49 protein-coding genes, 1 tRNA gene, 1 other RNA gene, 2 pseudogenes and 1 riboswitch (1 of these 54 running past the window's edge) are annotated in these 57671 nt (G+C 66.8%); of the genes and pseudogenes, 26 read left to right on the top strand and 27 right to left on the bottom strand.

The window, feature by feature from the left end:
• A protein-coding gene (gene mltB, locus F3J15_RS12700) for a lytic murein transglycosylase B (protein ID WP_166891435.1) crosses the window boundary here: on the top strand, positions 1-361 show its final stretch. It extends 983 nt beyond the left edge of the window; only the last 361 of its 1344 coding nucleotides appear in the window; its start codon lies off the left edge, out of view; its stop codon occupies positions 359-361.
• Positions 362-440: 79 nt separating this feature from the next.
• Here the strand turns inward: mltB and cysM are convergent, their stop codons facing one another.
• The 16 genes from cysM to gyrA all read right to left on the bottom strand — a co-directional run bounded on the left by cysM (position 441) and on the right by gyrA (position 18178).
• Entirely contained in the window at positions 441-1343 is a 903-nt protein-coding gene (gene cysM, locus F3J15_RS12695; RefSeq protein ID WP_069247438.1) for a cysteine synthase CysM, read from the bottom strand.
• 211 nt (positions 1344-1554) lie between these two features.
• Positions 1555-1896: a helix-hairpin-helix domain-containing protein gene (locus F3J15_RS12690; protein ID WP_166891412.1), complete on the bottom strand. Its 342-nt coding sequence runs from the start codon at positions 1894-1896 to the stop codon at positions 1555-1557.
• Between the two features lie 74 nt (positions 1897-1970).
• Positions 1971-2963, bottom strand: coding sequence for an ADP-glyceromanno-heptose 6-epimerase (gene rfaD, locus F3J15_RS12685; protein ID WP_166891409.1), 993 nt, complete (start codon positions 2961-2963; stop codon positions 1971-1973).
• Between the two features lie 63 nt (positions 2964-3026).
• Positions 3027-3977, bottom strand: coding sequence for a D-glycero-beta-D-manno-heptose-7-phosphate kinase (gene rfaE1 / locus F3J15_RS12680; protein ID WP_069247435.1), 951 nt, complete (start codon positions 3975-3977; stop codon positions 3027-3029).
• Between the two features lie 7 nt (positions 3978-3984).
• A complete protein-coding gene (locus F3J15_RS12675) occupies positions 3985-5385 on the bottom strand; it encodes a UDP-glucose/GDP-mannose dehydrogenase family protein (RefSeq protein ID WP_166891407.1) in 1401 nt (466 codons plus the stop codon).
• A 90-nt stretch (positions 5386-5475) separates the two neighbouring features.
• Positions 5476-6648: a lipopolysaccharide assembly protein LapB gene (lapB, locus tag F3J15_RS12670; protein ID WP_089445168.1), complete on the bottom strand. Its 1173-nt coding sequence runs from the start codon at positions 6646-6648 to the stop codon at positions 5476-5478.
• 53 nt (positions 6649-6701) lie between these two features.
• Entirely contained in the window at positions 6702-6995 is a 294-nt protein-coding gene (locus F3J15_RS12665) for a LapA family protein (protein ID WP_166891507.1), read from the bottom strand.
• 210 nt (positions 6996-7205) lie between these two features.
• Positions 7206-7529 carry an integration host factor subunit beta gene (locus F3J15_RS12660; RefSeq protein ID WP_006486894.1) on the bottom strand — a complete coding sequence of 108 codons (324 nt, stop codon included), beginning with the start codon at positions 7527-7529 and terminating at the stop codon, positions 7206-7208.
• A 22-nt stretch (positions 7530-7551) separates the two neighbouring features.
• Positions 7552-9282 (bottom strand): 30S ribosomal protein S1, encoded by a 1731-nt coding sequence (gene rpsA / locus F3J15_RS12655; protein WP_011694214.1) that lies wholly within the window; start codon positions 9280-9282, stop codon positions 7552-7554.
• A 123-nt stretch (positions 9283-9405) separates the two neighbouring features.
• Complete coding sequence (gene cmk, locus F3J15_RS12650) at positions 9406-10092, bottom strand: (d)CMP kinase (RefSeq protein WP_039343267.1); 687 nt, start codon at positions 10090-10092, stop codon at positions 9406-9408.
• A gap of 14 nt (positions 10093-10106) precedes the next feature.
• On the bottom strand, positions 10107-11411 hold the full coding sequence (gene aroA, locus F3J15_RS12645; RefSeq protein ID WP_166891404.1) for a 3-phosphoshikimate 1-carboxyvinyltransferase: 1305 nt from the start codon (positions 11409-11411) through the stop codon (positions 10107-10109).
• A gap of 13 nt (positions 11412-11424) precedes the next feature.
• Complete coding sequence (locus F3J15_RS12640) at positions 11425-12351, bottom strand: prephenate dehydrogenase/arogenate dehydrogenase family protein (protein WP_166891402.1); 927 nt, start codon at positions 12349-12351, stop codon at positions 11425-11427.
• A gap of 186 nt (positions 12352-12537) precedes the next feature.
• Positions 12538-13620, bottom strand: coding sequence for a prephenate dehydratase (pheA, locus tag F3J15_RS12635; RefSeq protein ID WP_166891400.1), 1083 nt, complete (start codon positions 13618-13620; stop codon positions 12538-12540).
• Between the two features lie 33 nt (positions 13621-13653).
• Entirely contained in the window at positions 13654-14736 is a 1083-nt protein-coding gene (gene serC, locus F3J15_RS12630) for a 3-phosphoserine/phosphohydroxythreonine transaminase (RefSeq protein ID WP_166891398.1), read from the bottom strand.
• Positions 14737-14891: 155 nt separating this feature from the next.
• Positions 14892-15491 (bottom strand): DUF2059 domain-containing protein, encoded by a 600-nt coding sequence (locus tag F3J15_RS12625; protein WP_006486966.1) that lies wholly within the window; start codon positions 15489-15491, stop codon positions 14892-14894.
• Between the two features lie 83 nt (positions 15492-15574).
• Entirely contained in the window at positions 15575-18178 is a 2604-nt protein-coding gene (gene gyrA, locus F3J15_RS12620; RefSeq protein WP_089445164.1) for a DNA gyrase subunit A, read from the bottom strand.
• 539 nt (positions 18179-18717) lie between these two features.
• Between gyrA and ompA the strand changes: the two genes are divergently transcribed.
• The 4 genes from ompA to ssrA all read left to right on the top strand — a co-directional run bounded on the left by ompA (position 18718) and on the right by ssrA (position 21360).
• On the top strand, positions 18718-19389 hold the full coding sequence (gene ompA, locus F3J15_RS12615) for an outer membrane protein OmpA (protein WP_039343284.1): 672 nt from the start codon (positions 18718-18720) through the stop codon (positions 19387-19389).
• A 155-nt stretch (positions 19390-19544) separates the two neighbouring features.
• Positions 19545-20243, top strand: coding sequence for a bifunctional 2-polyprenyl-6-hydroxyphenol methylase/3-demethylubiquinol 3-O-methyltransferase UbiG (gene ubiG, locus F3J15_RS12610; RefSeq protein WP_069247425.1), 699 nt, complete (start codon positions 19545-19547; stop codon positions 20241-20243).
• Between the two features lie 13 nt (positions 20244-20256).
• Positions 20257-20973, top strand: coding sequence for a phosphoglycolate phosphatase (gph, locus tag F3J15_RS12605; RefSeq protein WP_166891396.1), 717 nt, complete (start codon positions 20257-20259; stop codon positions 20971-20973).
• A gap of 17 nt (positions 20974-20990) precedes the next feature.
• Positions 20991-21360: a transfer-messenger RNA gene (gene ssrA, locus F3J15_RS12600) on the top strand.
• A gap of 274 nt (positions 21361-21634) precedes the next feature.
• Here ssrA and F3J15_RS12595 read toward each other — a convergent pair.
• The 3 genes from F3J15_RS12595 to F3J15_RS12585 form a co-directional block, all read right to left on the bottom strand.
• Positions 21635-21988: a DUF4148 domain-containing protein gene (locus F3J15_RS12595; RefSeq protein ID WP_046545186.1), complete on the bottom strand. Its 354-nt coding sequence runs from the start codon at positions 21986-21988 to the stop codon at positions 21635-21637.
• A 376-nt stretch (positions 21989-22364) separates the two neighbouring features.
• Positions 22365-22634 carry a hypothetical protein gene (locus F3J15_RS12590; protein WP_069247422.1) on the bottom strand — a complete coding sequence of 90 codons (270 nt, stop codon included), beginning with the start codon at positions 22632-22634 and terminating at the stop codon, positions 22365-22367.
• Between the two features lie 101 nt (positions 22635-22735).
• Entirely contained in the window at positions 22736-23842 is a 1107-nt protein-coding gene (locus F3J15_RS12585; RefSeq protein WP_166891394.1) for a substrate-binding domain-containing protein, read from the bottom strand.
• A gap of 131 nt (positions 23843-23973) precedes the next feature.
• Between F3J15_RS12585 and F3J15_RS12580 the strand changes: the two genes are divergently transcribed.
• From F3J15_RS12580 to F3J15_RS12565, 4 genes are read left to right on the top strand one after another with little or no spacing between them, the layout of a single operon-like run.
• Complete coding sequence (locus F3J15_RS12580; protein WP_166891392.1) at positions 23974-24474, top strand: NAD(P)H-dependent oxidoreductase subunit E; 501 nt, start codon at positions 23974-23976, stop codon at positions 24472-24474.
• Positions 24471-26048: a formate dehydrogenase beta subunit gene (locus F3J15_RS12575; protein WP_166891390.1), complete on the top strand. Its 1578-nt coding sequence runs from the start codon at positions 24471-24473 to the stop codon at positions 26046-26048. The genes F3J15_RS12580 and F3J15_RS12575 overlap by 4 nt, the downstream gene beginning before the upstream one ends.
• A gap of 17 nt (positions 26049-26065) precedes the next feature.
• Positions 26066-29017, top strand: a complete 2952-nt coding sequence (gene fdhF, locus F3J15_RS12570) for a formate dehydrogenase subunit alpha (protein WP_166891388.1) — start codon at positions 26066-26068, stop codon at positions 29015-29017.
• 7 nt (positions 29018-29024) lie between these two features.
• On the top strand, positions 29025-29276 hold the full coding sequence (locus tag F3J15_RS12565) for a formate dehydrogenase subunit delta (RefSeq protein ID WP_166891386.1): 252 nt from the start codon (positions 29025-29027) through the stop codon (positions 29274-29276).
• 8 nt (positions 29277-29284) lie between these two features.
• Here the strand turns inward: F3J15_RS12565 and F3J15_RS12560 are convergent, their stop codons facing one another.
• Positions 29285-30928, bottom strand: coding sequence for an FAD-dependent monooxygenase (locus F3J15_RS12560; RefSeq protein ID WP_166891384.1), 1644 nt, complete (start codon positions 30926-30928; stop codon positions 29285-29287).
• Positions 30929-30986: 58 nt separating this feature from the next.
• Here F3J15_RS12560 and F3J15_RS12555 point away from each other — a divergent pair, with 58 nt between their 5' ends.
• Entirely contained in the window at positions 30987-32900 is a 1914-nt protein-coding gene (locus F3J15_RS12555) for a tetratricopeptide repeat protein (RefSeq protein WP_166891381.1), read from the top strand.
• An 84-nt stretch (positions 32901-32984) separates the two neighbouring features.
• Here F3J15_RS12555 and F3J15_RS12550 read toward each other — a convergent pair whose 3' ends face one another.
• Complete coding sequence (locus F3J15_RS12550) at positions 32985-34280, bottom strand: MFS transporter (protein ID WP_166891378.1); 1296 nt, start codon at positions 34278-34280, stop codon at positions 32985-32987.
• A 350-nt stretch (positions 34281-34630) separates the two neighbouring features.
• On the opposite strand from F3J15_RS12550, the gene F3J15_RS12545 reads away from it, so the two are divergent.
• A complete protein-coding gene (locus F3J15_RS12545) occupies positions 34631-35581 on the top strand; it encodes a hypothetical protein (RefSeq protein WP_205190791.1) in 951 nt (316 codons plus the stop codon).
• 76 nt (positions 35582-35657) lie between these two features.
• Here F3J15_RS12545 and F3J15_RS12540 read toward each other — a convergent pair whose 3' ends face one another.
• Together F3J15_RS12540 and F3J15_RS12535 are read right to left on the bottom strand one after the other, a co-directional pair.
• Positions 35658-36350 (bottom strand): DUF2968 domain-containing protein, encoded by a 693-nt coding sequence (locus F3J15_RS12540; protein WP_166891372.1) that lies wholly within the window; start codon positions 36348-36350, stop codon positions 35658-35660.
• A gap of 115 nt (positions 36351-36465) precedes the next feature.
• Positions 36466-37656, bottom strand: coding sequence for a type 1 glutamine amidotransferase (locus F3J15_RS12535; RefSeq protein WP_166891369.1), 1191 nt, complete (start codon positions 37654-37656; stop codon positions 36466-36468).
• Between the two features lie 280 nt (positions 37657-37936).
• On the opposite strand from F3J15_RS12535, the gene F3J15_RS12530 reads away from it, so the two are divergent.
• The 8 genes from F3J15_RS12530 to F3J15_RS12495 all read left to right on the top strand — a co-directional run bounded on the left by F3J15_RS12530 (position 37937) and on the right by F3J15_RS12495 (position 45959).
• Positions 37937-38617, top strand: coding sequence for a GntR family transcriptional regulator (locus F3J15_RS12530; protein WP_089445150.1), 681 nt, complete (start codon positions 37937-37939; stop codon positions 38615-38617).
• A gap of 7 nt (positions 38618-38624) precedes the next feature.
• Positions 38625-40001 (top strand): amidase, encoded by a 1377-nt coding sequence (locus tag F3J15_RS12525; RefSeq protein WP_166891366.1) that lies wholly within the window; start codon positions 38625-38627, stop codon positions 39999-40001.
• A 139-nt stretch (positions 40002-40140) separates the two neighbouring features.
• Complete coding sequence (locus F3J15_RS12520) at positions 40141-40653, top strand: disulfide bond formation protein B (protein ID WP_166891363.1); 513 nt, start codon at positions 40141-40143, stop codon at positions 40651-40653.
• Between the two features lie 628 nt (positions 40654-41281).
• Positions 41282-42292: a xanthine dehydrogenase accessory protein XdhC gene (xdhC, locus tag F3J15_RS12515; protein ID WP_166891361.1), complete on the top strand. Its 1011-nt coding sequence runs from the start codon at positions 41282-41284 to the stop codon at positions 42290-42292.
• A gap of 18 nt (positions 42293-42310) precedes the next feature.
• Positions 42311-43336, top strand: coding sequence for an adenosine deaminase (locus tag F3J15_RS12510; protein ID WP_166891358.1), 1026 nt, complete (start codon positions 42311-42313; stop codon positions 43334-43336).
• 27 nt (positions 43337-43363) lie between these two features.
• A complete protein-coding gene (locus F3J15_RS12505) occupies positions 43364-43711 on the top strand; it encodes a hypothetical protein (RefSeq protein WP_166891356.1) in 348 nt (115 codons plus the stop codon).
• Entirely contained in the window at positions 43708-45024 is a 1317-nt protein-coding gene (guaD, locus tag F3J15_RS12500; protein WP_166891353.1) for a guanine deaminase, read from the top strand. Before F3J15_RS12505 ends, guaD begins: the two co-directional genes overlap by 4 nt.
• A gap of 146 nt (positions 45025-45170) precedes the next feature.
• Positions 45171-45308: riboswitch (yybP-ykoY riboswitch) on the top strand.
• A gap of 78 nt (positions 45309-45386) precedes the next feature.
• Positions 45387-45959: a TMEM165/GDT1 family protein gene (locus F3J15_RS12495; protein ID WP_166891350.1), complete on the top strand. Its 573-nt coding sequence runs from the start codon at positions 45387-45389 to the stop codon at positions 45957-45959.
• Between the two features lie 52 nt (positions 45960-46011).
• On the opposite strand, the gene F3J15_RS12490 is transcribed toward F3J15_RS12495, so the two are convergent.
• Positions 46012-46710 carry a DUF4136 domain-containing protein gene (locus F3J15_RS12490; protein WP_166891347.1) on the bottom strand — a complete coding sequence of 233 codons (699 nt, stop codon included), beginning with the start codon at positions 46708-46710 and terminating at the stop codon, positions 46012-46014.
• A 187-nt stretch (positions 46711-46897) separates the two neighbouring features.
• Between F3J15_RS12490 and pepN the strand changes: the two genes are divergently transcribed.
• From pepN to F3J15_RS12455, 7 genes are all read left to right on the top strand, one after another.
• Positions 46898-49591 carry an aminopeptidase N gene (gene pepN / locus F3J15_RS12485; protein ID WP_166891345.1) on the top strand — a complete coding sequence of 898 codons (2694 nt, stop codon included), beginning with the start codon at positions 46898-46900 and terminating at the stop codon, positions 49589-49591.
• Positions 49592-49872: 281 nt separating this feature from the next.
• Entirely contained in the window at positions 49873-50886 is a 1014-nt protein-coding gene (locus tag F3J15_RS12480; protein ID WP_069247404.1) for a class 1 fructose-bisphosphatase, read from the top strand.
• 208 nt (positions 50887-51094) lie between these two features.
• Positions 51095-51170: transfer RNA gene (locus F3J15_RS12475), tRNA-Thr, on the top strand.
• A gap of 170 nt (positions 51171-51340) precedes the next feature.
• Complete coding sequence (locus F3J15_RS12470; RefSeq protein ID WP_166891342.1) at positions 51341-52150, top strand: LuxR C-terminal-related transcriptional regulator; 810 nt, start codon at positions 51341-51343, stop codon at positions 52148-52150.
• A 164-nt stretch (positions 52151-52314) separates the two neighbouring features.
• Positions 52315-54048: an FAD-dependent oxidoreductase gene (locus F3J15_RS12465; RefSeq protein WP_166891339.1), complete on the top strand. Its 1734-nt coding sequence runs from the start codon at positions 52315-52317 to the stop codon at positions 54046-54048.
• The gene (locus F3J15_RS12460; protein ID WP_166891336.1) at positions 54045-54257 is read left to right on the top strand and encodes a hypothetical protein; all 213 of its coding nucleotides are present in this window, start codon (positions 54045-54047) and stop codon (positions 54255-54257) included. The genes F3J15_RS12465 and F3J15_RS12460 overlap by 4 nt, the downstream gene beginning before the upstream one ends.
• A 262-nt stretch (positions 54258-54519) precedes the next feature.
• The gene (locus tag F3J15_RS12455; protein WP_039343362.1) at positions 54520-54774 is read left to right on the top strand and encodes a GlsB/YeaQ/YmgE family stress response membrane protein; all 255 of its coding nucleotides are present in this window, start codon (positions 54520-54522) and stop codon (positions 54772-54774) included.
• A 79-nt stretch (positions 54775-54853) separates the two neighbouring features.
• Here F3J15_RS12455 and F3J15_RS12450 read toward each other — a convergent pair.
• From F3J15_RS12450 to F3J15_RS12440, 3 genes and pseudogenes are all read right to left on the bottom strand, one after another.
• Positions 54854-55162: pseudogene (locus tag F3J15_RS12450) on the bottom strand (TlpA family protein disulfide reductase); the annotation flags it as partial.
• 18 nt (positions 55163-55180) lie between these two features.
• Positions 55181-55321 (bottom strand): annotated as a pseudogene (locus F3J15_RS12445) (exo-alpha-sialidase); the annotation flags it as partial.
• Positions 55309-57671 (bottom strand): TonB-dependent receptor (locus F3J15_RS12440; RefSeq protein ID WP_166891333.1); only part of this gene is annotated, 2363 nt, incomplete at its 5' end. The pseudogene F3J15_RS12445 and the gene F3J15_RS12440, both read right to left, overlap by 13 nt.

Below are 57671 nucleotides of genomic sequence, written 5' to 3'. Positions count from 1 at the left end.
CCCGGTGGTCTGGCAGATCACGCCCGATACCGGCAGCTTGGGGATCGCCCAGGCCGCCGCCGACGGCCAGCCCGAACCGCACTGGGCGTTGTCGCAACTGCTGCGCGCGGGCATGACGCTGAACGAGCCGACTGTCAACATCACGACCGAAGGCGGTACCCCCGTGACGGTGGTCGACCTGCCGTCGCCGGGGCGTGCGACCGAATACATGCTCGGCCTCAAGAATTTCTATGTGCTGACGCGCTACAACCGCAGCTTCTTCTACGCGCTCACCGTGTACCAGCTTGGCGAGGCGGTGAAGGCACAGATGGAAGCGAGCGGTGCACTTCCGCCAGCCACCGTCGACACCGAGTCGCAATAAGCACCCGCCGCTCAAAGAAAAAGCGCCGCACTAGCGGCGCTTTTTTTATCGCACGCGCACTGCGCGCACCTGCCTGCGTTCAGGCAGGAAACACGCCCGTGGACAGGTAGCGGTCGCCGCGATCGCAGATGATGAACACGATCGTCGCATTCTCGACCTGACGTGCGATACGCATCGCGACTTCACATGCGCCGCCCGACGAAATGCCGGCGAAGATGCCTTCGACCGACGCGAGCCGGCGCGCCATCGTTTCCGCCGCGGCCTGGCTCACGCTCTCGACGCGGTCGACGCGGCTGCGATCGAAGATGGTCGGCATGTACGCTTCCGGCCACTTGCGGATGCCCGGAATGCGCGAACCGTCTTCCGGCTGCGCACCGACGATCTCGATCGCCGGATTCTGTTCCTTCAGATACTGCGACGTGCCCATGATCGTGCCCGTCGTGCCCATGGCCGACACGAAGTGCGTGATGCGCCCTTCGGTATCGCGCCAGATTTCCGGGCCCGTCGCTTCGTAGTGCGCAATCGGATTGTCGGGGTTCGCGAACTGATCGAGGATCACGCCCTTGCCTTCGCGCTGCATCTGGTCCGCGAGATCACGTGCCAGCTCCATCCCGCCCTTCACCGGCGTCAGGATGATTTCAGCGCCATAGGCGGCCATGCTCTGGCGGCGCTCGACCGACAGGTCCTCCGGCATGATCAGCACCATCTTGTAGCCGCGGATCGCCGCTGCCATCGCAAGTGCGATACCCGTGTTGCCGCTCGTCGCCTCGATCAGCGTATCGCCCGGCTTGATGCGCCCGCGCGCCTCGGCCTTGCTGATCATCGACAGTGCCGGACGATCCTTCACGGAACCAGCCGGATTGTTGCCTTCGAGCTTCGCGAGCACCACGTTGTTGCGCGCGCGAATTTCATCGTCCGGCAAGCGGACCAGTTGGACGAGCGGCGTATTGCCGATCGTGTCTTCGATAGTTTTGTAAGCCATGGATATACCGTGAGTGCGAGGCCGATCAATCGATCGATTGTAAACCAGCACCGCTGCTCACGCCGGCAACCCCATTGCGACGATGGAATACGCGTGCCGTGCAACGCGCCGCCGCATACGCCGCACCCACGCAAAAAACCCGCGGCATGCCGCGGGAAGCCGTCGCAACGACGGCGACTGAAGGAGCTCGTTGTCGGTCGCGCGCGACGCGTTACTTCTGTGCCGTGCGGGCAGGCGGTGCCGCGGGCTTGCCGAGGGGCTTGCCCGGTGCCGGCAGCGTGGCACCCGTGCCGGCCGCGCCTACCGTCAGGCCCTCCTGCTGAAGCCGCTCGACGGTATGGCCGCCCATGCCTTTCACGCGCGATGCGAGATCTTCCGCGTTCTTGAACGGACCGCGTGCGCCGCGTTCGTCGAGGATCGCCTTCGCCCGTGCCGGGCCGATGCCCTTGATGCCGACGAGTGCATCCTCGTTCGCGGTGTTGACGTCAACAGCCGCCCAGGCCGACGCGATCATGCCGAGCATTGCCGCTGCGGCCAACCATTTCCTGATCATGTGCTGGATCTCCGATGAAAAACGGCCGGCGGCTGCCGACCGTGAGACCCAGTCTATCGATTCAACGCTTCCGCTTAAACCTGGCCAGATAGCCAACGCACATAGCGGTCGACGCCTTCCTGCACGGTCAGGAACGGTGCGTCGTAACCGGCCGCACGCAGCTTCGTCTGGTCGGCCTGCGTGAAGCACTGGTACTTGCCGCGCAGTGCATCGGGGAACGGCACGTATTCGATCAGCCCTTGCTCGACCTGCTGCGCGAGCGTCAGCGGCGGCTGGTTGTCGAGTGCACGCAGCGTGTTCACGACCGTCGACGCGATATCGTTGAACGGCTGCGCACGACCCGTGCCGAGGTTGAAGATGCCCGACTTCTCAGGATGATCGAAGAAGAACAGGTTCACCTTCGTCACGTCCTCGACCGACACGAAATCGCGCGTCTGCTCGCCCGGTGCATAGCCGTTGTACTCGCCGAACAGCTTCACCTTGCCTTCCGCACGGAACTGGTTGAAGTTGTGGAACGCAACCGACGCCATGCGCCCCTTGTGCGTCTCGCGCGGGCCGTACACGTTGAAATAACGGAAGCCGGCGATCTGGCTCTTCGCGGTCGGCAGCACGCGACGGATCACCTGGTCGAACAGGAACTTCGAATAGCCGTAGATGTTCAGCGGCGCCTCGACCTCGCGCTCCTCGACGAAGCGCGTCGATCCGCCGTAAGTCGCGGCCGACGATGCGTACAGGAACTGCGTGCCCTGCGCGAGGCAGGCGTTGAGCACCGCACGGCTGTAGCGGAAGTTGTTGTCCATCATGTAGCGACCGTCGGTTTCCATCGTGTCCGAACAGGCGCCTTCGTGGAATATCGCGCGTACCTTGCCGAAATCGCCGCGTGCGAAACGTTCGACGAATTCCGTCTTGTCCAGATAGTCGTCGATCTCGCAATCGACGAGATTCCGGAACTTGTCCGCGCGCGTCAGGTTGTCGACCGCGATGATGCGCGTCTCGCCGCGCTCGTTGAGCGCCCTGACGATGTTCGCGCCGATAAAACCGGCTGCGCCGGTGACGATGAGGGTCATGATCGTCCTGCCTGAAAAGTGCGAGCCATGCGTGCGGCGCGCTCGTCGCGCCACCGCATGCGCTCAGTGAAACAGTTCGTCGTAATCCACCGTGGCCGTGCCGAGCTTGCCGACCACGATGCCTGCCGCGCGATTCGCGAGCACGACGGCGTCGACGAGCGGCACGCCCGCGCCGAGCATCGTCGCGACCGTTGCAATCACGGTATCGCCCGCGCCCGACACGTCGAACACCTCGCGCGCGAGCGCCGGTGCGTGCAGTTCGCCGCTGGCGGAAAACAGCGTCATCCCTTCTTCCGAACGCGTGAGCAGCAGCGCGTCAATGCCGAGTTCCGCGCGCAGCTTCGCGACGCGCGCGCGCAGATCGTCTTCCGACTTCCACTGCCCGACCACTTCGCGCAATTCAGCGCGATTCGGCGTGATCAGCGACGCGCCGCGATAGCGTGCCCAGTCGTCGCCCTTCGGGTCGACGAGGACGGACTTGCCGGCCGCACGCGCCTTCTCGATCATCGTCGTGACGTGCGTCAGGCCGCCTTTCGCGTAATCCGACATCAGCACGACGTCGTGCTGCGGCAGCAGCGCATCGAAGCGCGCGAGCCCCGCGAGCAACACCTCGTGCGTCGGCATGGCCTCGAAGTCCACGCGCAGCAGTTGCTGCTGGCGCGCGAGCACGCGCAGCTTGATCGTGGTCGGCAGCGCCGGGTCGCGCTCGAGATGCGGCGTCACGCCGCTGCTGCCGAGCAGCTCGACGATCCGCTCGCCGGGTTCGTCGCAACCGACGACGCACAGCAACCCGGCCTGGCCGCCGAGCGTCACGGCGTTGCGTGCGACGTTGGCCGCACCGCCGAGGCGCTCTTCCTGACGCTGCACGTGCACGACCGGCACCGGCGCTTCAGGCGAAATGCGATCGACGTTGCCGAACCAGTAACGGTCGAGCATCACGTCGCCGACGACAAGCACGCGCGAGCGCGCAAGCTGCTCGCGCGGCACCGGAACGACTTCGCGGAGAGTATTCATCGTGTGGTCAGCCACGGGTGGACGACTGGGGATCGACATACGGCCGGCCGATCGCGTAGTAGTCGATGCCGAGTTCGGCCATCGCATCCGGCTCATAGAGGTTGCGACCGTCGAAGATCACCGGCGCCTTCAGTTCGGCCTTCAGGCGCGTGAAGTCGGGGCTCCGGAACTCCTTCCACTCGGTCACGATCACGAGCGCGTCCGCGCCCGTCACGGCGATGTCCTGCGTCTCGACGAGATGCAGCCGGGCCAGCGCGTCCGGATCGGTGCCGAAATCGAGCGCAAACACGCGCCGCGCCTCGTCGACCGCGACCGGATCGTACGCACGCACGGTCGCGCCGCGTTCGAGCAGCGCGGCGATCAGGCGGCGGCTCGGCGCCTCGCGCATGTCGTCGGTGTTCGGCTTGAACGCCAGGCCCCAGACCGCGAACTCGCGGCCGGTCAGGTCGGCGCCGAAGCGCTGCTCGATCTTGCTGATCAGCACGTCCTTCTGCGCAAAGTTGGCCGCCTCGACGGCCTCCAGGATGCGCAGCGGCTGGCCGTTCTCGCCGGCCGTGCGAATCAGCGCCTGGACGTCCTTCGGGAAGCACGAGCCGCCATAGCCGACGCCGGCGTACAGGAAGTGATAGCCGATGCGCGGATCGGAGCCGATCCCGCGGCGCACGGCCTCGATGTCGGCGCCGACCTTGTCGGCCAGATTCGACATCTCGTTCATGAACGAGATGCGCGTCGCGAGCATCGCGTTCGCCGCATATTTCGCGAATTCGGCCGAACGCACGTCCATGTAGATCGTGCGCTCGTGGTTGCGATTGAACGGCGCGTAAAGCTTCTTCATCTTCTCGCGCGCGATCGTGCCCGTCTCGTCGTCGTCGACGCCGATGATGATCCGGTCCGGACGCATGAAGTCTTCGACCGCGGCGCCTTCCTTCAGGAACTCCGGGTTCGACACGACCGAGAAGCGATGCGCGACGCTGCCTGCCAGACCGCGGGCGGCAAGCGCCTCGTCGACCACGCCGCGCACGCGCTGCGCGGTGCCGACCGGCACCGTCGACTTGTCGACGATCACCTTGAAGCCCGTCATGTGGCGGCCGATGTTGCGTGCTGCTTCGAGCACGTACTGCAGGTCGGCCGAGCCGTCCTCGTCGGGGGGCGTGCCGACGGCGATGAACTGGATCTCGCCGTGCGCGACGCTCGCCGCGATATCGGTCGAGAAGCGCAGGCGCCCCGCCGCGCGATTGCGCGCGATGATGTCCAGCAGCCCCGGTTCGTGAATCGGCATCCCGCCGTTGTTCAGGATGTCGATCTTGCGCTGATCGACGTCGAGACAGAAGACGTCGTGACCGATCTCCGCGAGGCAGGCGCCCGTGACGAGACCGACATAGCCGGTGCCGATGATGGTGATTTTCATAGATGTTCCGGTACTTCCCGGTAATTGACTAACTTGGCCGCCGGGACGAGCCCGGCGGCAACCGCAGCGCGTTGGCTCCGCGTGCCGGGATCAGCCCGGCATCGCAGGTTCGACGCGGCGCGGCGCATAGGTTTCCCAGCCGCTGCATCCAGGGCACTGCCAATAGAAGAGCCGTGCCCGGAAACCGCAATTCTGGCACGTATACCGTGGCAGATTCTTCGTGCGCTGCTTGATCAGCGCACGCATCATTTCAAGTTCCTTACGACGCGGTTCGTCGGCCGCGGCGATTTGCGCATCGAGCAGATGCAGCATCCCCGACAGGTTCGGTGACTTCTCCATCTGCGTGCGCGCGAGCGTGTGCGCCGCATCCTGGCCGCGCAACCCCGCGATGTGCTGGTACGCGATGTCGAGCAGGTCGTTCGACGGATAGCGGTCGATATACCCCATCAGCAGCTCGGCGCCCTCGGCATGCTTGCCGAGCGCGACATACGCCTTCATCAGCTTGTCGGCGACGAGCGGCAGATACGCCGGATTCTGCGCCTCGACGCGCTTCCAGTGCTCGATCGCGGCCGCGTGGTTGCCCTCGGCTTCCGCCGCGTCGCCGGACAGGACCGTCGCGCGAACGTTCTGCGGGTTCACGGTCAGCGCCAGGCGCAGCTGTTCGGCGGCCGCTGCCGCGTTCTTGCGCTGCAGCGCGTCCTGCGCGAGTTCGCAGTGGAACTGCGCGATTTCGACGCCGAGCGGCTTGTCGCTCATCGACTCGATGCGCTTCGCCGTATCGATCGACTTGTTCCAGTCCTTCTCGATCTCGTAGATCGTCAGCAGCGCCCGCTGCGCGCCGAGCGCGTAATCGCCGTCGGCGAGCTTGTGAAACGCTTCCTCGGCACGATCGAGCAGCCCGGCCTTCAGGAAATCCTGGCCGAGCTCGTACAGCGCGTGGTCGCGTTCGTTGACCGGCAGGTCCGTGCGGCTCAGCAGGTTCTGGTGCACGCGGATCGCGCGATCGGTCTCGCCCCGGCGGCGAAACAGGTTGCCGAGCGCGAAGTGCAGCTCGACCGTCTCGGGATCGAGCTTGGCGACCTCGATGAACGCGTCGATCGCCTTGTCAGGTTGTTCGTTCAACAGAAAATTCAGGCCGCGAAAATACGATCGCGGCAGGTTGGCACTCTCCGACAGGAGATTCTTCAGGTCATAGCGTGACGCCGCCCAACCGAGCGCGAACGCGACCGGAATCGCGAGCAACCACCAGAAATCCAGATCCATGCGAAATATCGAAGCAGAGACGAAAACCGCGCGATGATCGCGCGGCGTCCGTGTTAAATGACGGGCGGCATCGGCGGCTGGTCGATGACGGCCGGCGTTTCGCGCGCCGCACGCAGATCGCGCTTCAGACGCCCGTTCTCGAGACGCAGGCGGAAGATCGAAGGCAGCGCGGACAGCAGGCCGGCCAGCAGCCCCACGGCGAAGAACGCCAGGCCGATCAGGATCAGCGGCGCTTGCCATGAATAGCCGGCAAGGAAATTCAGCGTCGCGGTTTGCGTATTGGCCAGCGCGAGCACCAGCAGCAGGACGAACACCAATACCCGGATCAGCCAGACGATAAACTTCATGAAGCCCTCTCTTTGTTGAGGTTTGCCGCGGCGCGCGACTCCCCTTCGTCGCGCCGAATCGACCCGTATTGTAAAGGATGCGTTTCCGCGGCTGCGCAGATCCTGCGTGCCGCCGTTGCGCGACGATCGCCGGAAATGAAAAAAGCGCCCGCAAGGGGCGCTTTTCTTTTCAGCCTTCGCCGGATGGGTTCCGGGCAAACCGGATGACGCTTAACGCTCGTCGTCCGGATCATCAGCCTTCAGCGGTTCACCGGCGCGGCCGTCGACGCGTTCACGCAATTCCTTGCCAGGCTTGAAGTGCGGCACGAACTTCTCGGGCACCTGCACTTTCTCCCCTGACTTCGGGTTGCGTCCGACGCGCGCCGGGCGACGGTTGAGGCCAAAGCTGCCGAAACCCCGAATTTCAATGCGATGCCCTTTCGCCAGGGCGTCAGACATCGCATCGAGCATCGTTTTCACCGCGAAATCCGCATCCTTGAGGACAAGTTGCGGAAATCGCGATGCCAGCTGCGCGACCAACTCGGATTTGGTCATACTTCAGCAGACCTCGTGAGGCTTACTGGTTCTGGCCGTCGAGCTTCGCCTTCAGCAGCGCGCCGAGGTTGGTCGTACCGGTCGCAGCAGCGCTGGAGTCCGACTGCAGGCCGCGGATCGCTTCCTGTTGTTCAGCCGAATCCTTCGCCTTGATCGACAGGTTGATGCCGCGCGACTTGCGATCGATGTTGATCACCATCGCGTTGACCTTGTCGCCTTCCTTCAGCACGTTGCGTGCGTCTTCGACGCGATCCTGCGAGATTTCCGACGCGCGCAGGTAGCCTTCGATGTCACCCGTCAGCGTAACGACCGCACCCTTCGCATCGACCGTCTTCACGACGCCGTCGACGATCGAGCCCTTGTCGTTCATTGCAACGTAGTTGCTGAACGGGTCGCCTTCGAGCTGCTTGATGCCCAGCGAAATACGTTCCTTCTCGACGTCGATACCGAGCACGATTGCTTCGACTTCGTCGCCCTTCTTGTACTTGCGAACAGCTTCTTCGCCAGCTTCGCTCCACGACAGGTCCGACAGGTGGACCAGGCCGTCGATGCCGCCCGGCAGACCGATGAACACGCCGAAGTCGGTGATCGACTTGATTGCGCCCGTGATCTTGTCGCCCTTCTTGAAGTTGCGGCTGAAGTCATCCCACGGATTCGGCTTGCACTGCTTCATGCCGAGGCTGATACGACGACGGTCTTCGTCGATCTCGAGGACCATGACTTCGACTTCGTCGCCCAGCTGGACAACCTTCGACGGAGCAACGTTCTTGTTGGTCCAGTCCATTTCCGACACGTGGACGAGGCCTTCGATGCCCGATTCCACTTCGACGAATGCGCCGTAGTCGGTGATGTTCGTGACCTTGCCGAACAGGCGCGTGCCCGACGGGTAACGGCGCGAGATGCCTTCCCACGGATCGTCGCCCAGTTGCTTGATGCCCAGCGAGACGCGGTTCTTCTCTTGGTCGAACTTGAGGATCTTCGCGGTGACTTCCTGGCCAACCGACAGGACTTCGCTCGGGTGACGCACACGACGCCATGCGATGTCGGTGATGTGCAGCAGGCCGTCGATGCCGCCGAGGTCGACGAACGCGCCGTAGTCGGTGATGTTCTTGACCACGCCGTTGACGATCGCGCCTTCCTTCAGCGTCTCGAGCAGCTTCGCGCGCTCTTCGCCCTGAGTTGCTTCGATCACTGCACGACGCGACAGCACGACGTTGTTACGCTTGCGATCGAGCTTGATCACGCGGAACTCGAGCGTCTTGCCTTCGTACGGGGTCGTGTCCTTGACCGGACGCGTGTCGACCAGCGAACCCGGCAGGAACGCGCGGATGCCGTTGACCATCACGGTCATGCCGCCCTTCACCTTGCCGGTGATCGTGCCGGTGACGAGTTCGTTGTTGTCGAGCGCCTTTTCCAGCGACAGCCACGATGCAAGGCGCTTCGCCTTGTCGCGCGACAGGATCGTGTCGCCGTAGCCGTTTTCGAGTGCGTCGATCGCGACGGACACGAAATCGCCCGACTGCACCTCAACCTCGCCCTGATCGTTCAGGAATTCCTCGATCGGAATGTAAGCCTCGGACTTCAGGCCTGCATTGACGACCACGAAGTTGTGGTCGACGCGCACGACTTCGGCGGAAATCACTTCGCCGGCGCGCATGTCTTGGCGGGTCAGCGACTCTTCGAACAGAGCCGCGAAAGATTCAGTATTCGGGGTAGAGGTTTGCAGGTCGGACATAAAAATCTGATTGTGCATGGATCGCTGTGCCACGCCGGCCGGAATGGCAGGCTGAAAGGGCCAGATCGATGTCCACACGGGGTTAAGGGTTCGAAACACGCTCCGCCGTTACGCGCGGAGCACCTACCGCTGCCCGCCTTCTCAGGCGGGCTGGCCGAGCGCCCGGTACCACTGCAGCACCTGGTCGACCGCTTCATCGACCGAAAGCGCCGACGTATCGAGCAGCTTGGCATCTGCTGCAGGCTTCAGCGGCGCGGCCGCGCGATTGCTGTCGCGCGCGTCACGTTCACGTAGATCCCGGAGCAAGTCATCTATATTAGCAGAAAAACCTTTTTGCATCAATTGCTTATGCCGTCTGGTCGCGCGTGCCTCGGCGCTGGCCGTCAGGAACACCTTCAGCACGGCGTCCGGGAAGATCACGGTACCCATGTCGCGCCCGTCCGCCACGAGGCCCGGCGTCTTGCGGAACGCGCGCTGGCGCGCGACGAGCGCGGTGCGCACCGGACCGTGCACGGCAATCGCCGATGCGCGGTTGCCGACCGCTTCGGCTCGGATGTCGTTCGACACATCGACGCCGTCGAGCTGTGCGCAGCCTTCGCGGAACGTGATGTGGAGATCGTCGATCAGCTTCACCAGCGCGTCGATGTCCTCGGCCTCGATGCCGTAGCGTACGCTCGCGAGCGCGGCGAGCCGGTACAACGCGCCGCTGTCGAGCAGGTGGAAGCCAAGATGCGCGGCGACGAGCGCGGCGACGGTGCCCTTGCCGGAAGCAGTCGGGCCGTCGATCGTGATGACGGGAGTCGGGTGAAAGGGTCGGGTCGATTTCATCAGAACAGTGGGGGTCAGGCTTTGGCGAGCGCGGCGAAGCGGTCGAAATAGTCGGGGAACGTCTTGCCGACGCACTTCGGATCATTGATCCGCACAGGCACGCCGCCCAGGCTGACGAGCGAGAAGCACATCGCCATCCGGTGATCGTCGTAGGTGTCGATCGCCGCGTTCGGGGTGAGCTTTTCCGGTGGCGTGACGACGAGGTAGTCCGGGCCTTCCTCGACGATCGCGCCGACCTTGCGCAACTCGGTCGCCATCGCGGCGATGCGGTCGGTTTCCTTCACGCGCCAGCTCGCGATGTTGCGCAGCGTGCTCGTGCCGTTCGCGAACAGCGCCGCAACCGCGATGGTCATCGCCGCATCGGGGATCAGGTTGAAGTCCATGTCGATCGGCTCGAGCTTGCCGTGGTCGTGGCCGATGCCGCGCACGTCGATCCAGTCGTCGCCCATCGTCACGTTCGCGCCCATCTGCATCAGCGCGTTCGCGAAGCCGACATCGCCCTGGATGCTCGCGCGCCCCACGCCTTCGACGCGCAGCGGGCCGCCGCCGAGCGCGCCGGCCGCGAGGAAGTACGACGCGGACGACGCATCGCCCTCGACCATGATCCGCCCCGGCGAGCGGTAGCGAACGCCGGCCGGCACGACGAAGCGCTGCCAGCCGTCGCGCTCGACGGTCACGCCGAAGCGCTCCATCAGCCGGATCGTGATGTCGATGTACGGCTTCGAGATCAGCTCGCCGTCGACCTCGACGACGATCTTGCCGTCCTTCGCCTTCACGAGCGGCAGCGTCATCAGCAACGCCGTGAGGAACTGGCTCGACACGTCGCCGCGCACGCGGATCGGCGCGTCGACGGAGATGTTCGCCGGCTTGATCCGCAGCGGCGGGTAGCCTTCGTTCAGTTCGTAGTCGATCTGCGCGCCGATTTGCCTCAGACCGTCGACGAGGTCGCCGATCGGCCGCTCGTGCATGCGCGGCACGCCGTGCACGCGATAGTCGCCGCCGTTCACCGCGAGCGCGGCGGTCAACGGCCGCACGGCCGTGCCCGCATTGCCGAGGAACAGGTCGGCCGTCTTCGCGGTGAATGCGCCGCGCGTGCCCATCACGACGCAGGTGTCGCCATCGCGCCTGAGCTTCACACCGAGCTTGCCGAGTGCATCGAGCATCACGCGCGTATCGTCGGAGTCGAGCAGGTTGGTGATCGTCGTTTCGCCTTCGGCAAGCGCCGCGAGCAGCAGTACGCGGTTCGAAATGCTCTTCGAGCCGGGCAGGCGCACGGTGCCCGATGCGCTGGAGTACGGGCCGAGATCGAGATAGTCCATGGGAATCGTCCTGTTATTTCTTGACCGGTTCGGCAGCGGGCGTACCACCGCGCTCCTGCCATGCCTTGCGCGCCGCGCGCGAACGCGTGAACACCGCTTCGAGCGCCGCGCCGTCGCCGGCGTCGATCGCCGCGCGCAGCCGCGTGAGCACACGCGTGTAGCCATCGAGTTCGTCGAGCAGCGCCGCGCGGTTCGCGACACATACGTCGCGCCACATCTCCGGGCTCGACGCCGCGATGCGCGTGAAATCGCGGAAGCCGCCCGCCGCGTACGAGAATTTCAGTTCCGCGTCGGCCTCGCCGAGGATCTGCTCGACGAGCGCGAACGACAGCACGTGCGGCAGATGGCTGATCGACGCAAACACGCGATCGTGCTGCTCCGTGCTCATCGTGCGCACGTCGGCGCCTGTCGCGCGCCACATCGCGTCGATTCGGGCAACCGATTCGGGTGCGTTCTCCGGCAGCGGGCACAGCACGACGTTACGGCCGACGTACAGATCCGGCAACGCGGCCTCGACGCCGCTCGACTCGCGACCGGCGATCGGGTGCCCCGGCACGAACTGCGCGATCCGCGTGCCGAGCGCTTCGCGCGCGGCCGCGACGACATCGGACTTGGTGCTGCCCGCATCGGTGACGATCGTCGCCGCTTCAAGCCACGGCGCGATGCGCGCGAGCAACGGGCCCGTTTGTGCGACGGGCGCGGCCAGCAGCACCAGATCGGCGCCCGCCAGTGCGTCGCGCAATTGCGCGTCGTCGTCGAGCGCCGCCGCGCGGTCGATCACGCCGAGTGCGAGCGCACGCTCGACCGAAGTACGTGAACGGCCCACGCCGACAACCTCGCCCGCGCCGCCCGGCGCGCGCTCGCGCAGCGCGCGGGCCAGCGATCCGCCGATCAAGCCGACGCCGAAGATGACCAGTTTGTTGAATGCAAAGCCTGACACGACAAGAGCCAAGTTACGCGCGCAGGACGACGCCCCGCACGCGGAATTCCAGATTCCGGGCAACGGGCCCGCATCCGGCGCAACCTGCGCCGGGTGCCGCCCGAACCCGCCTTCGGCAGCGCCGATGAGCCTGCCCTGCCCGCCGGGCCCCAACGCCTGCGCGAACAGGCGACGGGCCGCCACGCCTCAGCGTGCGCGCGGATACGAACCGAGTATCTTCAGGAACGCGGCCTTCTGGCCGAGTTCCGCGAGCGCGGCCGCAACCGACGCATCGTCCCGGTGCCCTTCGATGTCGATGTAGAAGTAGTACTCCCACGTGCCGACGCGCGCCGGACGCGACTCGAAGCGCGTCATCGACACGCCGTGCCGCGCGAGCGGCTCGAGCAGCTTGAACACGGCGCCCGGTTCGTTCTTCACCGACACGATCAGCGACGTCTGGTCGTGACCGCTCTGCCCGGCCGGCTGCTTGCCGACGATGACGAAGCGCGTACGGTTGTGCGGATCGTCCTGGATCAGCGAGAACGCGATCTGCAAGCCGTAGTGTGCGGCCGCGCGATCGCCCGCGATCGCCGCGACGGTCGGATCGGCCGCCGCGAGACGCGCAGCCTCCGCGTTGCTCGCCACCGCCTGCCGCTCGAGCTGCGGCGCATTCGCCGCGAGCCACTGCTGGCATTGCGCAAGCGCCTGTGCGTGTGCGCAGACGCGCTTCACGCCGTCGAGCGTGCCGCTCTGCGTCAGCAGGTTGTGATGGATCGGCAGCGCGAGTTCGCCGCTGATCAGCAGTTGCGTCTGCAGCAACAGGTCGAGCGTGCGCGAGACGGCGCCTTCGGTCGAATTTTCGACCGGCGCGATACCGAACGCGGACGCGCCGGCCTCGACCGAGCGGAACACCTGGTCGATCGACGGGCACGGCAGCCCTTCGATCGACTGGCCGAAATACTCGAGCATCGCCTGCTCGCTATACGTGCCGACCGGCCCGAGGAACGCGACGTGGATCGTCTGCTCGAGCGCGCGGCTCGCGGCCATGATCTCGCGCCAGATGGCGCTGATGTGCTCGCTCGCGAGCGGCCCCGCGCTCATGTCCTGCAGCCGGGCGATCACTTGCAGCTCGCGCTCCGGCCGGAACACCGGCGCGTTGAAATGCTTCTTGACCTCGCCCACCTCCAGCGCCACCGCGGCGCGCTGGTTCAGGAGCGCGATCAGCTGCGCGTCGATCGCGTCGATGCGGTCGCGCAGCGGTTTCAGGCGGGAATTCAGTTCGTCGTCCATGCGTTTTGCCGTGCTGTTTGAGCAGCGCCGCCGTCAGGCGCCGCGCTGCTCGAAGTCCTTCATGTACTCGACGAGCGCCTTCACGCCCTCGAGCGGCACCGCGTTGTAGATCGACGCCCGCATGCCGCCGACGGACTTGTGGCCCTTCAGCTGCAGCAGCCCGCGCGCCTTTGCGCCGGCAAGGAAGTCTTCGTTGCGCGTTTCGTCAGCCAGGAAAAACGGCACGTTCATCCGCGAACGTGCTGCCGGCTCGACCTTGTTCAGATAGAAACTGCTCGCATCGATCGTGTCGTAGAGCAGCTTCGCTTTTTCGATATTGCGGGCCTCGATCGCTTCGAGGCCACCCTGCCGCTTCAGCCACTGGAACACCAGGCCCGCGATATAGATCGCGTAGGTGGGCGGCGTGTTGTACAGCGAGTTGTTCGCGGCGATGGTCTTCCATTCGAACGCGGACGGGCAGATCGACAGCGCGCGGTCGAGCAGATCCTCGCGCACGATCACGAGCGTCACGCCGGCCATCCCGATGTTCTTCTGCGCGCCGCCGAACAGCACGCCGTACTTCGCGACGTCCATCGGACGCGACAGGATGTGCGACGAGACATCCGCGACCAGCGGGATGTCGCCGAGATCGGGAATCTCGAACGTTTCGACGCCGTCGATCGTCTCGTTGGTACACAGATGCACGTAGGCCGGATCGTCCGACAGCTGCCATTCGGCGAGCGCGGGCGCACGCGTGAAGCCGTCTTCCGTCTTGCCGGTTGCGGCGAGATGCGGCGTGCCGTATTTCTTCGCTTCGCTGAACGACTTCTGCGACCACGAGCCCGTGACGACGAAGTCGGCCGTCTTGCGCGACCCGAGCAGGTTCATCGGCACGATCGCGTTTTCCGCGATACCGCCGCCCTGCAGGAACAGGATCCGGTGACTGGCCGGCACGCCGAGCAAGTCGCGCAGGTCGGTCAGCGCGGCCTCGTGGATCGACATGAATTCCTTGCCGCGATGGCTCATCTCCATCACGCTCATGCCGCTGCCATGCCAGTCGAGCATTTCGTCGGCCGCTTGCCGCAGCACTTCCTCGGGCATCGCCGCAGGGCCGGCGGAGAAATTAAAGACGCGCATCGTGAAAACCTCGGAGGGACGCGACCGGCTCGCCGCCGGCAGAACGCGCCAGAAAAGAAATGGCCGCTTGCGCTCGCGCGCAAACGGCCATTATCGCACTGTCGTCAGGCTCCCGCCAAACCCGGCCAAACGGCCGGGGGCGTGCCCGGACGGCTTTACTTGCCCGGCTTGACTGCTGCGACTTCCTTGTCAGCCTGCGTGCGCGTTGCCTGGATAGCTTGCGGCATGTACTTCTGCATCAGGCCGTTGACCACGTCGCGACCGACCTGATCCTGAACCTGAATGAACTTGCGGCCCGTCGGGCTCTTGTAGAACGTCGTCAGATCCTTGATCTCCGACGTGCTGTAGTACTTCGCGTAGGCGTCGTACTGAGCCGACATCGCATCGCTCTGGAACTGCTGCGTGCCGAACACCTTGCCTGCGCCGTCAACCAGCTTCGGCACCGCGTTCTTCTGCAGCGTCGGAACGGCAGCCTGCTTCTGCTTGTCGTTCAGCGTCTTGTTTTCCGACAGCGCGTCCGACAGGATCGCCGGGACGAGTTGCTTGGCCTGCATTTCGGCGCTGTTGCCGATTGCCGACACGAGCTTCGGCGCGTCGATCGCGTCGAGCAGATCCTTGATCGCTGCCTTCTTGTCGGCGTCGATCGGCGCAGCTGCCGCCGGAGCTGCCGGTGCGGAATTCGACAGCGCTTGCGCCATCGCGAACGTCGGCACCAGTGCAGCCAGCAGAACCAGTTGCTTGAATTGCTTTTGCATCATCACTCCCTTTTGGAAATATGAATGGTTGCTCGCCGGCCGCGGCGCTTCGCGCCCGCGGCGGCCAGAGTCTCATCCGTTCTTCAGGCTTCGCCGTCCGACGCCTCGTCGGCTTCGCCCTCTCCCTCTTCGGCCTCCGCGATCTGCTGCAGGCCAGAGAGCTTGGTACCCTCATCGAGACTGATGAGTGTAACACCTTGCGTGGCGCGCCCCATTTCGCGTATCTCGGAAACACGGGTGCGAATCAACACGCCGGCCGTCGTGATCAGCATGATCTGATCCTCGGCGTCGACGAGCGTCGCAGCCACGACCTTGCCGTTACGCTCGGACGTCTGGATCGCAATCATACCCTTCGTGCCGCGGCCGTGACGCGTGTACTCGGTGATCGGCGTGCGCTTGCCGTAGCCGTTTTCGGTGGCGGTGAGCACCGTCTGCTCCTCACTGCCGGCGACCAGCATCGCGATGACCTGCTGCCCGTCCTCGAGCTGCATGCCGCGCACGCCGCGCGCCTCGCGCCCCATCGGACGCACGTCGTTCTCGTCGAAACGCACGGCCTTGCCGGAGTCCGAGAACAGCATCACATCGTGCGCGCCGTCGGTGATCGACGCGCCGATCAGGTAGTCGCCTTCGTCGAGGCCGACCGCGATGATGCCCTTCTTCATCGGACGGCTGAATGCCTCGAGCGGCGTCTTCTTCACGGTGCCGAGCGACGTTGCCATGAAGATGAACTTGTCGGCCGAGAATTCCTTGACCGGCAGCACGACGTTGATCTTCTCGCCTTCCTGCAGCGGGAACATGTTGACGATCGGGCGGCCGCGCGAGTTGCGCGAGCCCTGCGGCACTTCATAGACCTTGACCCAGTACACGCGGCCGCGGTTCGAGAAGCACAGGATGTAATCGTGCGTGTTCGCGATGAACAGCGTCTCGATCCAGTCGTCTTCCTTCATCTGTGTCGCCTGCTTGCCGCGACCGCCGCGCTTCTGCGCACGGTACTCGGACAGCGGCTGCGACTTCACGTAGCCCGCATGCGACATCGTGACGACCATGTCCTGCGGCGTGATCAGGTCTTCGGTGTTCAGCTCGGTCGCGTTCAGCTCGATCTTCGAGCGGCGCGCGTCGCCGAACTCGGCCTTCACCGAGGTCAGCTCCTCGCCGATCATCGTCGTGATCCGCTCGGGGCGCGCGAGGATGTCCAGCAGGTCGGCGATCTGGGCCATCACTTCGCGATACTCGCCGATGATCTTGTCCTGCTCGAGGCCGGTCAGGCGCTGCAGACGCATCTGCAGGATTTCCTGGGCCTGCGTGTCGGACAGGCGGTACAGCCCGTCGGCCTGCATGCCGAACGCCGGGTTCAGGCCTTCCGGGCGGTACGCGGAGCGGCCGCCGGCCGCCGCGTTCTCGCTCTCGGCACGCGTGAGCATCTCGCGCACGAGCGACGAATCCCACGGCTTCGCCATCAACTCCGCCTTCGCGATCGGCGGCGTCGGCGCGGCCTTGATGATCGCGATGAACTCGTCGATGTTCGCGAGCGCGACCGCGAGACCTTCGAGCACGTGGCCGCGTTCGCGAGCCTTGCGCAGTTCGTAGATCGTGCGGCGCGTCAGCACTTCGCGTCGATGCGACAGGAAGCACTGCAGGATTTCCTTCAGGTTCAGCAGCTTCGGCTGGCCGTCGACGAGCGCGACCATGTTCATGCCGAACGTGTCCTGGAGCTGCGTCGCCTTGTACAGGTTGTTCAGCACCACTTCCGGCACTTCACCGCGCTTGAGCTCGATCACGACGCGCATGCCGCTCTTGTCGGACTCGTCGCGGATGTCGGAGATGCCTTCGAGCTTCTTCTCGTTGACGAGTTCGGCGATCCGCTCGAGCAGCGAGCGCTTGTTCACCTGGTACGGCAGCTCGTCGACGATGATCGCCATCCGCTGGCCGCGGTCGATCTCCTCGAAGTGCGTGGCCGCACGCATCACGACGCGGCCGCGCCCGGTGCGATAGCCGTCGCGCACGCCGGCGACGCCGTAGATGATGCCCGCCGTCGGGAAATCCGGCGCCGGGATGATCTCGATCAGCTCGTCGATCGTCGCTTCCGGGTTGGCCAACAGGTGCTGGCACGCGTCGACGACTTCGTTCAGGTTGTGCGGGGGGATGTTGGTCGCCATGCCGACCGCAATACCCGACGAGCCGTTGATCAGCAGGTTCGGGATGCGCGACGGCAGGACCGACGGCTGCATTTCGTTGCCGTCGTAGTTCGGCTCGAAATCGACCGTTTCCTTGTCGATGTCCGCGAGCAGTTCGTGACCGATCTTCGCCATGCGAATTTCGGTGTAACGCATCGCCGCGGCATTGTCGCCGTCGATCGAGCCGAAGTTGCCCTGCCCGTCGATCAGCATGTAGCGCAGCGAGAAGTCCTGCGCCATCCGCACGATGGTGTCGTAGACCGCGGTGTCACCGTGAGGGTGGTACTTACCGATCACGTCACCGACGATACGCGCCGACTTCTTGTACGCGCGATTCCAGTCGTTGTTCAGTTCGTGCATCGCGAACAACACGCGCCGGTGCACGGGTTTCAGGCCATCGCGGACATCCGGGAGGGCACGTCCGACGATCACGCTCATCGCGTAATCGAGATACGAACGGCGCATTTCCTCTTCTAGGGAGGTGGGCAGGGTCTCTTTGGCGAATTGATCCATGTATCCGTATCGTTTCGGAGCGAAGACGGCGAACGCCTTTCGCGTGGGCGCTGCATGCGCAACGCAACGCGAGATTCTAACATGCGCCCATCAGCCGCCAATTCGCCCCCTCTATATATGAATAGCAAAAATCGCGGCGTCAGCGAATCGGCCGCAATTGCACCTCGCAATCACACCCGACTCGGCATCACAGACGATTGCCGCGTCACGTGTTTCTCGCGCACGAGTAAACAACTGCATTCATCGGCGCAATTTCGCCGCCACACTCTTGACAATCTCTAAAAGTTACGGCAGGCCAGTGTTGCGCATGCACCACAAAGTTGAAGCGATCTTGGGGTGGGGAGGATTTTTTTTCGTAGGAAGGGAACGATATGGCAAAATGCCAACGCACTGAAAGTTAGACGCTGCTCGAAGTCTACACAGAGGCGGCGCCGCGTTTTTTGTGCCGCACCAATGTTATACTTCGAGCAATGTATGACTTGTCACCGTCAACAGGCTCGCAGTAAACCTGCGGTAATCTCAATTTCGAGAGGAGAAATATGAATAAACTTTCAAAGCTCGCGTTCATTGCAGCTACCGCAGTTATGGCTGCATCCGCTTCGGCACAGTCGGTGCCGGCGTCGCGCCAAGCCGTCAATGACAACTGGGTCAACGGCACGGGCGAATGGGTGTGGATGAACGGCACGAACGAGCTCTGCTGGCGCGATGCGTTCTGGACGCCGGCCACCGCCAACGCGAAGTGCGATGGCGCACTGGTCGCCCAGGCACCGGCACCGGCACCGGTCGCTCCGGTCGCTCCGGCAATCACGAGCCAGAAGATCACGTATCAAGCTGACGCACTGTTCGACTTCGACAAGGCAACGCTCAAGCCGCTGGGCAAGCAAAAGCTGGACGAACTGTCGTCGAAGATCCAGGGCATGAACACGGAAGTGGTCGTCGCAACGGGCTACACGGACCGCATCGGTTCGGACAAGTACAACGACCGTCTGTCGCTGCGCCGTGCGCAAGCCGTGAAGTCGTACCTGGTCAGCAAGGGTGTGCCGGCCAACAAGATCTACACGGAAGGCAAGGGCAAGCGCAACCCGGTTACGACTGGCTGCAACCAGAAGAACCGCAAGCAACTCATCGCCTGCCTCGCACCGGACCGCCGCGTGGAAGTCGAAGTTGTTGGTACGCAAGAAGTCCAGAAGACGACCGTTCCGGCAAACTAAGCCGCGGTTTTCGACTGCTTCAAAGCCCCGCTCCGGCGGGGCTTTTTCATTGACGCCCGTCCACGCGCTCGCCGCTTCGCCGCTCGTCCGCTTCCTTATATACTCGGGGCTGACGAATCGCAGCACCGCCCTCCTCCCGTAGCCCGTTTGCCGACATGACCAACGCCGATCCGCACGAACTCCAGAAATTCAGCGACCTCGCCCATCGGTGGTGGGATCCGAATGCCGAATTCAAGCCGCTGCACGACCTGAACCCGGTCCGGCTCGGCTGGATCGATGCGCATGCGCACCTCGCCGGCAAGCGCGCACTCGACGTCGGCTGCGGCGGCGGCATCCTGTCCGAATCGATGGCCGGACTCGGCGCGCAGGTGAAAGGCATCGACCTGTCGACCGAAGCACTCGGCGTCGCCGACCTGCACAGTCTCGAAAGCGGCATCTCGGTCGATTACGAGGCCATCGCTGCCGAAGCGATCGCCGCGCGCGAACCGGGCACCTATGATGTCGTCACGTGCATGGAAATGCTCGAGCACGTGCCGTCGCCCGGCGATATCGTCGCCGCTTGCGCGACGCTCGTGAAGCCGGGTGGCTGGGTGTTCTTCTCGACGCTGAACCGCAACCTGAAGGCATACCTGTTCGCCGTGATCGGCGCGGAGTACATCGCTCAAATGCTGCCGAAGGGCACGCACGACTACGCGCGCTTCATCCGTCCGTCGGAACTGGCCGGCTTCGTGCGGGCAACGGATCTGCACATCGTGGAGATCAAGGGCATCACGTATCACCCGATCGGCAAGCGCTTCGCGCTGTCGAACGACGCCGACATCAACTACCTCGTCGCGTGCCGTCGCGGCGCGTGACCTTCCAACCGGCATGACGACTCCCCTCTCGACCGCGCAGGCTGCCCTCGACGAACCGCGCCTGCTGCACTGCGATGCCGTGCTGTTCGACCTGGACGGCACGCTCGCCGACACGGCCCCCGATCTCGCGGCCGCCGTCAACAAGATGCAACGCGTGCGCGACCTGCCCGAGACACCGCTCGACGTTCTGCGCCCGCTGGCCTCGGCCGGCGCACGCGGCCTGCTCGGCGGCGCGTTCGGCATCGATCCGCACACGCCCGGTTATGAAGCGATGCGCGACGAGTTCCTGGCCAACTACGCGACGGATCTGTGCGTGCATACGACGCTGTTCCCGGGCATCGGCGACGTGCTCGACGAACTCGACGCGCGCGGCGTGCGCTGGGGCATCGTCACGAACAAGGCGATGCGGCTCACGGCGCCGCTCGTCGACCTGCTCGGTCTCACGCCGCGCGCCGCCTGCGTCGTCGGCGGCGACACAACGCCGCACCCGAAGCCGCACCCAGCCCCGCTGCTGCATGCGGCCGACCAGTTGACGCTCGCGCCTGCGCGCATCGTCTACGTCGGCGACGACCTGCGCGACATTCAGGCCGGCAGCGCCGCCGGCATGGCGACGGTCGCGGCGGCGTACGGCTATTGTGGTGATGGCGCCGCGCCGGCCGACTGGCAAGCGCAGCATCTCGTCGACACGACGCTGCAACTGCGCGAACTGCTGCGCGATGTTGGGCTATAATGATTGATCTTATCCGCGGGGGCGACCTGGTTTCGACAGGGGTTGTGAAGCGGCTAGGGCATGTCGAGGACCCGTCACCTCGTTAATCAATGGGAAAATCGTAACTGCAAACGACGATACGTTCGCACTGGCAGCCTAACGGCCGCCGTCCTCTGCCTAGTTCACTGACGGGCTAGTGTCGCAAGACCGGTAGCAATACCGCCAGAGGTCATTTACGTCAGTTAAGCCCTGTCGGCGTCGCGACGCCAGGGTCGAAAACCTAGCGAATCGCCGTAGCGCAGCGTGTTCGTCCGCGTCGCTGCGGTTAAATCAAATGACTGAACTAAACATGTAGAACTAGTCGTGGAGCGCTTCTGGACGCGGGTTCGATTCCCGCCGCCTCCACCAAATTCCGCGCTCGCCGCACGAACCCCGCATGACGCAAGTCTGCGGGGTTTTTTGTTGCCGGCGAAACGCACTCGCCCTCTCCTTCCGAAAAAGCGCCCAGCCACGGGTGGGCCGGGCGGAATGCCACCGGACTTCCGGCGACAGGAGGTGACGGATAGCCTGCCGTGCCCGCGCACTCATCGATCGCGCCAGGCAGCGGCCCGCCCGGGTGCTGCGGCTCCAGACGCGACGCGTCGTCGCACCCGGCATTCACGCACACCGGGCAATACGCGGCTTAGCTGCCGCGATACAGCGACTTCATTTCTTCAGCGGTGGCCGGGCGCACGCCCATTGCGCGCGAACCCGATGCCGACACGCCCTGCGCCTGTGCACCGTAACCGCTAGCGTCGGCGCCTTGCGCTTGCGCCAGCGCGGCGCGCTGCTGCTCTGCAACACGCGCCGTGGCAGCCTGGATCGCTTCCGGATAGTGCGGATCTTCACCGCGAGCGGAGTTGTAACCTGCCTGCTGCAACTGGACCAGTTCGGCGCGAACCTGTGCGCGGGTGATCGTCGAGCCCGACTGGGCGAACGACACGACCGGGGCAACGAGAGCGGCAGCAACGACAACGGCTTGAACGAGCGACTTCATGATGACCTACCTCCAGATTTGTCTGTGTTCGCGGTGAACACCTTGTTCATCGCTGACAACCCGAAGTTTATGTAGGCGGATGCTTAAGAATAAGGCAGGTTTCTGGAAGACATCCTTCCTGATTTACGGGTTAACCCTAAATCACCCGTCAGGCCGGCGATGCGCATCCCCCTGCATCGCCCGGCGTCGAATCGCATGAAGATGCGCCGGAAAGCAAAAGCCCCGCGAAGCGGCAACGCTTCGTGGGGCTCGGACAAAATCGGAAATCGCACGGGCGTCCTGCTGCCACCGGTCTGCCAGGTCGGCGTGCGAGCGCAACACCCGCCAGTCGAACCGGTGCCGCGGGCCCCTCGTGGGGACGCGCCCGTCAACCAGGTTACCGGCTATCCATCGGACACTTCAGGTTGCAGCCGTTCGGATCGCCCAGGTCGCCCTTGCGGCGCAAAGCCGACTTCTTGCCGCTCTGGTATTTCTCCGACGGCGCGGACGCCGCGAACGGCATCTGCGGATGCTCGTTCAGGCGAAACTGTTCACTCAGGATACCGCCAGGCACACCGGGCGAATTCTGCGCGAGCGCGAACGGCGAAACAGCGGCCAGCAGCCCCGCGGTCAACACTGCCGCGGTGAGGGGAACGGAAAATTTCATGGCGGGATGACGCTTGAAATGCGTGCTTGTTGGAACGTTGGTCAAGCGGCAAGCGTAGCGTAAATCCCCTGCTGCTGCATCGCGGTTCGATTGCGTCCGCGTTACCGGGAATTGCCGTCCGGCACGCTCGCGCCGTCGCCGCCGGCCAGCCCCGACGCGATGCTCGCCAGCGTTCCGCACGCAGCCGGATCGTAGCCATCGAGATGCGCGACGCGCTCGACGAAGCGCGCATCGCGCAGCAACGCCAGCACACCGGCAAGCGGCCGCGCGTCGAGCCGCGCGCGTTCGCACGCAAAGTAATAGTCTTCGTCGACGACCGGGATGAAATCGAGCCCGAAATGATGGGCGGCCGGCTCGACGCCGAAGCCGAGATCGGCCATCCCGCTCGCGACGAACGCCGCGATCGCCGAATGCGTAAGCTCGGCCGACGCGTAGCCGTCGATGCGCTCGGGATCGATGCCGATCGCGCGCAGCGCAAGATCCAGCAGCATGCGCGTGCCCGACCCCGGCTGGCGGTTGACGAAGCGGATGTCATTGCGCGCGAGATCCGCGAGCCCGCGAACCTGCTTCGGGTTGCCGCGCGGAATGAACAGCCCCTGCTGGCGCCGTGTCAGGTGGATCAGCACATGGCGCGTATCGTCGAGCCACGGCCGGTAGATCTGTGCGCACTGCGCGCGAAACGCGCCGCGCGGCAGATGGAAGCCGGCCAGGTCGCATTCACCGCGGGCAAGCGCCTGCACGGCCTCGACGCTCTCGCGATACTTGATGTCGACAGCCGCCTGCGCATCGACCAGCGCGGAGACGAGCGTCGCGACCGCGTAGCCGTGCGACGCGTGAATACGTACGGCGCCGTCCCGCTGCGCGAGCCGCCGGTTCAGGTCGCTCGCCACTTCGGCGGCCAGCGTGCGCAGGTTCCCGTCGAGCCGGCTGCGCGCGAGGCGCTGCGCATCGACGACGGCCTGTCCGAGCGCCGACAGCGTCGAGCCCTTGCCGCGCGCGGTTTCGATCAGTTCCCCGCCGATGCACGCCTCCAGCGCGCGCAGCATGCCCCACGCGTGCCGGTAGGACAGCCCTTTCGCTTGCGCGGCCTGCGCAATGCTGCCCGTGTCGGCCACGAGTTCGAGCAACGGCGCGACATCCGACAGGCTGGCCGCACGGCCTTCCGTGTCGCGCACGGTCAGATACGCGTCGCATTCGATGCGAATCAATTATGCACTCCGATTTCCTATTGCGACCGCCAAATCTTCCGCTTATCGTTGGTCAAAATCAATCAGAGCGAAGTCTCGATGTGCACTATATGAATTTCGAGCACATATGAGATTTTGGAGGAGCACAACTGATGTCCCCGAATTCCCAAGCGCCCGACGCACTCGTCGAGCGCCATGCGCGCGCCGGCCGGTCGCTCGTGGCGATCCTGCACGCGATCCAGGACGACGCGGGTTACGTGCCGCCCGGCTGCGTCGCGCCGCTCGCCCGCGCACTCAACCTGTCGCGCGCGGAAGTGCACGGCGTCCTGACTTACTACCACCACTTCCGCACCGCGCCGCCCGCCCGCGTAACGATCCAGATGTGCCGCGCCGAAGCGTGCCGCAGCATGGGTTGCGAAGCGCTGGCCGCGCATGCGGAAGCCCGCACGGGTTGCCGGTTCGATGCGGCGCACGGCGATACCGCCGATGCGCATGCGCCCGGTGACGTCGCACTCGAATCGGTCTACTGCCTCGGACTGTGTGCGCAGTCGCCGTCGCTGACGGTCAACGGTGTGCTGCATGCCAAGGTCACGCCGGAGAAATTCGACGCGCTGCTTGCCGACGCGGTCGCCCACACGCCGGAGGCCGCATGACGACCCGCATCCATGTCCCGCGCGATTCGTCCGCGCTGGCACTCGGCGCCGACGCGCTCGCCGCCGCGATCGAGGCGGAAGCCGCACGCCGCGGCATCGCCATCGACCTGGTCCGCAACGGCTCGCGCGGGCTGCTATGGCTCGAGCCGCTCGTCGAGGTCGGCACGGCCGCCGGCCGCGTCGGCTATGCGAACCTGTCGGCCGCCGACGTGCCGGCCCTGTTCGACGCAAACTGGCTCGAAGGCGGCACGCATCCGAGCGGCGTCGGGCTCGTCGACGCACTGCCCTATCTCGCGCGCCAGCAACGCCTTACATTCGCCCGCATCGGGCTGACCGACCCGCTGTCGATCGACGACTACCTGCAATACGAAGGCCTCGCGGGCCTGAAGAACGCGCTCGCGCTCGACGGCGATGCCGCGTGCGAAACGCTGATCGAATCGGGGCTGCGCGGCCGCGGTGGTGCTGCGTTCCCGGCCGGCATCAAATGGCGCACGGTCCGGCAAGCAAGCGCCACGCAGAAGTACATCGTCTGCAATGCAGACGAAGGCGATTCGGGTACCTTCTCCGACCGCCTGATCATGGAATGCGATCCGTACTGCCTGATCGAAGGGATGATCATCGCGGGCGTCGCGACCGGCGCGACGGTCGGCTACATCTACGTGCGCAGCGAATATCCGCACGCAATCGCCACGCTCGAAGCCGCGATCGTCCGCGCACGCGAAGCCGGCTGGCTCGGCGAGCACGTGCTCGGCTCCGCGCACGCGTTCGAGCTGCACGTCGCGAAAGGCGCGGGCTCGTACGTGTGCGGCGAGGAAACGGCGCTGCTCGAATCGCTCGAAGGCAAGCGCGGCGTCGTGCGTGCGAAACCGCCGCTGCCCGCGCTCGCCGGCTTGTACGGCCAGCCGACCGTCATCAACAACGTGATCACGCTTGCAACGGCGCCCGTGATCTTCGCGCGCGGCGCGGCGTTCTATCGCGACTACGGGATGGGTCGCTCGCGCGGCACGCTGCCGTTCCAGCTCGCCGGCAACATCCGCCACGGCGGCCTCGTCGAACTCGCGTTCGGCGTCACGCTGCGCGAGCTGCTGTTCGACTTCGGCGGCGGCACAGCCAGCGGCCGGCCCGCACGTGCCGCGCAGGTGGGCGGCCCGCTCGGCACCTACCTGCCCGACCACCAGTGGGACGTGCCGCTCGACTACGAAGCGTATACGGCGATTGGCGCGGTGGTCGGCCACGGCGGCATCGTGCTGCACGACGACTCGTCGAACCTCGCCGAGCTGGCCGAATACGCGATGAAGTTCTGCGCGATCGAGTCGTGCGGCAAGTGCACGCCGTGCCGGATCGGTTCGACGCGCGGCGTCGAGACGATCGCACGCATCCGCCACGGCGATACGTCGGAGCGGCAGGTCACGCTGCTGCGCGACCTGTGCGACACGATGCTGGCCGGTTCGCTTTGCGCAATGGGCGGCATGACACCCTACCCGGTGCTGTCCGCGCTCGACCATTTCCCCGAAGATTTCGGGCTCGCTGCCGGCACACCTGCCGCGTCGGGTCCGGTCAAGGCTGCGGCCTGACCCAGAAGGAGCCCTGCATGTCCCTCGACACGAACAACGTCCGCCAAGGCGGCTGCGGCTCGGGCCAATGCGCGTGCAAGAACGCTGCGCAGGCGCGTGCCCTCGATCCGTTCGACGATACCGACTACGGCACGCCGCAACGGCATGCCGATACCGACGTCACGCTCGAAATCGACGGCCAGCCGGTCACGGTGCCGGCCGGCACGTCGGTGATGCGTGCGGCGATAGAAGCCGGCGTCAACGTCCCGAAGCTCTGCGCGACCGATTCGCTCGAACCGTTCGGCTCGTGCCGGCTGTGCCTCGTCGAGATCGAAGGCCGGCGCGGTTATCCGGCGTCATGCACGACACCTGCCGAAGCGGGCATGAAGGTGCGCACGCAGTCGGACCGGCTGCAGTCGCTGCGTCGCAACGTGATGGAGCTGTACATCTCCGACCATCCGCTCGACTGCCTCACCTGCCCCGCCAACGGCGACTGCGAGCTGCAGGACATGGCGGGCGTCGTCGGGCTGCGCGAGGTGCGTTACGGCTTCGACGGCGCAAATCATCTGCGCGACAAGAAGGACGAATCGAATCCGTACTTCACGTACGACCCGTCGAAGTGCATCGTCTGCAACCGCTGCGTGCGCGCCTGCGAGGAAACACAGGGCACGTTCGCGCTGACGATCGCCGCACGCGGCTTCGAATCGCGCGTCGCGGCCGGCGAAAGCGAATCGTTCATGGCGTCGGAATGCGTGTCGTGCGGCGCGTGCGTCGCCGCCTGCCCGACCGCCACGCTGCAGGAAAAATCCGTCGTGCAACTCGGGCAGGCCGAACACTCGGTCGTCACGACCTGCGCATACTGCGGCGTCGGCTGCTCGTTCAAGGCGGAGATGAAGGGCACGCAGGTCGTGCGCATGACACCGCACAAGAACGGCCTCGCGAACGAGGGCCACGCGTGCGTGAAGGGACGCTTCGCGTGGGGCTATGCGACGCACAAGGACCGCATCACGAAGCCGATGATCCGCGAGAAGATCACCGACCCGTGGCGCGAAGTCAGCTGGGACGAAGCACTCACCTACGCGGCAACGCAATTCCGCAAGCTGCAGGACAAGTACGGCCGCGATTCCATCGGCGGCATCACGTCGTCGCGCTGCACGAACGAGGAAACCTACCTCGTGCAGAAGCTGGTGCGCGCCGCGTTCGGCAACAACAACGTCGACACCTGCGCACGCGTGTGCCACTCGCCGACGGGCTATGGCCTCAAGACGACGCTCGGCGAATCGGCCGGCACGCAGACGTTCGCATCGGTCGGCCAGGCCGACGTGATCGTCGTGATGGGCGCGAACCCGACCGACGGCCACCCGGTGTTCGGCTCGCGGCTGAAGCGGCGCGTGCGTGAAGGCGCGAAGCTGATCGTGATCGACCCGCGCCGCATCGACGTCGTCGACGGCCCGCACGTGAAGGCGACCCACCACCTGCAGTTGCGCCCCGGCACCAACGTCGCGATCGTCAACGCCCTCGCGCACGTGATCGTCACCGAAGGGCTCGTCGCCGATGCATTCGTCGCCGAGCGCTGCGAGACGCGCGCATTCGAGCAATGGCGCGAGTTCGTCTCGCGTGCCGACAACTCGCCGGAGGCGACCGCCGACGTGACGGGCGTGCCGGCCGAGCTGGTACGCGAAGCCGCGCGCCTCTATGCGACGGGCGGCAATGCCGCGATCTATTACGGACTGGGCGTGACCGAACACGCGCAGGGCTCGACGACGGTGATGGGCATCGCGAACCTCGCGATGGCGACCGGCAACATCGGCCGCGAAGGCGTCGGCGTCAATCCGCTGCGCGGCCAGAACAACGTGCAGGGCTCGTGCGACATGGGCTCGTTCCCGCACGAACTGCCCGGCTACCGGCACATCGGCGACGAGGTCGTGCGCACGCAGTTCGAAGCAGCGTGGTCGGCGAAGCTGCAACCGGAACCGGGGCTGCGCATCCCGAACATGTTCGACGCGGCGCTCGACGGCACCTTCAAGGGGCTTTACTGCCAGGGCGAGGACATCGTCCAGTCGGACCCGAATACGCAGCATGTCGCGGCCGCGCTGTCGGCAATGGAATGCATCGTCGTGCAGGACATCTTCCTGAACGAGACCGCGAAATACGCGCACGTGCTGCTGCCCGGTTCGTCGTTCCTCGAGAAGGACGGCACGTTCACGAACGCGGAACGCCGCATCTCGCGCGTGCGCAAGGTGATGCCGCCGCTCGCGGGCTACGCCGACTGGGAAGTCACGCTGATGCTGTCGCGCGCGCTCGGCTACGAGATGGACTACGCGCATCCGTCGGAAATCATGGACGAGATCGCGCGACTCACGCCGACCTTCTCGGGTGTGTCCTACGCGAAGCTCGATACGCTCGGCAGCATTCAGTGGCCGTGCAACGAGCACGCGCCGGAAGGCACGCCGACGATGCACATCGACGCATTCGTGCGCGGCAAGGGCAAGTTCGTGATCACGCAGTTCATCGCGTCGCCGGAGAAGGTCACGCAGCGCTATCCGCTGATCCTGACGACGGGCCGCATCCTGTCGCAGTACAACGTCGGCGCGCAGACCCGCCGCACCGAGAACGTGCAGTGGCACGAAGAGGACCGCCTCGAGATTCATCCGCACGACGCCCAGGATCGCGGTATCCGCAGCGGCGACTGGGTGGGCATCGAGTCGCGCGCGGGGCAGACGGTGCTGCGCGCGCTCGTGACCGAACGCATGCAGCCGGGTGTCGTTTATACGACGTTCCACTTCCCCGAATCGGGCGCGAACGTGATCACGACGGACAGCTCGGACTGGGCGACGAACTGCCCCGAGTACAAGGTGACGGCCGTGCAGGTGCTGCCCGTCGCGCAGCCGTCCGACTGGCAGCAAGCGTATGCGCGCTTCAACGCGGAGCAGCTCGACCTGCTCGAGCGCCGCGCCGCCGCGACCGCCGGCGTGACGACAGGCAAGTGAGGAAGCGATGGACAACGGACACCTGATCGACATGGCCAACCAGATCGGCGCATTCTTCGAATCGATGCCCGATCGAGACGAAGCGCTGACCGGCATCGCCGACCATATCCGGCGCTTCTGGGAGCCGCGGATGCGTCGCGCGTTTCTCGCGGCGCTCGACGATCCGTCGAGCGAGGCCGGGCAACGTGCGGCACCGATCGTGCGCGACGCGATCGCCGTGCACCGCGCGTCGCTCGTACCCGCCGCGGCGAGCGCCTGAGCGTACCGCTACGCGGACCGCGACATGCCCGCGAACCAGCTTTCGCAGTGGCGCAGCAGCGCGTTCGCGTCGGTCGCCGTGCGCCCGCGCACGGCGACGTAACCATCCGGCCGAAGCAGGTAAAACGACGGCCGCGAGCGGCCGTATTCCTGCGCGAGCCCGGCATCGCCGCCTTCGGGATCGGTGACGCGCCAGACGCGCACCGCATCCGGCATGATCCGGTCGAGCCCCTGCACGAGCGCCTGCGCATCAACCGGCATCGGCGGCACCGCGCCTGTGTCGGCATTCACCGGCTCCTCCAGCAGCAGCAACGTGAAGCTCGCCGGATCGTGCAGGTCGTATAGCCGCGCCGTTCCGGGCGCCTGACCGAGCGGCCCGTCGAGCACCCGCACGCGCGCATCGGGTGCCCGCTCGCCTGCGCGCGGCCCACCGTCGAGCACGCGCTCGAGCGTAAGCGGACTCTTCCGGTACTGCACACCGAGCTCGCTGACCGTGCGCCGCACCGCGTCGCGCATCGGCCCGAACGACGCCAGCACCGGCACGACGTGATCGCGCAGCAGCTTCATCGCGCCGCGCTCCGCTTCGACGATCTGCGTGACGAACCCGGTCTGCCGCAACACGTCGCGCTCGATCGGATGACGCTCCGCGTGATACGTGTCGAGCAGCCGCTCGGGCGCGCCCGCGCCGAGCACGCGCGCGAGCTTCCAGCCGAGATTGAACGCCTCCTGGATGCCGGTGTTCATGCCCTGCGCGCCGGCCGGACTGTGGACGTGCGCGGCGTCGCCCGCGAAGAACACGCGCCCGTGACGCAGCCGGTCGACCATCCGGCTGTGCAGATGAAAATACGACGACCAGGCGAGATCGCTCGGCGAGATCGACGCACCGGCGCGGGCACGCACGATCGCGTCGCATTCCGCGAGCGACGGGGGCGACGCATCGGGTGACGCGTCGCTACCGGGCGGCCGGTCGGCCACGAGCCGGTAACGGCCGCCGCCCATCGGAAACAGGCCGGCGATGCCTTCGGATGTCGTGAACAGGTGGATCTCCTCGTCCGGCCAGTCGGGTATCGCCGCGAAATCGGCAAGCAGGAAGGTCTGCTCGAACGCATGCCCGGTGAAGCCCAGGCCGAGCAGATGCCTGACCGTGCTGTGCGCGCCGTCGGCGGCGATCAGGTACGACGGCGAGAACGATTCGTCGCGGCCGTCGGCGCAGCGGATCGACACGTCGAGCGACGCGCCGCCCGCCTCGCACGCGGTCAGCGTCGCGCCGCGCTCGACCGTCACGCCGAGCCGGGCCAGATGGTCGGCAAGCAGGCGCTCGGTGATGGTCTGGTCGAGAAACAGCAGGTATGGATAGCGCGTTTGCAGCGGATCGAAATCGAGCCGCGCGATCACGCGGCCGTCCGCATGCAGTGCGGCCGCATGGGCACGGTGACCGAGCGCGAGAAATGGCTCGACCGCGCGATGCTGCTCCAGCAGTTCGAGCGTGCGCGCCTGGATGCCGATCGCGCGCGAATGCGGCGCGGGCGCGGCGAGCCGATCGATGATGCGCACCGGCACGCGGGCCCGCGCGAGGCTCATCGCCGCGGCAAGGCCGGTCGGCCCCGCGCCGACGATCAGCACGGGCCGGATATCGGGCAGTGTGTCAGCCATGAGAACCTCGATGACACGCAACCCTGCAAGTCTACGCCGCTCCGCGTGACGGGGCCATATGCCGATCGACCGACGCGCGGCACTATCACGCGGTGTGGGAAAATACGCGCTTTCCGCCAGTTTTCGCGTTATGGATTCCGCATTCGACCAGGCGTATGCCGCACACCGCGCGGGCCGCCTCGCCGAGGCCGAGCACGGCTATCGCAACGCGCTCGCCTCCAATCCGGCCGACGCCGACGCGCTGCATCTGTTCGGCGTGCTGCGGCACCAGCAGGGCCAGCACGCCGAGGCGGCCGATCTCGTCGGCCGCGCCGTCGCGCTGCGGCCGGGCGATGCCGCGCTGCAGCTCAATCTCGGCAACGCGCTGAAGGCACTCGGCCGGCTCGACGAAGCCGTCGACCGCTTTCGCAACGCGCTGACGCTCGCGCCCGAATTTCCGCTCGCGCACTACAACCTCGGCAACGCGTATGCGGCGCTGCAGCGCCACGACGATGCGATCGATGCATTCGGCCGCGCGCTGCGGCTCACGCCCGACGATGCATCGATCCACAACAATCTCGGCAACGCGCTGAACGCGCTCGGCCGCCACGACGACGCGATCGCCGCGTTCCATCGCGCGCTCGAGCTGCGGCCCGGGCATGCGGGAGCGCACAACAACCTCGCGATGGCACTGAACGCGATGGGCCGCGCCGACGACGCGATCGCGCATTTCCAGGCCGCGATCGCCGCGCAACCGCGCTTCGTCGCCGCCCATTTCAATCTCGGCAACACGTTCGATGCGGTTGGCCGGCATGCGGAGGCGGTCGCCGCGTTCGAGGCCGCGCTCGCGCTGCATCCGCCGTTTCCGCTCGCGCTGTTCGGGCTCGCGAACGCACTGAGCGCGCAGGCCCGCCACCGCGATGCACTGCCCTACTACGAGCGTGCCGTCGGTCTCGATCCGTCGTTCAGCCTGGCCTGGCTGAATCTCGGCAACGCACATCACGCGCTCGGTGCGCACGAGATGGCGCTGCGCGCCTTCGACCAGGCGCTGCGCGTCGCGCCCGATCTCACGCTGGCACGGCTGCACCGCGCGGTCACGCTGCTGACGCTCGGCGACTTCGCGCGCGGCCTGCCGGCCTACGAAGCGCGCCACGACACGCCGGGCGCGACGCCGCTCGGCGCGCTGCCGCGCTGGCAAGGCGAGCCGATTGCGTCGCGCACGCTGCTGATCCGCGCGGAACAGGGCTTCGGCGACACGCTGCAGTTCGTCCGCTTCGTGCCGCTCGCCCGCGCACGCTGCGCGCGCGTCGTGCTCGAAGTCCAGCCGGAACTGGTTACGCTGCTGGCGCCGGCCGCGGCGCGCTGGCGCGTGACGCTCGTCGCACTGGGCGCGGCAAAACCGCCTGCCGCGGATGTCGCGTGCACGCTGATGAGCCTGCCGTTCCTGCTCGGGCTTCAGACGAAGGAGGACATCGTCGCGGGCTCGCGCTACCTCGACGCGCCCGACGGCGCCGGCCGGCGCTTTCGCGGCTCGCTCGGCGGGCAGTCGAAGCGCAAGTTCGGCCTTGCGTGGTCGGGGCGCCGGCAGGCGCAGGAAAACCGTTCGATGCCGTTCGACGCACTCGCACCGCTGCTCGCGCTGCCGGACATCGACTGGATCGTGCTGCAGCCCGCACTCGACGACGATGAATGCGCGCGCGTCGACGCGCATCCGCGCGTGCATCGGCTCGACGGCCGGCTGAACGACTTTGCCGACACGGCCGCACTGATCGATCGGCTCGACGGCGTCGTCACGATCGATACGGCGGTCGCGCACCTCGCCGGCGCGCTCGGCAAGCCGCTGTGGGTGATGTTGCCGTTCGCGCCCGACTGGCGCTGGTTCACCGGCGACGACTGCCCGTGGTATCCACAGGCCAGGCTCGCCCGCCAGCCCGCGCCGGGCGAATGGCACGACGTGGCGGCCGCGGTCGCCGGCATGCTGCGCGAAGCCTGAACGCAGACGAAAAAAGGGAGCGCGCCGCGCTCCCTTTCTCATTCCATTGCGTGCGGCCGGCGCCGCGCGTCATACGGCTGCCGGTCAGGCCGCCTTGTACTGGTTGCGCGCGTCGGGCGTGCGATACAGCACGAGTGTCGCGATCAACCCGCAAATCGCGGCAACGCTCAGCCACAAACCCGGCGCCGCCTTGTTCCCGGTTTGATGAATCAGCAGCGTCGAGATCGCGGGCGTGAAGCCGCCGATCGTCGTCGCCAGGCTGTAGGCAAGCGAGAAACCGGCCGTGCGCACGTCGGCCGGCATCACTTCGGTCAGCGCGACGACCATCGCCCCGTTATACGACGCGTACAGGAATGACAGCCACAGTTCGACCGCGAGCAGCCGCAGGAACGACGGATCGCCGACGAGCCACAGCACGGCCGGGTAAGCCGTCAACAGCGTCAGCACGGTGAACGCGATCAGCACCGGGCGACGACCGACGCGGTCGGACAACGCACCGGACAGCGGCAGCCACACGAGATTGGAGATCCCGACGCAGACGGTCACGACGAGCGCGTCGAGCGACGACAGGTGCAGCACTTCCTTGCCGAACGTCGGCGTATAGGCAGTAATCATGTAGAACGACACCGTCGTCATGATCACCATCCCCATGCCCGCCACCACGATGCCCCAGTTGTCGAGCATCGAACGCATGATCTCGCCCATCGTCGGACGATGACGCTTCGCGAGGAATTCGTCGGTCTCCTTCAGCGAACGACGGATCAGGAACAGGAACGGCACGATCAGGCAGCCGATCAGGAACGGAATGCGCCAGCCCCACGCGGTCATCTCCTCGACCGGCAGTGCGCGGTTCAGCAGCACGCCGACGAACGCGGCGAACACGACGGCCACCTGCTGGCTGCCCGACTGCCACGACGTATAGAACCCCTTGTGCCCCTTCGTCGCGATCTCCGACAGGTAGACCGACACGCCGCCGAGTTCGACGCCCGCCGAAAAGCCCTGCAGCAGCCGGCCGAGCAGCACGAGCGCCGGCGCGAGCACGCCGATCGTCACATAGCCGGGTATCGCGGCCACCGTGAGCGTGCCGAGCGCCATCAGCCCGAGCGTCAGGATCAGCCCCTTGCGGCGGCCGTGATGGTCAATGTACGCGCCGAGCACGATCGCGCCGACCGGCCGCATCAGGAAGCCCGCGCCGAACACCGACAGCGACAACATCAGCGACGCGAATGCGTTGCCGCTCGGAAAGTAGGTTTTCGCGATGGCCGACGCATAATAGCCGTAGACCATGAAGTCGTACATTTCCAGGAAGTTGCCGCTGACGACCCGGAACACGGTGCGGACTTTCGATTCCTGCGCGATGGCGTGTGACGCTGTGGACATGTTTTTCTCGCTCAGCTCGGATGGCGCGAATCCGCGCCGCATGGATCCGACGACGCACGCGGCGCCGGGCCGGCGCGCACGGGCATCGCTGCCCGCCGGCGGCGCGCCGCGCAACGACGCGCGCACCGGCATGGTTCGCGCATCATGCCACGCCAACCCGACATTTGCCTTGAGTCGCCCTGCCAGTGCGGTCGCCGCGTCCTCCTCGTACGAGTCGTCCCGAAACGGAAGCAAAAATCGGATTGATCTGATCGACCGGCCTTCGCCGGCTGACCACAATGTCTCGATTTGCAACCACAGTTCGGCGCCGCACCGGCACGGTTGCCCGTGTCGCATGGCGCACCGCCCTCATGACCCCATCGCCCCTCGTCCCCGTTGCAGGCGCACTCGCCCGCCCTCGCGTCGCTCCGCTCGATCACGTGCCGTCGTTCGGCCGCGAGTGGACCTTTCGCGGCACCCCCGGTGCGCGGCCCGGCAAGCACTGCCTCGCGACACTGACGACGTCCTGCATCGACGTGGACCGGCCGCACCGCGCATGCCACTGGCAGCCGCTGCCCGCCATGGCGTCGGCACCGAGTCGTGCCGGGTCGCCGGTTGCACTGCCTGCCGCTGCGAGCCCGTGTTCCCACCGTATCGCCGGCGGCGCTCGCGACCGGCGTGCGAAGTACGCGATCTGCTGGACTATCGGCGCGCTCGGCATCATCGGCTGGCTGATTGCCGCGCATGAACCGGTTGCGGGGTTCGGGCCTGCATACGCGATTCACGCGGCAGGTGGCGTACCGGTTCACGGTAGGTCGTCGTCCGGTACGGTGCGGGTCGCCGCGGGTCAACCGCGTACGTCGACGAGTGCGCCACCGCCGCGCAGGACGGCAGCGCCTGTCGCGACAATGGCCGCGTCACCGCCGACCACGCACCAGGTCGGGCATCGTCCCGCATCGCTTCGTCCGAAGGCAACATCCAGCGTGCCGCCGACAGCCACTGCCGCATCGCCGCGCTCGGGCGGCAAGCGCATGGCGGTGGCGCCGGTCCGAACACCAACCGTGATGCGGATGGCTAAGCGGCCGCCGATCCGCGGCAGCACGGTCGACGCCCGCACACGCGATCGGCTCGCCACATCGCCGCGTGCAGTGGCCGATACGCGCGACACGCTCGACGATCCGCTCACGCTGATCGCAATGGCAAGCGCGCTGCGTGCTACCCAGCCTGCCCGCGCAACACACGCACCCGCTACCGGCGTGGACTGGACGGCACAGCTGTCCCACCGCCGCCTGACCGATACGCCGGACGCATTCGCGCGCTGACGGCCCGGCCATAAAAAAACCCGGCGAAGCAAGCTTCGCCGGGTTTTGCTCGTCTCCGCGTCCGTCTGACGATGCGTTACTTGTGCGCGGGCAGCCCCGTCTCGGTCTGCTTCTCGAGCTGTCGCACCTGCTCCTGCAGATCGCGCAGCTGCAACTGCGCGGCCCGCTTCTCGACCTGCAGCGCCTGCGTCTGCTCCTGCGCCGAGCGCTGCCGCTGCGCGACTTCAGCCTGCTGGCTGCGCGCAACGCTCAGGTCGGCCTGCAACTGCTGAGCACGATTCGCCTGCAGCGCGATCACGCGTTCAAGAAACGCCTTCTGCGCCTCCAGCTCGGTGCGGCGGATCTCGATATCGGCGAGTAGTACGGTCTGCTGAACGAAGTTCGCGTACACCATCTCCGCGCGGTTCTTCTCCTGCGACCGGATCACGCGCCACAGATGCTTGTCCTGGAACAGCGCGACGTAGTACGTCATCTCGCGCGGGTCGAACATCAGGCTGGCACCGTAGCTGCCGTTGTATGTCGTGCGCATCTCGACGATCCGGCCGTCGTGCAGCATCTGCGTCAGCTCGGCGACGTTGCCTTGTGCGGATGCATCCGTCGCGGCCGCGGCGGATGCATCCGTGTCGCCGCGCAGGCTCGTGACCGCCGGACGCGTACCGGCGGCGGGCGCCGTCGCGTCAGCGGCCCAGGTCGCGCCCGCTTGCGCGCAGGCAGCCAGCGCAACGATCCACGTGGCACATCGTGCAGGGAAAAATTTTCGGAAAACCAACGTCAGACTCCGGCGAACGAATCGGAACTCGCGATTATCGTTCAAAACGAAACGGCCGCATCTCGAATTTGTCGGGATGCGGCCGGCCTTCGTCCGACGCGAAGAATACGGCTTGCTACAGGCGGGTTTCGCGCGCCGCGCGCAGGAATGCATCGAGCAGCGGCGTGCAGTCGAGCAGCTCCGAACCGCCGGCGCGATGGAACTCGGGGTGCCACTGCACGCCGACGACGAACGGCGAACGGCGATGGCGAATGCCCTCGATGATCCCGTCGCCGGCCGACACGGCTTCGATGTTCAGATCGCGGCCGAGATCGCGGATCGCCTGGTGGTGGATCGAGTTGACGATCGCTTCGCTGCGCCCCGGGAACATGCTCGCAAGCGTCGACGAATCCGGGAAGCGGATCGCGTGACGATGCTGGTCGTAATGCTCGCTCACGTGCGCATTCGCGGTCGGCACGTCGGTGGCGATGTCCTGGTACAGCGAGCCGCCGAACGCGACGTTGATCAACTGGCAGCCGCGGCACACGCCGAGCACAGGTTTGCCGGATTCGACGAACTCGTGCAGCAACTCGAGCTCGTACATGTCGCGCACGCGATCGCCCGGCCATTCGGGGCGGGCGTCGGATGCGGCATAGGTTTGCGGCGATACGTCTGCGCCCCCCTGCAGCAGCAGGCCGTCGAGATGCTTCGCGTAGTCGCGCAGGCGGATGTTGCTCGGGTGAATCATGCCCTGGTGGCCGACGGTCGGAATCATGAACACGAGCACGTCGCGTGACATGACCCAGTGGGCGATCGATTCCTCGAGATACTGGAGCGTCTTGCCCCGCAGCCCCTTCGCACCCGGTTCCGGATGGAAGATCCGCGCCGACACGCCGATGCGCAGCGTGCGCTGCGTGATGCGCTGGCCGGCACGGTCGAACAGCCGGCGGGCGCGCGCGGCCACGATCCGTCCGAATACCGACCACGGCGTATCGCTCTGCTTCAGATAGGCCGGCGGCGCATTCTGCGCGTTCGCGGGCGGCGGGCGCGGCGTGTCGAAATCAGGCTGCGCGCCGAAACCGGGTGGCGGCGTTCCAGCCTTCGACGGCGCGGCGGCGGCAGCACCATTGATGGCGGCACCGGGCGCACCGGGCGCACCCGGCTCGGACGCGGCCGTCACCGGTGACGCGCCGTCGGCAGCAACGTTCCGCGCGGCGGCCTGGGCGGCCGGCGCATCGGGCGCTTTCGCCGGATTGGGACGGGGGGAATCGGAAGAAACGGAGGCGTTGCCGGGCAGACCGGCCGGGGAAGGCGTGTTTTCGCTCATGACGATGGTCTGGTACGTCGCTCACGCGTATGGATAAACGAGGATTCATTATGCTTCAGCGCGCGATCGAGCGGCAAACCTGCAACATCCTGTCGATATTGTTGCAAGTCGGCGGCAAACTGCGTCGGGGAGCGTCCCCGCCCGCGCGCCGGCTATGCCGATGCGGCACCGCCAGTACTGGACACCAGTGATATATCACAATAATATCCACGCATCGCCCACGTTTCCCGACCGCCTGCGCCATGATCGCGCCCCGCCCGGCCGCTGCGCCGCACCCCGCATGAATGCCCTCGCCGACGTCACCCGCGAGCACCCGGCCGCACCGACGGCCAGCCTCGCCGACCGCGCGTATGCACTGATCCAGCGCGACATCATCACGATGCGCCTGAAGCCCGGCGCCGCCCTCAACGAAGCCGACCTCGTCGCCCGCACCCGCATCGGCCGCACGCCGGTGCACCAGGCCGTGCATCGGCTCGTGCTCGAGGGGCTGCTGTCCGTGATGCCGCGCAAGGGATTGATGGTGCAGCCGCTGTCGCTCGACGACATCGTCGCGGTGATCGACGTGCGGCGCATCAACGAAGCACACTGCGCGGAACTCGCCGCGCGCCATGCGACCCCCGAGGACCTCGCGCGCCTGTCCGCGCTGCTCGACGACGGGCAGGCCTGCGTCGACACGCACGACGTCGAAGGCATGATGGAACTCGACCGCGCATTCCACCAGGCGATCGCCGCGGCCGCGCGCAATGCGGTCCTCGCCGACATCCTGCGCGGCCTGCATGAGCGCTCGCTGCGCTTCTGGTTCGTCACGCTGTCCGAACCTCACCATCTCGCCGACGTCCAGCACGAGCACCGCGAACTGTTCGATCGGCTATCCGCGCGTGACGCCGCCGGCGCACGCGCGGCCGTTGAAAGTCATATCGATTCGTTCCGCTCCACGCTTCTTCAACATCTTCGCCCCTGAGCCGCCCATGACCTCTTTCACGCCCTTCCCCCCGCTCGCCCAACTCGCCGCCGACCTTGCCGCCGGCCGGACCACGAGCCGCGCGCTCGTCGACACCGCGCTTGACCGGATCGCCGATCCGTCGGGCCAGGGCGCCGTCGTCTTCACCGAAGTCGATGCCGACAACGCGCGTGCGGCCGCCGATGCGCACGACCGGCTGCGCGCCGCGGGCACCGTGCTGTCGCCGCTCGCGGGCATTCCGGTGTCGGTCAAGGACCTGTTCGACGTCGCGGGTCAGGTGACGCGCGCGGGTTCGCGCGTGCTCGACGGCGCGCCGGCCGCGCGCACCGACGCGGTCGCCGTCGCGCGGCTCAAGCGCGCGGGCGCGGTGCTGGTCGGCCGCACCAACATGAGCGAGTTCGCGTTCTCGGGGCTCGGGCTGAACCCGCACTTCGGCCATCCGCGCTCGCCGTACCACCGCGACGTGCCGGGCGACGCGCGGATTTCCGGCGGCTCGTCGTCCGGCGCGGCCGCGTCCGTCGCCGACGGGATGGCCGCCGTCGCGCTCGGCACCGACACGGGCGGCTCGATCCGCATTCCGGCCGCGCTGTGCGGGCTGACGGGCTTCAAGCCGACCGCGAGCCGGATCCCGACGCAAGGCGGCGTGCCGCTGTCGACGACGCTCGACTCGTTCGGCCCGATCGGCCTGACGGTCGCCTGCTGCGCGCTCGTCGACCGGATGCTCGCGGGGCTCGAGCCGCACGTGCCAGCCGCCCGGCCGCTCGAAGGCGTGCGGCTCGGCGTGCTGACGAACTACGTGACGGACGGCGTCGATGCCGACGTCGCGGCCGCGCTCGACACCGCGCTCAAGCATCTCGAAGCCGCCGGCGCGATCGTCACGGAAGTGCGTTTCCCCGCGCTCGACCGGCTGCCGGACGTCAACCGCTTCGGCTTCTCGCCGATCGAGGCCTACGCATGGCATCGCCCGCTGCTCGCAAAGCACCGCGACCAGTACGACCCGCGCGTGCTCACGCGGATCCTGAAGGGCGAACCCGCGAGCGCGGCCGACTATCTCGACCTGCTCGCCGCGCGCACGGCGATGCTCGATGAAGCCGCGCACACGGTCTGGTCGCGCTTCGATGCGCTCGTCGCGCCGACGGTGCCGGTCGTGCCGCCGCGCATCGCCGACCTCGAAGCGGATGACGATGCCTTCACGCGCACCAACGCGCTGATCCTGCGCAACCCGAGCGCGTTCAACTTCCTCGACGCATGCGCGTTGTCGCTGCCCTGCCATCCGCGCGACGCGGCCCCGGTCGGGCTGATGCTCGCGGCCGCACCGCATCGCGACGACGCGCTGCTCGCGATCGGCCAGGCGGTCGAGGCCGTGCTGAACACGATCCGCTGAGCGCAGCCAACCGGGCGCCGGCGGACAGGGCGCGCGGTGCGGCAGGTTGCCGCACGCGCGCTGTCAGTTTCGTGCCAGACCGTTCGCGCTAAAATCGCGCGATTGTTTTCCGGACCGACCGACGAGGAACCCCGCCGACATGAACGACTACACGCTTGCACTCCGCCGCGAACGCCGTCTGCTGATGCTGCTCGGATGGGTGTGCATCGCCCTGCTGGCCGGCGCGCTGTATCTGCAGTACGTGAAGAACGAAGACCCGTGCCCGCTGTGCATCATCCAGCGCTACTTCTTCTGCGCGATCGGGATCTTCGCGTTCCTGGCCGCCGGGATCCGCAACTGGCGCGGCGTCTGGGTGCTCGAGCTGCTGATCGCGATCGCCGCGGCCGGCGGCGTCGGCACGGCCGCCCGGCACCTGACGATCCAGATGAATCCGGGCTTCAGCTGCGGCTTCGACACGCTGCAGCCGATCGTCGACAGCCTGCCGCCCGCGCAGTGGTTCCCCGGCATGTTCAAGGTCGCCGGGCTGTGCGAGACCGTCTATCCGCCGATCTTCGGCATCCTGCTGCCCGGCTGGGCGCTGATCGGCTTCGCCGTGATCCTGCTCGCGGTCGTCGCGAGCCTCTGGCGCCATCGCCGCAAGCTCGCGGCCTGACCGGCCGGCTTCGTACCGTCCTGCGCGCGGCCCGTTCGCCCGGGCCGCACACCGCCGGCCGGTAGCCGCCCGGCTCAGGCGCGCCCGCCGGCCCGGCCCGGCGAGCCGCATCCGGCCCGCCAAGCGTAAACACCTACCCCGCCGCCGCCCGGGTCTCCGGGCGAACGTGCATCGCGCGACTTCCGCGCCCAGCCCCGCCACGCCTGCGTTTCGGCCCGATATGCACGCATCGGCGCCCCGATCCCGCGCGGCGGGCCTATGATCGACATGATCGCCTCCTGATAGCCCGGATCACCGCCCAGCGATGTTCCCGTCGCCTTGCGGTGCTATCTTCGTGACTGGATGGCGATCTACGTGCGCGAGGCCAGGCGGTCTCCCCCCCCTGCGTAACGCGCGCCCGATCCGCAATGTCGACTGGATTCATCATGACAACGCAAACCATCCGCATCCGTCACCCTCATGGCGTCCGCGCATCCGGCGGTGCCGTCCGCGCGCGCCGTCGGCGCGCTGCCGCCGCACTGCATCAGCCGTGCGGCCGGCCCGCCTCGCTCCCGTCCGTCATCGTTGCCGTCACGCCCGCCAGCTCGCGCCGCGTGTCGTGCCGCGTCGTCCCGAACGGAGCGTGCTGATGGAAGCCTGGCTCGGCGATCTGCAGCAACTGCTCGCGCACGGCGAAGCGGCCGTGCTCGTGACGGTCGCGCACACCGACGGCTCCGCGCCGCGCGAAGCCGGCACCAAGATGCTCGTCACGCGCGACACGGCCCGCCATACGATCGGCGGCGGTCATCTGGAATGGAAGGCGATCGAGATCGCGCGGCATCTGCTGAAGGATGGCGCGCACGTGCCGCACGCGCGCCGGCTCGAACGGCTCGCGCTCGGCCCGAGCCTCGGCCAGTGCTGCGGCGGCGCCGTGGTGCTCGCGTTCGAGCGGCTCGATGTGGGCGATCTCGGCTGGATCATGTCGCTCGCGAAGCGTGTCGCGGCCGGCGCCGCGACCGTGCGTAGCGTATCATTCGGCCCCTCGCCGGGCGCGCCGCTGTTGAGCGAGCCCGAATCGGAAGCCGCGCGTGCCGACTGCCTGCTGTGGGAAACCGGCGGCGTGTCGCTGATGACCGAAACGATCGCGCCGTATGCGTTCCCAGTCATGCTGTTCGGCGCCGGGCACATCGGCACCGCGCTCGTGAAGGTACTGGCGACGCTGCCGTGCCACGTGCGCTGGATCGACGGGCCCGATGCGGTGTTCCCGCCGGCCGACGCGCTCGCCGGCATCGGCAACCTCGCGATCGAAGCGGCCGCTGCCCCGGCCGACGCGGTCGACGCCGCACCGCCGCAGTCGTATTTCGTCGTGATGACGCACGACCACGCACTCGATTTCGTGCTGGCCGAGCGCATCCTGCGGCGCGGCGACTACGCGTACTTCGGGATGACCGGCTCGCATGCGAAACGCGTGCAGTTCGATCATCGCCTCGCCGCGATCGGCATCGACCCGGCCCAGGTCGCGCGGATGCGCTGCCCGATCGGTGTCGAAGGCATCATCGACAAGGCGCCCGAAGTGATCGCGATCTCGGTGGCTGCGCAATTGCTGCAGGCCGTCGAGGCAAACGCGAATGCGTCCACGCAGGCTTCCCCTATCTACTGACCGACCAAGAACGACGCCATGACCCCGACATTCAAGGACAAGATTGCCCGCGCGCCGAAAGCGGAGCTGCACATCCATATCGAAGGCTCGCTCGAGCCCGAACTGATCTTTGCGCTCGCGCAGCGCAACGGCGTGAAGCTCGCGTACGACTCGATCGACGCGCTGCGCGCCGCGTACGCGTTCACCGACCTGCAGTCGTTCCTCGACATCTATTACGCCGGCGCGAGCGTGCTGCTGACCGAGCAGGATTTCTACGACATGACGGCCGCGTACTGCAAACGCGCGCTCGCCGACAACGTCGTCCACACCGAGCTGTTCTTCGATCCGCAGACGCACACCGAGCGCGGCGTATCGATCGAGACGGTGGTCGCGGGCATCGAACGCGCACTCGCCGATGCCGAACAACGCGGGCTGTCGAGCAAGCTGATCCTGTGCTTCCTGCGCCACCTGTCCGAAGAGGACGCGCTCGCGACGTTCGAATCCGCTCTCCCGCTGTTCGAGCGCTATCGCCATCGCCTGATCGGCGTCGGCCTCGACTCGTCCGAGCTCGGCCATCCGCCGACGAAGTTCGCACGCGTGTTCGAGAAGGCGCGCGCGCTCGGGCTGAAGCTCGTCGCACACGCTGGCGAGGAAGGCCCGCCCGCCTACATCTACGAAGCGCTCGACGTGCTGAAGGTCGACCGGATCGACCACGGCGTGCGCAGCATCGAGGACGCGGCACTCGTCGAGCGTCTCGCGAAATCGCGCACGGCGCTCACCGTGTGCCCGCTGTCGAACCTGAAGCTGTGCGTGTTCGACGACATGGCGAAGCACACGCTGAAGGCGCTGCTCGATCGCGGCGTCGCGGTGACGATCAACTCCGACGATCCGGCCTATTTCGGCGGCTACGTCAATGAAAACTACTTCGCGACGGCCGAAGGGCTGCAGCTCACGGATGCCGAAGTCCATGCGGTGATCCGCAACGGCTTCGAGGCGTCGTTCATCGAACCGGCGCAGCGCGACGCACTGTACGCGCGCCTCGACGCGTACTGGCAGGCCGCGTGACGGCCGGCATCGAGGCACGCTAGACAGATGAAACACGGCAACGGCATCCGCTTCGCGACCACCGGCCCGGCCTTGCGCCGGGACGACCGCGTGCGTGAGCGCGCGGCGACGGCGCTGTTCGTCGTCGCCCGCGCGTGCCTGCCGTCGCGATTTGCCGTTTCGCTCGCCGCCGCATCGGTCGTGAGCGCAACGGCTGCGAGGCCCGCCGGCAACCACTCGCTGGCGGCTTCGGCCGCCACGTTCGCCCGCGCAATCGCATCCGGTCGTGCCGCACGCAGCGTGCCGCACCCGCTCGCCAGGCGCCACGTTGCCCCCGTGCGGCGTCGCCCGTTTTCTTCTGTTCGCCTTACCTTGATGCAGGACCATTCGTCATGACGCAAACCGCTTTCCGTTCCCAGCTGCTGACCTTCAACGGCGACCCGGCGCAATCGAGCCAGGCCGCGAACTACGAGACCGACGGCCTCCTGGTCGTCGACGACGGCAAGGTCGTCGCGGCCGGCCCGTACGCGCAGCTCGCCGCGACGCTCGCGCGCGACGCGATCGTCCATGACCTGCGCGACAAGCTGATCGTGCCCGGCTTCATCGACACGCACATCCACTATCCGCAGACGGACATGATCGCGTCGCCGGCGCCGGGCCTGCTGCCGTGGCTGGACAAGTACACGTTCCCGACCGAGCGCCAGTTCGGCGATCCCGAGCATGCGCGCGAAGTCGCCGACTTCTTCGTCGACGAACTGCTCGCCTGCGGCACGACGAGCGCGCTCGTCTACTGCACGGTGCACAAGCAGTCGGCCGATGCGCTGTTCGCGGCGAGCGATGCGCGCGACCTGCGGATGATCGCGGGCAAGGTGCTGATGGACCGCAACTGCCCCGAATTCCTGCGCGATACCGCGCAATCGGGTTATGACGACAGTGCCGAGCTGATCGACCGCTGGCACGGCAAGGGCCGCCAGATGTACGCGCTCACGCCGCGCTTCGCGCCGACGTCGACCGAGGCGCAGCTCGAGGCGTGCAGCGAGCTCGCGCGCCGCCATCCGGATGTGTTCGTGCAGAGCCACGTCGCGGAGAACGTCGACGAGGTGAAATGGGTGGCCGAGCTGTTCCCCGGCCATCGCAGCTATCTCGACATCTACGACCGCTACGGGCTGCTGCGTCCGCGCGCGGTGTACGGCCATTGCATCCACCTCGACGACGAGGACCGCCGCCGGATGGCCGAGACGCGCACCGTCGTCGCGCACTGCCCGACATCGAACTTCTTCCTCGGCAGCGGGCTGTTCGATTTCGACAAGGCCGGCGAATACGACGTGCCCGTCACGCTCGCGACCGACGTCGGCGGCGGCACGTCGTTCTCGATGCTGCAGACGATGAACGAAGCGCACAAAGTCGCGCGGCTGTCGGGCCACCACCTGACCGCGACGCGGATGTTCTGGCTCGCGACGGCCGGCGCCGCGCAGGCACTCGACCTCGCCGATACGGTCGGCACGCTCGCACCGCGCACCGAGGCCGACTTCGTCGTGCTCGATCCGCAGGCCACGCCGTTGCTCGCACGCCGCACGAAGCGCGCGGATTCGCTCGAGGAGCTGCTGTTCGCATTCGCGCTGCTCGGCGACGACCGCGCGGTGTACCGCACCTATGCGGCCGGCCAACTCGTCCACGAGCGCGGCGCGGCACGCCGCCCCGCCGCATAATGACCTGCCGGGGTTCGCCCCGGCACGCGTGAGCATCGACCGCCGCGCGCGCCGGGCCGCCGAGATTCCCGTACGCCGATCCCGCCCCGACTCCGGGCACAGCGCCCGCCAACCGCTTTCCCGCGCGCAACGCACCGTGCTAGAATTCGCCGCTCATTGGGGAGTAGCCGCTCCGCTCGATGTCCCGCGCTCCCGGCGCGCATCGTGACGGAGGCGTCCGTCAACAGACTTGGCCGTACGGCCATGGCGGACGCAGCCACCTAGGCCTGGCGAGACCGATGGTTCACAGCGCGCCGCATCAGGGCCCGGCGCGCGGTGGATCGTCGCTCGCACGCACAACATCGGCCCGTGGAACCCCATACGTGTCCCAAGCCTTCCTGATCTCCACCGGCGCCGTCGCCCTCGCTGAAATCGGCGACAAGACCCAACTGCTTTCCCTCGTACTGGCCGCGCGCTATCGCAAGCCGGTGCCGATCATTCTCGGCGTGCTCGTCGCGACGCTCGTAAACCACGGTTTCGCCGGCGCGCTCGGCGAATGGCTCGGCGTGCTCGTCACACCGTCGATCATGCGCTGGGCGCTCGCGTTCTCGTTCATCGCGATGGGGCTGTGGATTCTCGTACCGGACAAGCTCGATGCCGACGAAGCCAATGCCAACCGCTCGCGGCTCGGCGTGTTCGGTGCGACCCTCGTCGCATTCTTCCTCGCGGAAATGGGCGACAAGACGCAGATCGCGACCGTCGCGCTGGCCGCGCGCTTCCAGGACTACATCGGTGTCGTGGCCGGCACGACGTTCGGGATGATGCTCGCGAACGTGCCCGCGATCCTGCTCGGCGACCGCTTCTCGCATCGCCTGCCGACGAAGCTCGTGCACGCGATCGCAGCCGTGCTGTTCGTCGTGCTCGGCGCGCTGGCGCTGCTGGGTATCGGGGTCTGACGGAAGGGCATGACCGGCGCGGCCGGACGGCCGCGCCGAGCGGGATACCGCGTTACTTCGCGGCGGCGGCACCCGAAGCGGGCGCCACGGGCACCGCGCGCTCGTTGGCGGCCGGCGCCGCCGCGCCGCCGCGCTTGTCGACCGGCAGCCGGACCGAACGGACCGCGCCGTTGGACAGCGGGAAATCGGCGAGCGCGCTGCGCGCGAGGAACGGCATCGCATACAGCAGCGTGCCGTTGTCGCCGGTCGTGCGCGCGGACACGTTGTACACCTCCTTGCCCGTCGCGCGCTCGGTGATGCGGATGCCGAGCGTGTAGTCGAACACCTGGTACGTCTGCGCGACGTAACCGGCCGGCATCGGCCCCCAGGGACCCCACGGGCCCCACGGCCCGCGCCGCCAGTACGGCCCGGGCGCGAACCACGGATCGTAATAGACCGGCTGCGGTACCGTCACGAGATCGCTGCCGACCGCGTAGGTCAGCCCCACGAGATACCGCGCCTGCGCCTGCGGCACCTGCCGGAACGCATACGTCGACAGCTCGTTCGCGACGATCGGCTCGTAGGTCGACTGCTCGATGCTGTTCTTCTGCGCCTCGGTGCGCGTGAACGCATAGGTGCGTGTCGCGTCACTGCCGCTCCAGTCGGAGAAGGCCGTGACCTGGGTCGTCACGTAGCTGGTGCAGCCGGTCAGCAGCGCCACGCACAGCACCGCCGCCCAGCCCGCACCGCGTTGAATCCATTCGCGTTTCATGTTGATCCTCTTCGATCCGTCACCCGTTCGTCGCACCGCGCGAACCGTAACGGGATGCCGATAATACGCGGACTCCCGGAACCGGTAAAAAGTTCGCCCGGCACGCGGCCGCCAGCCTTTGTACAATGGCCCGGTTCGCCTGGCCCGTGCCACGGGCCCGTCCCCCACTCCACCGATCTCGACGACCATGTCCGACAACGCCTCTTCCACCGTGATCCGCCGCGCCGACTACACGCCGCCGGCCTTCCTCATCGATTCCGTCGCGCTCGAATTCGATCTCGCGCCGGCCCGTACGATCGTCAGGAACACGATGCGCGTGCGCCGCAATCCGGACGCCGCGCCCGCGCCGCACCTGGAGCTGATGGGCGAAGCGCTCGAATTCCTCGGCGCACACCTGGACGGCGCGCCGCATGGCGCCGTGCGCGCGCACGAACACGGGCTGACCGTCGAGAACGTCCCCGAAGCCTTCGAGCTGACGCTCGAAAGCGCATGCGCACCCGACCAGAATACGACGCTGTCCGGCCTCTACGTGTCGAGCGGCAACTTCTTCACGCAGTGCGAAGCCGAAGGTTTCCGCCGCATCACCTACTTCCTCGACCGCCCCGACGTGATGGCGTCGTATACGGTGACGCTGCGCGCCGACAAGGCCGCGTACCCGGTGCTGCTGTCGAACGGCAACCTCGTCGATTCGGGCGACCTGCCCGACGGCCGCCACTTCGCGAAATGGGAAGACCCGTTCCGCAAGCCGAGCTACCTGTTCGCGCTGGTCGCGGGCAAGCTGGTCGCGATCGAGGAAACCATCACGACCGGCTCCGGCAAGGAAAAACTGCTGCAGGTGTGGGTCGAGCCCGCCGATCTCGACAAGACGCGTCACGCGATGGATTCGCTGATCCACTCGATCCGCTGGGACGAAAAGCGCTTCGGACTCGAGCTCGATCTCGACCGCTTCATGATCGTCGCGGTCGGCGACTTCAACATGGGCGCGATGGAGAACAAGGGGCTCAACATCTTCAACACGAAGTACGTGCTGGCGAACCCCGAGACCGCGACCGATACCGATTTCGCGAACATCGAGTCGGTAGTCGGCCACGAGTACTTCCACAACTGGACCGGCAACCGCGTGACCTGCCGCGACTGGTTCCAGTTGAGTCTGAAGGAAGGGCTGACGGTGTTCCGCGACCAGGAATTCTCGGCCGACATGGCCGCGGGCGACGACGTCGAATCGGCGGCCCGCGCGGTCAAGCGCATCGAGGACGTGCGCGTGCTGCGCCAGTTGCAGTTCGCCGAGGACGCGGGCCCGATGGCGCATCCGGTGCGCCCGGAAAGCTACGTCGAGATCAACAACTTCTACACGATGACGGTCTACGAGAAAGGCTCGGAAGTCGTGCGGATGTATCAGACGCTGTTCGGCCGCGACGGCTTCCGCAAGGGGATGGACCTGTACTTCAAGCGCCATGACGGGCACGCCGTGACCTGCGACGACTTCCGTCACGCAATGGCCGACGCGAACGGGCGCGACCTCGCGCAGTTCGAGCGCTGGTACAGCCAGGCCGGCACGCCGCGCGTGTCGGTGCGCACCGCGTACGACGCGGCCGCGCGCCGCTATACGGTGACGCTCGCGCAGGGGTACGGCGACGGGTCGCCGGCCGCGCGCGAAACGCAGCAAGGGCCGCTGCTGATCCCGTTCGCGATCGGCCTGATCGGCCGCGACGGCCGCGACCTGCCGCTGCGTCTCGACGGCGAAGCCGCCGCCGCAGGCACGACGCGCGTGCTCGACTTCACCGACACCGAGCAGACCTTCACGTTCGTCGACGTACCGGAACAACCGCTGCCGTCGCTGCTGCGCAATTTCTCGTCGCCGGTGATCGTCGAGTACGACTACAGCGACGATGACCTCGCGTTCCTGCTCGCGCACGACAGCGATCCGTTCAACCGCTGGGAAGCCGGCCAGCGCCTCGCGACACGCGCGCTGCTGACGCTCGCCGCGCGTGCGGCCGCGAACGAGCCGCTCACGCTCGGCGAGAACTTCGTCACCGCCTTCCGCCGCGTACTGACCGACGCGACGCTGTCGCCGGCATTCCGTGAACTCGCGCTGACGCTGCCGTCGGAAACCTACCTCGCCGACCAGATGGCGGAAGCCGATCCGGCCGCCGTGCATCGCGCACGCCAGTTCGTGCGCCGCCAGCTCGCCACCGCGCTGCGCGCGGATTGGCTCGCCGCATACGCGCAGCACCAGACGCCCGGCGCCTACGAACCGACGCCGGAGGCCTCCGGCCGCCGCGCGCTGAAGAACCTCGCGCTCGCGTATCTCGCCGAACTCGAGGATCCGGCCGATGCGGTGCGCCTCGCGACCGCGCAATACGATGCGGCGAACAACATGACCGATCGCGCGGCTGCACTCGGCGCACTGCTGTCCGCCGCGGCCGCCGGCGCGACCGAACCGGCCGAGCACGCGCTCGACGATTTCTATCGTCGCTTCGAGAAGGAAGCGCTCGTGATCGACAAGTGGTTCGCAATGCAGGCGGCACAACGCGGCACGCCCGCGCAGCCGACGCTCGCAAAGGTTCGCAAGCTGCTCGCGCACCCGGCGTTCAACCTGAAGAATCCGAACCGCGCCCGCTCGCTGATCTTCAGCTTCTGCGCGGCCAACCCCGCGCAATTCCACGCGGCCGACGGCTCGGGCTACGCGTTCTGGGCCGAACAGGTGCTCGCGCTCGACGCGATCAACCCGCAGGTCGCGGCACGCCTCGCCCGCTCGCTCGAACTGTGGCGCCGCTTCACGCCGGCACTGCGCGACCGGATGCGCGAAGCGCTCGAGCAAGTCGCCGCCGGTGCGAAATCGCGTGACGTGCGCGAGATCGTCGAGAAGGCGCTCGCGTAACGCCATCTCCCGCATCGCGCCTGCGCGATACAGCCGGTGCCGCCCGTCGCGGCGCCGGCTTTTTTATGGTCTGAAGACTGCTGGAAGCGCACGCAATCGCGGGGTTCGACCGCGCCGCCTGCCGCTGGCGTCAAGCGCGTCCCGCTGGTTTCCACCGCCGGAAAGCCGGACCGGGCCGGCCGCCCGGCCATGTAACCGGACGAAAAAAGCCGGCGGCACGGGAGGCGCGGCGGGTAAAATTGCGGCTATTCAAGGATTCTTTTGGCCTTCTGGAGTCTGTCATGTCCATTGCCCGCCGCACCACGCTGTCGAAGTTCCTGATCGAACAGCAGCGTGAGACCAACAACCTCCCCGCCGACCTGCGCCTGCTGATCGAAGTCGTCGCACGCGCGTGCAAGGCGATCAGCTACAACGTGTCGAAGGGCGCGCTCGGCGAAGCGCTCGGCACCGCCGGCAGCGAGAACGTCCAGGGCGAAGTGCAGAAGAAGCTCGACATCCTGTCGAACGAAATCCTGCTCGACGCGAACGAATGGGGCGGCAACCTCGCCGCGATGGCATCGGAAGAAATGGAAACGTTCTTCCCGATCCCGGCGAACTACCCGCGCGGCGAATACCTGCTCGTGTTCGATCCGCTCGACGGCTCGTCGAACATCGACGTGAACGTGTCGATCGGCACGATCTTCTCGGTGCTGCGCTGCCCGGACGGCAAGCAGGCGACCGAGGAATCGTTCCTGCAGCCGGGCACGGAGCAGGTCGCGGCCGGTTACGCGGTGTACGGCCCACAGACGGTGTTCGTGCTGACGACCGGCAACGGCGTGAACTGCTTCACGCTCGACCGCGAAGTCGGCTCGTGGGTGCTCACGCAGAGCAACATGCAGATTCCCGAAGAGACGCGCGAATACGCGATCAACGCATCGAACGCGCGCCACTGGTACGACCCGGTCAAGCGCTACGTCGACGAGCTGAACGCCGGCAAGGACGGCCCGCGCGGCGACAACTTCAACATGCGCTGGATTGCATCGATGGTGGCCGACGTGCACCGGATCCTGAACCGCGGCGGCATCTTCATGTACCCGGCCGACAAGCGCACGCCCGATCGTCCGGGCAAGCTGCGCCTGATGTACGAAGCGAACCCGATGTCGTTCATCGTCGAACAGGCGGGCGGCGCCGCGACGACCGGCACGCAGCGCATCATGGAAGTGCAGCCGACGGGCCTGCATCAACGCGTCCCGGTGTTCCTCGGTTCGAAGAACGAAGTCGAGCGCGTGACGGGCTACCATCAAGAAAAGCAATAAATTTGCACTGCAGCACTAGACAGTGTCGCGCGACATACGTAGAATCGCGGCTCTCGATGTGACCCCAACGGGTCACATCGCAGTGAAACGAAGCGGGAAGTTTGCCGAGTCGATGCGTTTCGCGAAAACAGCAGCAGCAAGCTGAAAAAATTTCGCAAAACCTATTGCCAAGGTCTCAGATTTCACCTTATAATTTCGTTTCTCTGATGCCGGTGTAGCTCAGTTGGTAGAGCAGCGCATTCGTAATGCGAAGGTCGTAGGTTCGACTCCTATCTCCGGCACCAAGTTATAAAGGGCTGACAAGCAATGCTTGTCAGCCCTTTTCTCATTCCGGGCGCCGAATCGTGCGCTGCCCTTCTTCCCCCGTGTCCGCTCCGCTTGCGGGCATCACCCGACTCCCGCGCCGCACGCCGCCGATTACAATCGCCGGACCACTCCGCCCTTTCCGAGCATCATGCGCACCTGGCGTCTCGAGCGACCGAACCTCACCGGGCAACTGGACGTATCGCGTGCGACACGCCTCGTCGCCGCGATCGGCGGCAACGAGCCCAACGCATTCGCAGCCGAAGTGCTGAAGCTGTTCGACGATGCGCTGTCGGTCACGCAATGCACGATCTTCGCGTACGAGTTCGGCAACCGCCCGCGCACGCTATCCGTCGCCGACCATCGCGGCGGCCGCTACCTGCGCGACGTGGCCGACACCTACGCGCGACACTTCTACGCGCTCGACGGCAACCAGACGATCGTGTCGAGCGCGCATCGCGGCACGCGCCGCCACGACCTGCTGCTGCACCAGCAGGCCGGCGACGAGATCGATCATGAAGCGTATCGAGCGGCTTGCTACCGCGGCCCCGACGTGTCCGACCGGCTGTCGTTGCTGACGCAGCCCAACGATGCGAGCTGGCTGTCGATCAACCTGTACCGCGCGCATCGCAGCGGCGCGTTCCAGCCGCGCGAGATCGCGGAGATCGAAGCGCTCGCGCCGCTGATCGCGCAGGCAGCGAAGCATCATTACACGCTCGCCGGCGCGGCGCAGACCGGGATCCCGCAACGGATGCTCGCCCGGCTGCGCGGCGCGTGCCCGGCGCTGTCCAAGCGCGAACTCGATGTACTGCGCGGCGTGCTCGAAGGCCAGACCGCGCACGAGATCGGCGAGACGATCGGCGTGAAGACGTCGAGCGTCGTCACGTACCAGAAACGCGCATACCGGCGCCTGGGCATCTCGAGCCAGCGCCAGCTGTTCGCGCTCTGCCTGCAGCCCTGAACCGAACCGGCCGGTGATGACTGAATCGGGGTAAATCCCGGTCAGCCTGCTGTACCCGGAATGGGGACAGCGGATTTCCGCACGGCTTCCATACTGCTCCGACTGCCTGCACGCGTTGCCCCGGCGCGCGTGCACGTCGAACTGCCCTCCCCTGGAAGCCCACGATGGATATCGACTTCAAGCCCTACCCGTTCGTCGCCGAGCGCCATCCCGCGCATCTGCCGGCCTGCGACGACGGTATTGATACACACCGGCATCGCGTGGCGATCGTCGGCGGCGGCCCCGTCGGCCTGGCCGTCGCGCTCGGTCTCGCGAACCACGGCATCCGCAGCGTGCTGATCGAGGCCGACGATGCGGTCTGCCACGGCAGCCGCGCGATCTGCATCTCGCGGCGCAGCCTCGAGATCATCGAGCGGCTCGGCGCGCTCGACGACTTCCTGCGCACGGGGCTGCCGTGGACCGGCGGACGCAGCTACTACCGTCGCGACGAAGTGCTGCATTTCACGATGCCGCAGGACGAAAACCAGAAGCTGCCGCCGATGATCAATCTCGCGCAGTACCACATCGAGCAGTTCCTGCTCGACGCCGCGCTGCGCCGCCCCGAACGCATCGAGATCCGGTGGCAGGCGAAAGTCACCGGCGTGACCCGGCAACCGGATGGTGTGCGCCTGGACGTCGACACGCCGCTCGGCGGCTACGCGCTCGACGCCGACTGGGTCGTCGCGTGCGACGGCGGACGCAGCACGATGCGCGAAGCGCTCGGCCTGTCGTTGCAAGGCACGAGCTACGAGGGCCGCTACGTGATCGTCGACATCGCGCTCGACAGCGACCGGCCGACCGAACGGCTCGCGTACTTCGACCCGTCGTCGAACCCGGGCTCGACGGTACTCGTCCACAAGCAGCCCGGCAACGTGTGGCGAATCGATTACCAGTTGCGAGACGATGAGGATCCCGAAGCGGCCGTCAAGCCGGAGAACGTGATCCCGCGCGTGCAGAACCTGCTCGACATGATGGGCGAGCGCGGCGACTGGTCGCCGATCTGGATCACGATCTACAAGGCGAATGCGCTGACGCTCGAACGCTATCGGCACGGGCGCGTGCTGTTCTGTGGCGACGCCGCGCATCTCGTGCCGATCTTCGGCGTGCGCGGCGCGAATTCGGGCATCGACGATGCCGACAACCTTGCATGGAAACTCGCGTACGTGACTCGCGGGCTCGCATCGGACACGCTGCTCGACAACTACTCGGACGAGCGCGTGTTCGCGACGCACGAGAACCTGCGCTACGGCACGAAGAGCACCAAGTTCATGGCGCCGCCGTCGTTTGCGTTCGAACTGATGCGCAAGGCCGTGCTGTCGCTTGCGGTCCGGCACCCGGCACTGCGCTCGCTGATCAATCCGCGCCAGACGACCGCCATCGCCTATGCGACGTCGTCGCTCAACGCAGCCGAACGCGACACGTTTTCAGCCGGCCCCGCGCCCGGCACGGCGCTCGCCGAATGTCCGCTGACGCTGTACACGGCGCACGGCAGCGACATGCACCGCGGCCACCTGACCGATCTCGTCGCCCCGCGCTTCACCGCGTTCTGCTTCACATCCGACGGCGTGCCCGATCCAACGCTCGCCGATCTTGAACAGCGCCTGCACGCAGCGCGGATACCGTTCGCGCTCGTCACGCTCGCACGGCATGCGGCGCCGCGGCATTCGGCCTGCGGCGGCCATGATGACGACGGCCGACTGTTCGACATGTACGGCGCGCGCGACGGCACCGTCTATCTCGTGCGTCCGGACGGTCACGTGCTCGGCCGCTGGCACGACGCTCGCGCGAGCGACGTGACCGCCGCGCTCGAACGCGCACTCCATCCGCGCGCCTCAACCGATCCTCAGGAGACCGCATGATGACGGACACCGAACGCGACATGCTCTACACCGACCTGTGCCGCACGATGACGCGGATCGGTGAAGCCGATGCGTCGCTCTTTCTCGCCCGCTTCGCCCTGCTGTCGATCGAGGCGATCGGCGAACCCGCGACCGTCGCACGGCTGATCGCCGACGCAGGCGACGGATTGCCCGACACGGGCATGCAGGCATCGACGCACGAACGATGACGCCGACGGCCGACCGGCTTCACCGGCGACCTTTTCTTACAGATTCATTTCGGCACGCATTGCCCGTGCGCGAGCCATGCCGTACGTAGACAAATTCCCTGGAAAATCCCGTTAAGGGTGCATAACATTACTTAACGATTCCGACCCGTCTATCGCGTTACATTGCGTGGGCGGCGCGGCGGGTCGCGATGCCGCCTTCATTCAGCTTGCGGCGACACAGCCGACGTCCGGTCATTCGACACAACTCAAGGAGAGGACAACCATGACTCATGGCTTGATTATGTGGCTCATCATCGGCGCGATTGCCGGCTGGCTTGCCGGCTTGCTCGTCAAGGGCGGCGGCTTCGGGCTGATCGTCGACATCATCGTCGGGATCGTCGGCGCGGTGATTGGCGGCTGGCTCGCCGGGATACTCGGCATCAGCATCGGCAGCGGCTTCATCGGTTCGGTGATCGTCGCGGTCGTCGGCGCGGTGATCCTGCTGTTCGTGATCCGGCTATTCAAGCGAGCGGCCTGACGCTTCTCTCCACGCGCCTTCGGGCGCGTTTTCGCATCAGGCCGGCGCGCGGCACGCTCGCCGCGCGCCGCCGGCCCGTTCAGTGCTTGGCGCGCTGCAACCAGCTGTCGAGCACGTCTGCCGTCAGCAATCCGCTGCGTGCTTCGCGTGTGCCATCGCGCCCGATCCACACGGTGCGCGGCATCTCCCCCCTCCATCCCGCATCGAGCGCCGCGCGCAAGCGCTCGGGCATCGACTCCGCATTGGCATACTGCGCGACCTGCGGCGGCAAGTTCATCTGCGCGAGCGCCTGCGAGACGGCCGCGCCGTTGTCGTCGTACGCATCCATCGCGACCATCGCGAGCTGCACGTCCGGATGACGACGCTGCCACGCGACCAGATGCGCGGCGAGCAGCTGCTTCTGCTACGCGGGCGCGGCTTGCATGCTCGTATGCGCCGCGCGGGAATCGGCGGCCTTCGGCGCGTCGTGCGCATCATGCGCGCCGGCTGGCGACAGTAACGCGAACCACAGCGCGCCGCCTGCCGCGAGCGATCTCACAGCGACCATTTCAGTTCTCCATAGAAAGTACGGCCCGGATACGGATGGAACACGTAGTAGCGGCGGTCCGCCAGGTTGTCGATGCCGAGCGACGCGGTCCAGTGACGGTCGAAGCGGTAGCGCGCCTTCAGGTCGACGACCGTGAACGAGCTCGTGCCGCCGTAGACGTCCGGGTTCACGTCGCTGTTGTCGAGCGTGTTGAACTGGCGGCCCGAGTAGCGCACGCCGACGCTCGCGAGCCAGTGCTCGTCGAAGCGATACGACGCGAGCAGGTTCGCACGCATGCGCGGAATCCGCGGAAAGCGCGAGCCGACATACGCGGGATTCGCGGCATCGGCAAGGATCCGTGCATTGCTCGCCGACACGTTCGCGTCGAGCGCGAGCCCCTTCAAACCGATGTTCTCGCCGCTGAACGCGAGTTCAACGCCGCGCACGCGCACGCGATCGACGTTCGAGATGTTGGTCACCGTCGTCGCGCCCGACACCGTCGTCTGGCTGTAGATCGAATCGCGCAGGTCGCTCTGGAACACGCTGGCACGCACGACGCCGACACCCACGTCGCGTTCGGCCGTGACGTCCCAGTCGATCGCCTTTTCCGGCCGCAGGTTCGGGTTGTTGTTGACGATCGCGTTGTTCGAGATCGTGCCCTGGAACAGTTCGCCGACCGTCGGGAAACGCGTGCCGGTCGCGAACGACAGGCGGAAGCGCCAGACGTCGGTCGCATCCCATTGCAACGCGACCTTCGGCGACAGCGCATTCGCGCTGCGGTCCGCATAGCCGAGCGTGCCCGTTGCATTGCCGAGCGCACCGCCGTACGCATCCCAGCGCTCGTAGCGCAGCCCCAGCGTCGCGAGCCAGCCCGGCGCGAAGCGCCACGCGTCCTGCCCGAACAGCGCCTGCGTGCGCGTGTCGCCGCGATAGACGCTCGACAGCGACGTGGTCGGCCCGGCCAGCCAGTCGGCCGTGTTGTACGTGACGTTGCGCAGGAAGTAGTTGTCGTAGTGATAGCCGAACGTGAACGTGTGGCCCTTCACTTCCGGCGCCTCGGCCTTCAGGTCGAGCGTGCGCCAGCCGGTGCCGTCGCCCTGGAACAGCGTGCCCGCACCGCCCCGCACGGTCGACGCCGAGCGTTGCACGTCGCGCGACACGTCGTACGCGGACACGACGCCCGACAGGCGCCAGCCGGAATCGAGCCGGCCATTCAGGCCGAGCGCGTACAGCCAGTTCTCCTGGTCGCCGCGCTGCGGCGCGAATGCGTTCGGCGCGACGGTCATGTTCTGGCCGCCCATCGACACGTTGCCGCCGTAGACCGGATCGCCGGCCGCCGGATTGCCAGCCGCATCGCGCAGGAAGGTTTCGCCGTGCTGCCGGTAATGGTTCTCCCAATGCCCGATCGTCAGCGTCGCATCGACGTGGTCGGTGAACGCATAGCCCATCCGCACCGTCTCGTTGAGCTGCTCGGTCCGCTCGATCGTCTGCGCGCCGACGATCGTTCGCGGCTTGCCATTGGGCCCGATGTCGGTCGCGGCGCCCGTCACGGGCACGGCGGCGCCGAGCTTCGGGTTGTATGCCGAATTGGGGCTCGCATACTGCATCGGCTGACCGTTGTTCTCGAGCCGGTCGAGCGACAGCGCGAACCAGAACCGGCCGACCCGGTTCGCGATCCGCGCGGTCTGGTGATTGCCGCCGAAGCTGTCCGCGAATCCGTAGCCGTCGTGATAGCGCTGCGTGAAGAACTGCGTCGACAGCGACGCCTCGAGCTTGTCCGGGCGCCGCGTCGTGAGCAGCACGGTCGAGCCGATCGAGTTGCCCGGATACAGCGCGGAAAAAGGGCCATGGAGCACGTCGACGCGCGCGATATCGTCGGGCGGAATCAGCGACCAGCGCGGCGGATACGCGTAGCTCGACCCGAGCAGGTTCGACAGCAGCACGCCGTCGGCGTAGACGAGCCCGCGCGCGCTCTGCAGTTCGTTGAAGTCGCGACCGGCGAACACGCTGTTGCGGTCGCCGATATAGCGCTTGCGGACCATCAGGTTCGGCGCGTACTTCAGCGCGTCTTCGGTGGTGACGTTGGTGTGCGACTCGATCTGCTCGCGCGTGATCGACGTGACGACGGCCGGTGTATCCGGATCGACCGGTTGCCGCTGCGCGGTCACGCTGACGGCGGTCAGCGTATCGCCGGCCGCCGGCGCCGGCGGCACGGTTGCGACGGCCGAAGCGGGAGCGGGGACATCGGCGGCACGCTCGACGCCATCGCGTGCGGTAGCACCTCGTGCATCGTCGGTCGAGGCCGCATGGGCGGCGGGCCACGCAAAAGCGGCCGCGGCCGCGCACGCGAGCGCGAGCCGGCCGCGCGTCG

It is taken from the genome of Burkholderia sp. Ap-955 (assembly GCF_011753045.1).
Lineage (GTDB): Bacteria > Pseudomonadota > Gammaproteobacteria > Burkholderiales > Burkholderiaceae > Burkholderia > Burkholderia lata_D.
The sequence above is the reverse complement of the archived record's forward strand: the minus strand, read 5'-3'. Positions and strand labels throughout refer to the sequence as shown.

Coding starts and splice junctions, on each gene's coding strand:
- cysM (WP_069247438.1), bottom strand. CDS start 1,343: ATGGCTTACAAAACTATCGAAGACACGATCGGCAATACGCCGCTCGTC.
- F3J15_RS12470 (WP_166891342.1), top strand. CDS start 51,341: ATGCGCACCTGGCGTCTCGAGCGACCGAACCTCACCGGGCAACTGGAC.
- F3J15_RS12480 (WP_069247404.1), top strand. CDS start 49,873: ATGTCCATTGCCCGCCGCACCACGCTGTCGAAGTTCCTGATCGAACAG.
- rfaD (WP_166891409.1), bottom strand. CDS start 2,963: ATGACCCTCATCGTCACCGGCGCAGCCGGTTTTATCGGCGCGAACATC.
- F3J15_RS12545 (WP_205190791.1), top strand. CDS start 34,631: ATGACCCCATCGCCCCTCGTCCCCGTTGCAGGCGCACTCGCCCGCCCT.
- F3J15_RS12595 (WP_046545186.1), bottom strand. CDS start 21,988: ATGAAGTCGCTCGTTCAAGCCGTTGTCGTTGCTGCCGCTCTCGTTGCC.
- F3J15_RS12555 (WP_166891381.1), top strand. CDS start 30,987: ATGCCGATCGACCGACGCGCGGCACTATCACGCGGTGTGGGAAAATAC.
- F3J15_RS12590 (WP_069247422.1), bottom strand. CDS start 22,634: ATGAAATTTTCCGTTCCCCTCACCGCGGCAGTGTTGACCGCGGGGCTG.
- F3J15_RS12535 (WP_166891369.1), bottom strand. CDS start 37,656: ATGAGCGAAAACACGCCTTCCCCGGCCGGTCTGCCCGGCAACGCCTCC.
- F3J15_RS12455 (WP_039343362.1), top strand. CDS start 54,520: ATGACTCATGGCTTGATTATGTGGCTCATCATCGGCGCGATTGCCGGC.
- F3J15_RS12660 (WP_006486894.1), bottom strand. CDS start 7,529: ATGACCAAATCCGAGTTGGTCGCGCAGCTGGCATCGCGATTTCCGCAA.
- aroA (WP_166891404.1), bottom strand. CDS start 11,411: ATGGACTATCTCGATCTCGGCCCGTACTCCAGCGCATCGGGCACCGTG.
- F3J15_RS12565 (WP_166891386.1), top strand. CDS start 29,025: ATGGACAACGGACACCTGATCGACATGGCCAACCAGATCGGCGCATTC.
- fdhF (WP_166891388.1), top strand. CDS start 26,066: ATGTCCCTCGACACGAACAACGTCCGCCAAGGCGGCTGCGGCTCGGGC.
- F3J15_RS12460 (WP_166891336.1), top strand. CDS start 54,045: ATGATGACGGACACCGAACGCGACATGCTCTACACCGACCTGTGCCGC.
- rfaE1 (WP_069247435.1), bottom strand. CDS start 3,977: ATGAATACTCTCCGCGAAGTCGTTCCGGTGCCGCGCGAGCAGCTTGCG.
- F3J15_RS12580 (WP_166891392.1), top strand. CDS start 23,974: ATGTCCCCGAATTCCCAAGCGCCCGACGCACTCGTCGAGCGCCATGCG.
- cmk (WP_039343267.1), bottom strand. CDS start 10,092: ATGAAATCGACCCGACCCTTTCACCCGACTCCCGTCATCACGATCGAC.
- pheA (WP_166891400.1), bottom strand. CDS start 13,620: ATGGACGACGAACTGAATTCCCGCCTGAAACCGCTGCGCGACCGCATC.
- F3J15_RS12490 (WP_166891347.1), bottom strand. CDS start 46,710: ATGAAACGCGAATGGATTCAACGCGGTGCGGGCTGGGCGGCGGTGCTG.
- xdhC (WP_166891361.1), top strand. CDS start 41,282: ATGGAAGCCTGGCTCGGCGATCTGCAGCAACTGCTCGCGCACGGCGAA.
- F3J15_RS12520 (WP_166891363.1), top strand. CDS start 40,141: ATGAACGACTACACGCTTGCACTCCGCCGCGAACGCCGTCTGCTGATG.
- F3J15_RS12505 (WP_166891356.1), top strand. CDS start 43,364: ATGAAACACGGCAACGGCATCCGCTTCGCGACCACCGGCCCGGCCTTG.
- gph (WP_166891396.1), top strand. CDS start 20,257: ATGACGACTCCCCTCTCGACCGCGCAGGCTGCCCTCGACGAACCGCGC.
- ompA (WP_039343284.1), top strand. CDS start 18,718: ATGAATAAACTTTCAAAGCTCGCGTTCATTGCAGCTACCGCAGTTATG.
- gyrA (WP_089445164.1), bottom strand. CDS start 18,178: ATGGATCAATTCGCCAAAGAGACCCTGCCCACCTCCCTAGAAGAGGAA.
- F3J15_RS12525 (WP_166891366.1), top strand. CDS start 38,625: ATGACCTCTTTCACGCCCTTCCCCCCGCTCGCCCAACTCGCCGCCGAC.
- serC (WP_166891398.1), bottom strand. CDS start 14,736: ATGCGCGTCTTTAATTTCTCCGCCGGCCCTGCGGCGATGCCCGAGGAA.
- guaD (WP_166891353.1), top strand. CDS start 43,708: ATGACGCAAACCGCTTTCCGTTCCCAGCTGCTGACCTTCAACGGCGAC.
- F3J15_RS12550 (WP_166891378.1), bottom strand. CDS start 34,280: ATGTCCACAGCGTCACACGCCATCGCGCAGGAATCGAAAGTCCGCACC.
- rpsA (WP_011694214.1), bottom strand. CDS start 9,282: ATGCACAATCAGATTTTTATGTCCGACCTGCAAACCTCTACCCCGAAT.
- F3J15_RS12575 (WP_166891390.1), top strand. CDS start 24,471: ATGACGACCCGCATCCATGTCCCGCGCGATTCGTCCGCGCTGGCACTC.
- pepN (WP_166891345.1), top strand. CDS start 46,898: ATGTCCGACAACGCCTCTTCCACCGTGATCCGCCGCGCCGACTACACG.
- F3J15_RS12675 (WP_166891407.1), bottom strand. CDS start 5,385: ATGAAAATCACCATCATCGGCACCGGCTATGTCGGTCTCGTCACGGGC.
- F3J15_RS12690 (WP_166891412.1), bottom strand. CDS start 1,896: ATGATCAGGAAATGGTTGGCCGCAGCGGCAATGCTCGGCATGATCGCG.
- F3J15_RS12560 (WP_166891384.1), bottom strand. CDS start 30,928: ATGGCTGACACACTGCCCGATATCCGGCCCGTGCTGATCGTCGGCGCG.
- ubiG (WP_069247425.1), top strand. CDS start 19,545: ATGACCAACGCCGATCCGCACGAACTCCAGAAATTCAGCGACCTCGCC.
- F3J15_RS12625 (WP_006486966.1), bottom strand. CDS start 15,491: ATGCAAAAGCAATTCAAGCAACTGGTTCTGCTGGCTGCACTGGTGCCG.
- F3J15_RS12465 (WP_166891339.1), top strand. CDS start 52,315: ATGGATATCGACTTCAAGCCCTACCCGTTCGTCGCCGAGCGCCATCCC.
- F3J15_RS12530 (WP_089445150.1), top strand. CDS start 37,937: ATGAATGCCCTCGCCGACGTCACCCGCGAGCACCCGGCCGCACCGACG.
- lapB (WP_089445168.1), bottom strand. CDS start 6,648: ATGGATCTGGATTTCTGGTGGTTGCTCGCGATTCCGGTCGCGTTCGCG.
- F3J15_RS12510 (WP_166891358.1), top strand. CDS start 42,311: ATGACCCCGACATTCAAGGACAAGATTGCCCGCGCGCCGAAAGCGGAG.
- F3J15_RS12665 (WP_166891507.1), bottom strand. CDS start 6,995: ATGAAGTTTATCGTCTGGCTGATCCGGGTATTGGTGTTCGTCCTGCTG.